Below are 56,595 nucleotides of genomic sequence, written 5' to 3'. Positions count from 1 at the left end.
CGCGGCCGGGCAGGGGTTGGTGACGGTCCAGGGTTCGGCGACCAAGTCGGACGTTCTCCGCCTCGCGGGTGTGCAGCACGCCGCCGCTGTCATCGTCGCCGCGAACCGCGACGACACCGCGGTGCTGGTGACTCTGAGTGCCCGCGAGATCGCCCCCAAGGCCAAGATCGTCGCCGCGATCCGCGAGTCCGAGAACACGCACCTGCTGCGGCAGTCCGGTGCCGACTCGGTGGTCATCTCCTCCGAGACCGCGGGCCGCCTGCTGGGTATCGCTACGACGACACCCAACGTGGTCGAGATGATCGAGGACCTGCTCACCCCCGAAGCCGGATTCGCCATCGCCGAACGTGACGTGGAACCGTCGGAGATCGGCGGTTCGCCGCGACACCTCAAGGACATCGTCCTTGCCGTGGTGCGCGACGGCCGGATGTGGCGGATCGGCTCGCCCGAGGTGGATGCGGTGGAGGCCGGCGACAAGCTGCTCTACATCCGGCTCGTGGGCACGCAGCCGGGCGCGATGCGCGGCTAGTGTGCTCGAAGTGACCAGTTTCTCTCTGTCCGGTACCCCACTCCTGTCGCGCACCGTCGTCGAGCGCGCCGAAGAGCTTCGCTCCGACGAGGACGCGCTGCGGGCGGGGTGGGCGGACGCGAAACTCCTGAAGGTGGACCGACGGGGACAGGTGCCCGTGGCGGACGGGGCACTGGTGTTCCGTGCCGCCGCGGAACTCGGCCCCGAGCCGGCCCCCGGGGCGGTGTTTCTCGGTGTGCGCGACGAGCGGCACGTGTGGGCCGTCCGCGTACTCGCACAGACGGGAGAGGTTGCGGACCTGCGCAAGGTCGGCGACGCACTCGACGACGCGGACGCGGACCTGATGGTGAGTGCGGTGGCCTTGCTCAACTGGCACGACCGGGCAGGGTTCAGCGCGGTCGACGGTTCCGTCACCGAACCCACCATGTCCGGATGGTCGCGGATCAGTTCCGAGACCGGGCACGAGGAATTCCCGCGCACGGACCCGGCGGTCATCTGCCTGGTGCACGACGGCGGCGACAGGGTGCTGCTCGGGCGTCAACCCGTGTGGCCGGAGCGGCGCTTCTCCGTCCTGGCAGGATTCGTGGAGGCGGGCGAATCGCTGGAATCGTGTGTGGTGCGGGAGATCCGCGAAGAAGTCGGCGTCGACGTGCGTGACATCCGCTACCTCGGAAGCCAGCCGTGGCCGTTTCCGCGGTCGTTGATGCTCGGGTTCGCGGCCGTCGCCGACCCCGCTCAGCCCCTGGAATTCCGGGACGGCGAGATCGGCGAGGCGCGATGGTTCACTCGCGACGAGGTGCGGAACGCACTCGAGGCCGGCGACTGGGCGTCGGCCGACGAGGTGCCTCTGCTGCTGCCGGGCTCGATCTCCATTGCCCGGGGCATGCTCGAAGGATGGGCCCGGGGCTGATCCGGGCCGTTACAGACCGAGCGCGCGCTTGACCGCCGACAGCGGCGGGTTGGTGGCGGTGGTGCCGTCTGCGTACTTGACGGTCGGCACGATGTGGTTGCCGTCGTTGACACTGCCGACGAATTCCGCTGCCGAGGGATCGGCCTCGATGTCGATCTCGGTGTAGGCGATGCCGTTCTCGTCGAGCTGCTTCTTCAGACGCTTGCAGTAGCCGCACCACGTGGTGGAGTAGACGGTCAAGGCGGGTGCATCGGTGGTGGTCATGACTTCGAGAACATCACAGCCGCCGCGATCTGTTCCGACCGGTCCCCGAATGTGGTCGCGGACACAGCGGATATGCCTGCACAGGATGTGCGGCGTCGCGTTGTCGGTTCGCACTGTCATGATGGAGGCCATGCGTGTGGATGCGGTTGCGGACGGCCTGGACCCTCAACAGGCGGCGGCTGTGCGGGCGCCGCGTGGCCCCGTGTGTGTGCTGGCCGGCGCCGGGACGGGCAAGACCCGCACCATCACCCGCCGCATCGCGCACCTCGTCTCCGACGGGCACGTCGCCGCCGGCCAGGTTCTGGCAGTCACCTTCACCGCGCGGGCTGCGGGGGAGATGCGCTCGCGGCTCCGTGAACTGGGGGTCGGTGCACCGGGACCGTCGGTGCAGGCCCGCACCTTCCACGCCGCGGCGCTGCGGCAGTTGCGGTATTTCTGGCCGCAGGTCGTCGGCGACACTCCGTGGCAGTTGCTCGATCGCAAGTTCTCCGTCGTCTCGCAGGCAGCACATCGGTGCGGCTTCCCGACCGACACCGACACCGTGCGCGACCTGCTCTCGGAGATCGAGTGGTCCAAGGGGTCGCTGATCGCGCCGGAAGACTATCCGGCCACGGTCGCGCGGGTCCGCCGCGAGCCGCCGGCCGCCGCCGAGCGCGTCGCAGCGGTGTACGAGATGTACGAATCGCTGAAGTTCCGCGGCGACGAAGGGTTCTACCTGGACTTCGACGATCTGTTGTTGCACACGGCCGCCGCGCTCGAGGACAACACCGCTGTCGCCGACGAGTTCCGCGACCGCTACCGCTGTTTCGTCGTCGACGAATACCAGGACGTGACGCCGCTGCAACAGCGCGTGCTCGACGCATGGCTCGGGGACCGCGACGATCTCACCGTGGTCGGCGACGCCAACCAGACCATCTACTCGTTCACGGGCGCGTCGCCCAAGTACCTGCTCGATTTCTCGCGCCGGTTCCCCGACGCCACCGTCGTCCGGCTCGAGCGCGACTACCGCTCGACCCCGCAGGTGGTGGAACTGGCCAACCGCGTCATCGGCGAAGCCCGCGGGCGGATCGCCGGCACCCGGCTGAAACTGATCGGGCAGCGGCCGCCCGGCCCGGAACCCACGTTCGCCGAGTACGACGACGAACCCGCGGAGGCGAAGGCGACCGCGAAGGCCATCGCAAAACTGCTGCGCGACGGCGTGCCGGCGTCGGAAATCGCGGTGCTGTACCGGATCAACGCGCAATCGGAAGTGTACGAGCAAGCCTTCACCGAGACCGGCATCCCGTATCAGGTGCGCGGCGGCGAGGGGTTCTTCAACCGCGCCGAGGTGCGGCAGGCGATCAACGCGCTTCGGCAGGTCGACGCGCGCAACGACCTGCCCGACGGAGCCGATCGCGGCAGCCATCTCGTCACGCTGGTCCGGGCCACGTTGGTGCCGCTCGGCCTGACCGACACCGAACCCACCGGTGCGCAGGCCCGGGAACGGTGGTCGTCGCTGGTGGCGCTGGTCCAGCTCACGGAAGAACTGCTCGAGCACGAACCCGAGCTGACCCTCACCGGTCTGCTGCGCGACCTCGCGGCCCGCGCCGAATCGCGGCAGCCCCCGACGGTGCAGGGCGTGACTCTGGCATCGCTGCACGCCGCGAAGGGCCTCGAGTGGGACGCGGTGTTCCTCGTCGGGCTCACCGACGGCACCCTGCCGATCACCCACGTCACCGGAGACAAGGACACCCCTCCGGACGAAGCGGGTATCGAGGAGGAACGCCGTCTGCTCTACGTCGGCGTCACCCGCGCCCGGGTGCACCTGTCGCTGTCGTGGGCGTTGGCGCGCACCGAAGGCGGGCGCCGCTCACGGCGGCGGTCCCGCTTCCTGAACGGGTTGATCCCCGACAGTTCTCCGGCGTCGAAGATCGTCGAGCCGGCCTCACCGAAGAAGAAGCGTCCGCAGTGCCGGATCTGCGGTAAGCCGCTCCTGGGCACCACCTCGACGATGCTCGGGCGTTGCGAGGGCTGTCCGTCCGACCTCGACGAGGAACTGCTCGTCGCGCTGAAGGAATGGCGCCGCGAGCGATCGAAGGAGCTCAAGGTCCCCGCCTACGTCGTGTTCAGCGACAACACCCTGGTGGCGATCGCGGAACAACAGCCACGCGACGACCGCGCGCTCGTCTCGATTCCGGGCATCGGCGCGAAGAAGCTCGAGCAGTACGGCGCCGACGTGCTCGCGCTCGTGCGGGGCGAACGTACCGCGGCAACGCTAGATATCTAGGCCTACCGGCTCCACGCAGAGGCAGAAGTGGTGGCCTGCGGGGTCGCGGTACACCCGGAAGTTCTTTGTGCTCGACGGATCGTCGACGCGGGTCGCGCCGAGGTCGAGCGCGAGACGTTCGGCGTCCTCGAATTCGGGGACGTAGAAGTCGAGGTGGACGTGCACACTTTCGGAAGGCCAGCGCGCGGGCGTGAAATCGGGTGCGCGTTGGAATGCGAGCGAATTCGCGTCGTCGCGCGCGAGTTCGACCCAATCGTCGTCGTCCCGCGCGGTGGTCCAGCCGAGCAGGTCCCGGTAGAAGCCCGCGAGCGCGCGCGGATCGGGACAATCGAGAACCGATACACATTTCGTTGTCGACAGTGGCATGGCCGGGACTCTAGTCCCGCGTGCGGTTGCGAGCGGCGAATCGAACCACGCTCGACAAAAATTGGACAAAACCGCAGGTAGAAAATAACTTGTGCTGATCGCACCAGCATTACTATTGTGTATTGCATTGCCACGGGAGAAGCCCGTGCGTGACGACGAAAGCGAGGTGGCCCGTGATGATCAGCATCAATTATGCGGCCGTCGCTCCCGTCGTGGCGCGCGCCGCATCCGCCGCCGCCCCGCGCACATGGCGCCGGCGTGCAGCAGCCTTCTCGTCCGTGGCCGGACGACTCGTCGGGACACCTACGCGGTAGTCCCTTCCGACTCCAGGCCACGGACAACCGCCCAGCGGACCGTGGCCTTTGTCTTTTCGGCCGGAGTTCGCATCGCATCTCTTTCGATCGAACCTCTAGGAGTCCTCGTGCCGAGCGAAAACCCTTCGACCGCATCAGGTGTCGGCGAAAAAACCATCCGTGCGGGCGATCCCCTGCCCTGTCACGGCGACGATCCCGATCTGTGGTTTGCCGAGGCCCCGGCAGATCTGGAACTGGCGAAATCGCTGTGCGCCGGATGCCCCGTACGCGCGCGCTGCCTCGCCGCAGCGCTGGACCGCGAAGAACCGTGGGGTGTGTGGGGCGGCGAAATCATCCACCAGGGCGCGGTCGTCGCCCGGAAACGCCCCCGCGGACGACCCCGGAAGACGGTCGTCGCCGAACCGCGAAAAGAACTGGTGTACGCCTGAATCGGCTGCCCGGCCCCGACTACTCCTCGGTGAAGCCGGGCAGCCATTCGGAGAGAATCGCCATATAGGGAGCCTGCGCGTCGAGTTGCGCGCAGATACCCACCGACCCGAGCAGAACGCGGAAGATGCTTGCGTACTCCGGTGGCAGATTCAACGTCCGTGCAGTCCGGAACTGCGCACTCGAGAAATCCGTCGCGGTGCCCGCCACCTTCTGCAGCCACGCCCGCGTGAAATGGAACGACTCGGTCTGAATAGGGTCGGTGAAGGGCCGTAGGTAGTCGGCGATCTCCTGATCGGTGACAGTGCGGCCGGGGAGTACGAACTTCTCGTCGTAGAGCAGGGCGGTCAACTCGTCGAAACGTTCCTCGAGGGCGAGTCGCACCATGCGCCCGAGCACCGGGGGGAATCCGTCCGGCATCGCGGCGGTGGCACCGAAGTCGATCACGCCGAGTCGTCCGTCCTCGAGCAACATGAAGTTGCCGGGATGCGGATCACAGTGCAGCAGACCGGCTCTGGCCGGACTGCAGAAGTGGAATTCGGCGAGGAGTGCCCCCGCGCGGTCACGTTGCTCGCGGGTGCCCTCGTTGATGATCACCGACAGCGGCGTGGCGGAAAGCCATTCCGTCACCATCACTTTCGGCGCACTGGCCACCACGCGGGGGATGAGAAACTTCTCGTCGCCGTCGAAGGCCCGCGCGAATGCCCGCTGGCTGTCGGCTTCGGTGCGATAGTCGAGTTCTTCCTCGGTGCGGGCGGTCAGTTCGTCGAGGAGCGCCCTGACGTCCGCGCCCGGCATCATGGTCGCGAATACTCCCGCGAACCGCGACAACGTCCGCAAGTCCGCGCGCAGTGCTTCGTCGGCCCCGGGGTACTGCACCTTCACGGCGACGTCGCGTCCGTCGGACCACACTGCTCGGTGCACCTGCCCGATGCTCGCCGAGGCGGTGGGCACGTCGTCGAAGGATTGGAATCGCTCGCGCCACTTCGTGCCGAGTTGCTGATCGAGCACACGGTGCACGGACTTGGCCGGAAGTGGAGGTGCTGCCGCCTGCAGCTTGGTCAGTGCCTCGCGATACGGCTCCGCGAATTCCTCCGGGACAGCGGCCTCCATGACACTGAGAGCCTGCCCGAACTTCATGGCGCCGCCCTTGAGCTCACCGAGTACCGTGAACAACTGCTCGGCGGCCTTCGCAGTCATCTCGGCGTCGATCTCGCCGCGATCACCACCTGCGAGGCGCCGGCCGAAACCTACAGCGGCGCGTCCGGCGATGCCCAGCGGGATGCTCGCGAGTTTGGCGGTACGCGAAGAGCTTCTGCGAGGGATGTCTGACACGCTCCCCATCATGCCTGAACGGGGACGGGGATAGTCGGGCAGTCGCAGTCGGGATGGCGGTGCCACCTGCGGGTGATGAGCTGTGTCCTGCGGATATCCCACTCGATCGTGCGGTCGAGGGCGAGCGCACCGGCGCCCGCGATCCGCGTGGGCGACGCAGTGTCGGCGAAGAACAGATCGAGTTGCGCCAGCGCGGCCGCGACGGTGGCGCCGATCACGGAGCGCTCGGCTCGTCCCTCCCGCCCGGACAACTGTGCCGCGAGCCGCGGCCACGACGGGTCGGCATCGGTGCGAGCCAGGTCGGCGCAGCGCAGGCAGCTGGTACGGCCGGGAACAACGAACGGGCCGATGACGCCGCGCCCGTCACGTACGCGGACCGCCAGATGAGGGACCCGGTGGCGCATCAGGATCTGCACGAGACGCGGATCTGGCACCTGGGTGTCGGCGAGCACGACGCAGTCCGGTAGCCGGGTGGTGAGACCGGCGTCGTCGGTACGCGGAACCGACCGGAACCACCTCGTGTCCCACAGCGACAGATGCGGGGCGAGCGCGTGGGCGAGGGGCCCCGCCCCGTACAACCGCACGCACGGCGGAGACGACGCGGCCGCGGTTGCGGGTCGCGCCGGCCGCACGGATCCGGCGCCGACCAGTTCGTCGAGGAGCGCCCGGACAGCGGGCGCCGGCAGGCCGCGCGCTGCGGCCGCCTCGACGACAGCCTCGTACGGCAGGCTCCCGTCCAGCAGTACGAGCAGGGCACGGACATCGAACGCGTCCATACCGTCGGGCGGCACGACGACTGCGGCAGTGTCGGGACCCCACCCGAGCTGCACCGAACCGTCGGCTCGGTGCAGCACCAGCACATCGGGATCGAGGACGAGACCTGTGGCCGCCCGCACGGGGGATGTCATACGGGCAGCATCACAGGCATCCGGCCCGCCGCGGTCGCCCCCGACGCTGTTGTCCACAGGGCGATCGCGGCTTCTATCAGCGACGACGTGGTGTCAGGAGTTCTTTCCGGAATCGTCGTCCGGCTCGCGGTCGGCAGTGTCGTCCCCGCCGTCCTGATCCTTCTCGGCACGCTCGCGTTCCATCGTTTCGCGGAGCTGTGCGATCGGATCCTCGAAGGCACTGGTGCCTCCACCGATGACGCGGTCGACGAACGCGGCGGGATTGTCCAGATCCGACGAATCCGGCAACAGGTCCGGGTGCTCCCACACCTTGTCGCGCGCGTCCGCTCCGGCGTCGGTGGTGAGCCGACGCCACAGCGCGGCGGCTTCCCGCAGCTTGCGGGGACGGAGTTCGAGACCGACGAGGGTCGCGAAGGTCTGCTCGGCGGGTCCGCCGGTGGCCCTGCGGCGACGCAGCGTCTCGCTCAGCGCCGCCACACCGGGGAGCCGGTCGCCGAGGGCATCTATCACGACTGTCTCGACCCAGCCCTCGACCAGCGCGAGCATCGTCTCGAGTCGCTCGAGCGCTGCCAGTTGTTCGGGCGTGGTCTGCGGCTCGAAGGCACCCTGCTTGAGGATTTCCTCGATCTTGGACGGATCGCTCAGCGCGGACGGGTCGAGGCCTTGGGCCAGATCTTCGATCGACGACATGTCCATGCGAATTCCGCGGGCGTATTCCTCGACGATCGCGAGGAGCCGCTGGCGCAGCCACGGCACGTGGCTGTAGAGCCGCTGATGCGCGGCTTCCCGCGCGGCGATGAACACGAGGATTTCCTGGGCGGGTTGTTCGAGGCCCTCACCGAACTCCTCGATGGCGGCGGGCAGCAGGGCGGCGGTGCCGGCCGGGCCCAGCGGCAGGCCGATATCGGTGGAGGTCATGACCTCCTTGGACAGCTGGCCCAGTGCCTGACCGAGCTGGGAACCGAACGCGACCCCGCCCATCTGGGAGAACATGCCCATCATCGGTCCGGCCATCGCGCGGGCCTCCTCGGGCAGGCCCTGCAGCATCATGCCGTTGACCTGCTCGGCAATGGGATCGCACAGGCGCTTCCAGGTGTCGAGGGTGTTCTCGAGCCACTCGACGGGCGTCCAGGCGACGGTCTTGGTGGCGCCGGCGGGCAGCGTCGTCGCCGCGTCGAGCCACAATTCCGCGAGCCGCGACGCGTCGCGCACTGCGTCGGCCGTCCCCGCGGAGACGGGAGTGACCGAACCGATCTGCTGGCGCGCGAGCTTCGAGGCGATCTCGTAGTTCACGGGGCCGGCCCCGCCGGTGCCCATCGCGCTGCCCATCCCGGCGAGCATCTGGCCGAACTGGCTGAGCATCTGCCCGAACTGGGCGGGATCGAAGCCCTGCGCACCGAACGGGTTGTCGCCACCACCGCCGGGAAGGCCGAAGCCGAACGGCGACCCACCCCCGCTTCCTGAACCCTCGTCCTTTTTGCGGTCGGGGTCGTCGTCGGGATTCGAGAATCCGAAGGGCGTGTCACTCATGTTCTCAACGGTACAAGGCGCGCCGTCGGAGCACGGGCATCGTGGTCACGCTGACCGCGAACACGATCGGCCCGATACTCTGGCCGGGTGAATCGACGCTTCGTGATGCCTCTCGCCGTGCTGCTCCCGGTTCTCACCCTCGTCCTGATCGCATTCAATCTGACCGTTCCCTATGTCGCACTCGGTCCCGGGCCCACGTTCGACACGCTCGGCGACGTGGACGACAAGCCGGTCATCGAGATCGAGGGCGTCGAGACGGACGAGACGACGGGCAGCCTGGTGATGACGACCGTCGGCGTCACCGACAACCTCAACCTCGCGCAAACGGTGACGGCGTGGCTCAGCGGCCGGTACGGACTGGCACCACGTGAGCAGGTGTATCCGCCCAACCGCAGCAAGGACGAGGTGCGAGCAGTCGATCAAGCCCAGTTCGCGCAGTCGGAGCGCAGTGCCGAACTTGCTGCTCTGCACTACCTGGATCTGCCCGTCATACTCCGGGTTGCCGAGATCGCGGACGACGCCCCCGCGTCGGGACATCTGCAGTTGGACGACCGGATCGTGGCGATCGCGGGTGAACCGGTGGAAACGGCCGGACAGGTACAGCGTGCGGTCGGAGCGGTCACTCCCGGCGAGAGCGTCGCGATCACCGTCCTGCGCGGCGACGCCGAGGAAACGATCGACGTCGTGGTGGGGGAGCGACCCGGAGGAGAGGGCGCGGGATTCCTCGGTATCGCAACCGAGGAGATTCCCGACGTGCCGTTCGAGGTGGTCTTCAACCTCGCCGACATCGGCGGGCCGTCGGCCGGGTTGATGTTCAGTCTCGCGCTCGTCGACAAGCTCAGTCCCGGCGAGATCAACGGTGGGCTGAACGTCGCGGGGACCGGAACCATCGACTCCGACGGCATCGTCGGCCCCATCGGCGGCATCACCCACAAGCTCACCGCTGCGGACGAGGAAGGCGCCGAGGTCTTCCTCGTGCCCGCCGACAACTGCGCCGAGGCGCTCACCAACGAGCCGGACGATGTCCGGCTCGTCAGGGTCGAGACGCTGGAGGGCGCGGCCGCCGCGCTCGAGTCGATCGCGGCAGGCGGCGACGCGCCCACCTGCTGAGTCCGTCAGTCGTCGTCTTCTTCTGCTTCCAGGGTCGCGTACAGCGCTCCGACCACCTCGGGAGCGAGGTTCTCGTAGGTCCGCAATTCCGCCCCGGCGAACGGATCGTCGTCGTCGAGGGGACGGAGTTGCAGCAACGTCATCGCCGGCCCGTCCCGCAGCACCGCGGCGATGAGCCGCGCTCGTCTGCTGTCGGGGTGCGCGTGCGCCGCGAAGCGGGCCGCCTCGTCCACCGAGTGCGAGTCGGTGACGAGCGGAACCACCGCGTCGTCGAGGTCGGCTTCGGCGTTGGGTGGCAGGACCACGATCTCCTGGACGAGTGCGCAGCCCGCGACCGAGGAAGGCCAGCTCGTGGTCGCGAGGAACTCGCCGAGGGCCGGGCTTCCGCCCTGCACGTCCTCGGGAAACGCTTCCTGCGCGATCGGCGTGTACTCGTGTCCCTCGTCGAGCTGGTCGCCGAGGCTCGGCTCCGAAGCCGCGAGCAGCACGGTCGGTACCAGCGCAAACATGACGGGCGGCTGGTCCCATCCCTCGGCGTCGACGTAGTCGATGATCTCGTGGACCGTACGCGACAGGGCGGCTTCGGAAGGAACGGGAAGGTGCTGATTCACACGCCTATCCTGTCATTGGTGGGCCGGATCGGTGTCGGCTGTGCGTCCGATGCCGCCGGCCACGGATCGAGGACCGCGTACCTGTCCTGCGACTAGTCCGTAGAGTGGGGCGAAACGGTCACGCGGTGTGACGCACGAGGTATACATTCGCGGCGTTCTTCTCGCCGCCGGACGATTGGGAGCGTGGCACGTGGGCATGAGGCCCCCGACCGGAGTACCGACGTTGTCGAGACGGAGCAAAGTGCTGCTGGTTCTCGCATTGGTGGCCGCTGTGCTGCTGTTGCTGGGGCCGCGCCTGGTGGATACCTACACCAACTGGCTCTGGTTCGGGGAAGTCGATTTCCGCGACGTCTACATCAAGGTTCTTCTGACCCGAGTCCTGCTGTTCTTCGCGGTGGGTCTCTTCGTCGGCGTCGCCGTATGGCTGGCGATGCTGCTCGCGTACCGGTCACGGCCGGTATTCGTCCCCACCACCGGACCCAACGATCCGGTGGCCCGCTACCGCACGAGCGTGCTGACCCGGATGCGTGCGTTCGGGCTCGGTATCCCGATCGTGCTGGGCGTGCTGTCCGGACTCGTCGCACAGGCGAGCTGGGTGACCGTGCAGATGTTCTTCAACGGCGGAGAGTTCGGCACCACCGACCCGCAGTTCGGGCTCGATGTCGGGTTCTACGCATTCGACCTCCCGTTCTACCGCTTCATCCTGAACTGGTTGTTCGTCGCGGTCGTGCTGGCGTTCTTCGCCAACCTCGTGACGCAGTACATCTTCGGCGGCATCCGCCTCGCCGGGCGTGGCGGCAGCATGTCCACCGCCGCGCGTGTCCAGCTCGCCGTGCTGGCCGGCGTCTTCGTCGCACTCAAGGCTGTCGCGTACTGGCTCGACCGGTACGAGCTGCTCTGGAGCGGACGCAAGGAGCCCACGTTCACCGGAATGGGCTTCACCGACACCAACGCCGTGCTCCCTGCGAAGCTGATCCTGCTCGCGATCGCCGTCATCTGCGCGCTCGCGTTCTTCGCCGCGATCTTCCTGCGCGACCTGCGCATTCCTGCGCTCGCGACGGCGTTGCTGGTGCTCTCGTCGATCCTGGTCGGCGCTGTCTACCCGCTGATGGTCGAGCAGTTCTCCGTCCGTCCGAACGCGGCAGACAAGGAGAGCGAGTACATCGAGCGGAATATCGCTGCCACGAGGGTGGCGTACGGGATCACCGACGACAAGGTCGAGTACAAGGACTACCCGGGGGTGGGCACCACATCCCCCGAGGACGTTCCGGCCGACATCACGACGATCGCGAACGCCCGCCTGCTCGATCCCAACGTCCTGCCCCGAACGTTCACGCAGCAGACTCAGCTGAAGAACTTCTACGGATACCCGGAGTCGCTCGACATCGACCGGTACGAGGTCGACGGCAAGGTCGAGGACTACATCGTTGCGGCTCGTGAGCTCTCGCCGACCAGCCTGACGGGCAACCAGACCGACTGGATCAACCGCCACACCGTGTACACCCACGGCAACGGCCTGGTCACCGCTCCGGCGAACCGGGTCAACGCTGCGGCGAGCACATCGGCGGAAGAAGCCGCGAACAGCAACAGCGGCTACCCGGTCTACCAGATCAGCGACCTCGCGTCGCTCGCCGCCGAGAACCAGGTGATCCCGGTCGAGCAGCCGCGTATCTACTTCGGTGAGGTCATCGCCGAGGCAGACCCGGACTACTCGATCGTGGGTAACAGCGCCGACGCGTCCGGCCCGCGTGAGTACGACACCGACACCGAGAAGTACACGTACACCGGCAGCGGTGGCGTCGGGATCGGCAACTGGTTCAACCGTCTCGCCTTCGCGGCGAAGTACGCCGAACGCAACATCCTCTTCTCGAGCGCCATCGGCGAAAACTCGAAGATCCTGTTCAACCGCGATCCGCGCGAGCGCGTCACCAAGGTCGCTCCGTGGCTCACCGCGGACGGCGACGCCTACCCGGCCGCTGTCGACGGTCGCATCGTGTGGATCGTCGACGCGTACACCACGCTCGACAACTACCCGTACGCGCAGCGCGCGTCGCTCGAGGGCCTGGTCGAGGACAGCATCGACCAGAACACCGGCCGGCTGATCCCGCGCAAGGAGGTCTCCTACATCCGCAACTCGGTGAAGGCGACCGTCGATGCCTACGACGGCACCGTCACCCTGTACCAGGTCGACGAGGAAGACCCCGTTCTGGATGCGTGGATGGGCGTGTTCCCGGATGCGGTGACCCCGCAGGATCAGATCTCCGACGAACTGCGCTCGCATTTCCGGTACCCGGAGGATCTGTTCAAGGTCCAGCGGGAGATGCTCGCGAAGTACCACGTGGACGACCCGCGTGAGTTCTTCACCAACAACGCGTTCTGGTCGGTGCCCGCGGATCCCACCGTGGACACCAGCGCCAACCAGCCGCCGTACTACCTGCTCACGGGTAACCAGGAGAATGCCGAGCCGGCATTCAGGTTGACGTCGGCGATGGTCGGCTACAACCGGCAGTTCCTCTCGGCGTACATCTCGGTGGAGGCCGACCCGGAGAACTACGGCAAGTTCACGATTCTGCAATTGCCCACCGATACGCAGACTTTCGGTCCGGAACAAACGCAGAACGCGATGATCTCCGACACGCGTGTCGCCTCCGAACGCACGCTGCTCGAGAGATCGAACCGGATCCAGTACGGCAACTTGCTCACGTTGCCGATCGCCGAAGGCGGGATCCTCTACGTGCAGCCGATGTACACCGAACGCAACCCGACGGCGGGTAGTACCTCGACGTTCCCGCAGCTTTCGCGGGTGCTCGTGAGCTACCGGGAGCCGGGTACCGGTGGTGGCGTGCGGATCGGCTACGCGCCGACTCTCGCGGCAGCGCTCGACCAGGTGTTCGGCGCCGGCGTGGGCGATGCCGCCACCGCTCCGGGCGGGGTGGCTCTCCCGACCGCCGAAGTCGAGGACGAGGCGCGTGAGGAAGCCGTGCAAGGTGCTGCCGAGCCGGCGCCCGGCGACCAGGCGTCCCCGGCTGCGCCGATCCCGGCGGGCCGCGACGCCGCGGTTGCCGAACTGGATGCCGCACTCAGCGAGCTGGCCGAGGCGCAGAGCAGCGGTGACTTCGCCGCGTACGGCCGGGCGCTGGAACGATTGCAGCGCGCGACGGACGCCTACGAGTCCAGCGGAGGCTGATCTCCGCGTCCGGTTGAACCGCCCGCCGAGTGAGTGCGGACGACGACGAAGCGGGGCCCCGCGGTTTCTACCGCGGGGCCCCGCTTCGTTTCGTGACGGCGGATGCCGAGGGTCGGCCGGATCAGACGGCGGGCAGGGCGTCGAGGACCTGCTCGAACTGCTCGCCGTAGCCCAGCTCCACGGCCACGCCGCGCGCGACGTCGATGTACTGATGGACCTCGGCGGGAACCGCGGGGACCGCGATGTCGACGTACGGCTGCACCTCGGCCGGGAGGGCCGGTGCTTCCTGGACGGGAGCCGGTGCCGGTGCCGGTGCAACCTCAGGTGCCGGCGCGGGTGCCGGTGCCGGCGCGGGTGCCGGCTCTTCGACCGTCGTCAGATACTGACCGCACACGGGCCATGCGCCCGGCCCCTGCGTCTGCAGCGTGTTCTCCGCGACGCGGATCTGCTCTTCCTTCGTGGCCTGGTGCGGCATGCCGGTGCCGCCGTTGGCCTCCCAGGTGCTCTGCGAGAACTGCAGGCCGCCGTAGTAACCGTTGCCCGTGTTGATGGACCAGTTGCCACCGGACTCGCACTGCGCCACCGCATCCCAGTTGTGGGTGGCGGCAGACGCGGTACCGGTTGTCAGAGCGAGCGGAACGGTCGCCAGGACTCCGGTGACGAGCACGGTGCCGACAGTACGTTTGCTGAAGAATTTGGTCATCGGTTTTGTGATCCTCTCGCGCTCGCGGACTGCGGTGGCCACGAAGACCGGCGCACTCGAGGTGCTCGAGGTCTGGGCGCGTGTCCGCGCTCTCCGCCCCTCGGACGTGTCGTAGCCACCGGATCCCGCGGGGCAGAGTGGAAGGCGGCGGGCCGGCGGAGGTTCGGTTGTGTCGAACCGGCACCGAAGGTACAAGTCCCTTTCGGCCGGTTCATCCCGCGAATTGTTACGACGCTCGTCCGATATATGGGATAGAAAAAACATGTCGTCGCAGGTCACGGCGGCGTGTTGCGCTGGTAGAGACAAGATCGTTACCGCAACGTTATGTGTTGGGGATCATGCGATGGCCGTGGCGGCCCTCACTCGTTGGAGGGGCCGCATCTGTGCATTCGGGGTGGCCGACCGAGCGATTTGCTTTCCGATTCCGCGCTCCTGTAGGTTCGATCATGCAACGCGGGGTGGAGCAGCTCGGTAGCTCGCTGGGCTCATAACCCAGAGGTCGCAGGTTCAAATCCTGTCCCCGCTACCAATTCAGGCCCGGAGATCAGTGATCTCCGGGCCTGAAGCTTGTGATCAGGCCCCACAGCCGGATCAGGGCGGTCGCGCCCGATAGTCAGGGCTGGAGGTATCGCTTCACGGTGCGGCGAAACATCGTGAGTTGGGTGGTGTGGTCGGAGTCCTCGTGTGTGGCGGCGTGGAGGTAAAGAGCGCCGATGAGAGTCATGATCCAGGAAGCGCATTCCTCGGGGTCCAGCGCGGTGCTGATGTCGCCGGCCTGTTGTGCTCTGCTCAGCAGGCTGGTGAGGTGCATCTGGTCGGTGTCCGAGGCGTCTTCCATCAGTGCGGCGAGATCGGGGTCTCGCCCTGCCTGCAGCATCGCTTCGACGACCAGTCCGGGCACTATCGGTTCGGCGGCACCGGCAGCCAGGTGGTCCACGAACCCGAGTAGCCCCTCCATCGGGTCCGCGTCGTACGCGCGTTCGGCCGCCGTACGAGAGTCGTTGTCTCCGAGGTCATCACCCGCGATAAGCGCCGCGAAAAGGGCTCGCTTGGTAGGGAAGTAGTGAAAAAGCGTTCCGGAGCTGACGGCTGCTGCTCGGCAGATTTGAGCAGTGGACGTGCCGTTGTACCCCCGGTCCGCAAAGAGCCGAGCGGCCGCGTGAAGGATGTGGCGGCGTTTGGCCCGGTGCTGTTCCGCGTTGACTGTCCGGGCCATCAATTCGCTCCACGCATGTCGAAGACCGGACGACCGTCGCGGAACGTCATGACCACGTTCCGCATAACGCCGATGTCCGTCGTCGGATCGCCATCGACGACGACCAGGTCTGCGGCCTTGCCTGCCGCGATAGTGCCGAACTTGTCGGTCGCGAGTACCCGGGCAGCCTCGACGGTTGCGGCGCGAAGCGCGTCGAGCGGGCTCAGGCCGGACGCCACCAACAGCGCCAGTTCGCGGTGTACTCCGGCGCCGAACCGGACACCGGGCCTGGCGGCGTCGCTCCCGACGACGGTCCGGCCGCCGGCGGCGTGGAACTCGCGCACCCGCTCCTGGAGGGCTGCGACGGCGCCGGGCGCGTTCTGACCGGCAAAAGCAGCCTCGGAGACGATCAGGGTGGCGGTGAGCGGAACGTCGGCGTCGACCAGACGGGCAAGCACGTGCTGAGGCCAGCCGGTCAGGAGTTCGCGGGATTCGACATGCTCCAGTCCGTCGATTCCGACCGAGAGCAGATCGTCGAGATCCTGAAGCGTGCTCCAGTGGGCCGTGACCTTCAGGCCGTGGGCGTGGGCTTCGTCGACGATGGCGTCGAGGACGTCGAAGGGGAGAGGCGTGAGTGGGCGCTCCGAGTGCCCGCGGTCGTGCACCACTTTTATGAAGTCCACCCGGTGCGGGCCCTCCGCAAGGTCACGGACCATCGAGCGGGCTTCCATCGCAGTCGAGGGGAGCAGAACAACGCCGGAGTCCGGCTCCGTTCCCGCGGTGGTGACGGGGTGGCCGTTCCGCGTGGTGAACAACGGACCTGACATGACGATTCGAGGGCCCTCCAACTCCCCCTCGCCGACCTGGGCACGTATCTGGGCGACCCACGAGAGCTCGTCACCCAGGCTGCGCACGGTGGTGACGCCGTGTTCGAGCGAGGCACGCCGATGTGCCGGCGCGTAGCGCATCGCGTCCCAAGCGGCCTTGGGCAGCGTGAACGGCCCTGGTTCGTCCCCATCCCGCAGCTCGGAGGAGCCGAGATGCACGTGCAAGTCGATCAATCCGGGTACGAGTGTGTAACCGCTGAGGTCGAGAACCTCCGCTCTTTCCGGCACAGTCAGCTCGGTCGCCGCGCCGACCTCGGTGATCACTCCGTCGCGAACCAGAACCACCCCGTCGGTGATCGGGGCGAGGGTGTCACCACGAAGCACAGTCGCGCCGACCAGGGCGAGGTCGCCCGAGTGGCGTTCGGTGTGCGGCCGATAGGACGTGAGGTCGTAGAGCACGGCGACTCCGGTGCCCGTGCCCAACAGCACGGCGACCGCGAGCAGCACGGCACGTCTCTTCCTCATGCCGTGCACACCACCGTTCGGGAAGCAGCCGCACCGAGTTTCACCTGAGCGACCGCCAGTACTGCCGGGCCTTCCGATCGCGCACGACGAAACCCTTCTCGAGGAGTTCGGACCGCAGATCGTCGACGTCCTTCCCATCCTTGTTGCGGAGCGAGGTCTCCCGCGCAGCGAAAACGGCGTTCACCGTCGACGGAAGCTCGGGTGTCCCGGGCACCCAGCGCTGGAAGAACTCCGCGTAAGGGTCGTCCTCGCGCCATGGGTATCCGTGGCGACGGAACGCGTTTTCGATCTGTTCCGGCGTGGCGTCCAGTTCGTCACACAGCACCTCCCGGGAGGCGCCGTCAACCACGACCAGTCGTTTTCCATCGAGGAATACCGCGCTCACCTCGGAGTGGACGTACGGGCGCGTGACTCCGTGCCTTTCGAAAGACACCACGTCGGAAGCAACAGTCACTCGAAGGGCGTCACGAATGGTGACGACAGCGAGTCCGGCACCGAAGACCGCGCCGGCAATACAGCCGACCGCAGTGGCCCACGCCCCGGGAATCGAGGACGCGAGTGCGAGCGGTCCCTGGAAAGGAACCCACGGCAGGTCTTCGGCCAACGTGGCCAGCCACGGCAATGCGAGCCCTATGCCCATTCCGACGAACGGAGCGAGGACGAGTAGAGAGGCAAGGTCGGCGCGGGAAGGCCCGAGGCGGACCGGCTCCTCGGGCTGCTCGTCTTCGGGGTCAGGGCTGCTCATCGACGGCATGATTCCCCTCTTCCGGCCTCTCACGGACTGTTTTCGGAATAATAACCCAAACGCTCGGTTTATTTATCCGGACGGTCCGGCGTCCCTCGACGAGTGCCGCAGATTCCCCCGCAGGGCGAGGAGACCCGTGCGGTATGCGGTGCCCTCGGCATTCGCTGGGTTGGTCGCCTACGGGGTCGGCCATGGGCGTCGAGAAGAGAAGGGAGTCCCGGCCGGAACACCAAGGTTCCGGGCTCACCGGCGTCGACGACCCGTCTGAGTGATCAGCCGGTCGGCGCGGCAGGCTCGCCCTCGGCGGCCCCGCTGTGTGGCGGCTCCATCTCGACGAGAACCCGCCGCAGCAGTTTCCCGGTCGCGTTGCGCGGCAGTTCGTCGAGGAAGATCACGTCGCGCGGGACCTTGTACCGCGCGAGGTTGGAGCGTACGAAGACCTTGATGTCCTCGCTGTCGCGGGCGGAGGTCGGGGACGGCACGACGAACGCGCGCAGCCGATGCCCGAAATCCGCATCCGAGATGCCCACCACCGCCACGTCGAGCACGTCGTCGCGCTCGGCGAGCAGGTTCTCGACCTCGAGCGGATAGACGTTCTCTCCGCCGGAGACGATCATGTCGTCGTCGCGGCCGTCGACGAAGAGCCGTCCCTCCTCGTCCCAGTGCCCGAGATCACCGATCGAGAGCATCCCGTCGATGCGCTCCTTGTCGCGGCCGTCGGTGTACCCGGCGAAACTCAGTCCGCTGGACACGAAGATGCGGCCCACCACGCCGGGTTCGGTGATGCGGCGACCGTCCGGATCGAACAACGCGACCCGGCAGGTCACGGGAGGGCGCCCCGCAGTGCCCGGGGCGAGGCGGATGTCTTCCGGTGTCGCGACGGTCGCCACGGCGCACTCGGTGGAGCCGTACAGGTTGTGCAGCACATCTCCGAACGACTCGCGCGTGCGGCGGCACAGATCGGGGGAGAGCGCCGAACCCGCCGAGAAGATGATCTTCAAGCTCGACGTGTCGTACTCCGCGATCTTCTCCGGACCGAGGTCGAGAATTCGCTGGAGCATCGTCGGCACCACGACCAGCACGTTCGCGTGGTGCCGATCGATCAGGCTCAGTGTGTCCGTCGGCGTGAAGCGACGCATCATCACGATCGTCTGCCCCAGGGCGAGGGCGATCGCGAACTGCGACACCCCGGTGCCGTGGAACGCGGGAGCGGCCATCAGCATGGTCTGACCCGGACGCAGCGGCACCCGGTCGAGGAACTGGGCAGAGGCGAGCGGAGAGGTGCGACCGCGCGGTGCGCCCTTCGGCGTTCCGGTCGTGCCGCTGGTCAGAAGCACGAATCCTCCGAAGACCGGCGGTGCCGGAGGCGCGGAGACGTCGACTCCTTCGATCGCTTCCTCGAGCGTGGGAACACCGGGGACCTCGTCGTCCTTCCACGACACGTAACGACGCACGCTCTCGGGGAGCGCGGCGGCGACATCGGCGAACTCGGAGTCGAACACGAACGTCGTGACCGCCTCCCGCTCCGCTACTTCCGCGAGCTGGCGCGGGGCGAACCCGGTGTTCATCATCACCAGCCGCGCACCGAGCTTGGCGGCTGCGAGCATCGTGACGACGAGCCCACGGTGGTTGCGGGCCATGATCCCCATCGACGAGCCGGGAGTGACGCCGGCGTTCTTCCACGCGTGCACGAGTCCGTTCGACCAGTCTTCGAGTTCCCGGTAGGTGACCTCGCCCCGTTCGTCGATGATGGCGGCCACGTCCGACCCGCGGGCGGCGTGAGCGTGCACGGGCCCCGCGAAGGGCCCGTACTTACGTGCGGCGGCCATGGTGGCGAGGCTCTGGTCGACCCGGGGGAAGTGGAGGAGGCCCGCCCGCCGCATCACGGCGAGAGCACCGACCGCGTCGGTGACGCTGTCGAGGGCACCGCGGACATTTTTGGCGAGGTCGAGCACCGGCATCGGGAGGCCCTTTCGGCGGCATACATGGATGGAGGTAACGGCGTGCGCTCCTCACCCTAGTAGTGATACACGTCACATGGGGCGGAATGTCCGTATTTTCGGGAGCGCCGACCGCCCAGCAGTCTGCGCAGGGTGGGACATGTCACTGAAGAACGCCGGCGACCAGGCGATTCGCGCCGAGCGGAGGTCGATCGGGGTAATACGGACGCACCGGGCGTCGATGAAATCGGAGAACACTCGATCGACGTCCGTGGGTGACATGCCCACAGAAAGGGTGCAGGTGCTACGCGTGACCCGCTCCGACAACCCCTCACTCAGCAGGCGAACGATGCTCAAGACAGCGTTCGCGGGCGCAGCCGGACTCGCCGGCGCCGCGGCCCTGGCCACCTCCGCACCGGGCGTTGCGAGGGCAGTACCCCGGGGAGGGTACGAAGAGGTCTGGGTGCCCTCGGAGATGGGCCCGATCAAGTGCCAGGTGCAGTGGGCCAAGCGGGGCGGCAGTGCGTCGCTGTACCTGCTCGACGGGATGCGTGCCCGCCCGGATGCCAACGCGTGGTCGTTCGAGACGAACGCCTTCGAGCAGTTCGCACTCGACGACGTCACCCTCGTGATGCCGGTGGGCGGTGAGTCCAGTTGGTATAGCGACTGGTACAACGCGAGCAATTTCAACCAGCAGGGCGTGACGTACAAGTGGGAGACGTTCCTGACCCGTCACCTGCCCGCCGCGCTCGCCGCACGCGGAGTGGACCGCACCCGCACCGGCATCGCCGGGTTGTCGATGGGCGGCACGGCGGCGCTGAACCTCGCGGCGCACCATCGCGATCAGTTCAAGTTCGCCGCATCCTTCTCGGGATACCTCTGGCTCAATGCTCCGGGCATGCGCTCGGCGATCCGGATCGCGATGCTCGACGCCGGTCTGTACAACGTCGATGCGATGTACGGTCCGCCGTGGGACGAGTCGTGGGCGCGCAACGACCCGTTCACTCAGGCCGAGAGCCTGCGCGGGTTGCCGATGTACGTCTCGGCGGGCAGCGGAATCCCCGGATATGCGAACCGGGTCGAGAACATGGTGGATGTGGTGAACACCGCCAACGGCATGGGACTCGAAGCGTTGTCCCTCGCGACCACCCGCGCGTTCCAGGCGCGGCTGGACAGCCTGGGCATCGGTGCGACGTACAACTTCCCGAATGTCGGCACCCACAGTTGGCCGTATTGGTCCGAGGAACTGTGGCGGGCCCGGCCGCACATCCTCAGCGCTCTGCGGGCGGGGTAGGAGCTTTCGACGAGCGATGGGCGGCACCCGAAGGTGCCGCCCATCGCGTCTGTCGGCTTGTGGCGCAGTTGCTGTGCGGCCGGTCTACTTCAACTCGGCCGACGACTTTCCGAGTACGCGTCGCGCGACGATGAGCTGCTGGATCTGCTGGGTGCCTTCGAAGATGTCGAGAATCTTCGAGTCGCGTGACCACTTCTCGAGCAGCGGACGCTCCGAATACCCGTACGTGCCGGCCAGTTCGACCGCCTTGAGCGACACTGCCGTGCCGGTCCGGCCCGCCTTGGCCTTGGAGATCGACGCCTCGAGGGAATTGGGCTTCTTGTTGTCGGCCATCCACGTCGCCCGGAGGGCGAGCAGATACGCCGCTTCCCAATCTGCCTCGAGCGCCAGGAACTCGGCCGCCGCAGCGTGCTGATTGTTGGCGGGAACGTCGTACGACACCTCGACGCCGGCGTCCTTCAGGATCACCCGCAACTCCTCGAGCACCGCGCGGCCGAGACCGACGGCCATCCCGGCCACGATCGGACGGGTGTTGTCGAAGGTCTGCATGACCCCGGCGAAACCCTTTTCGGCATTCACCTCGGGTGAGCCGAGGATGTTGTCCTTGGGGATGCGGCAGTTGTCGAGCAGCAGGACGGCAGTGTCGGACGCCTTGATGCCGAGTTTGTGTTCGAGCCGGGCGACGCTGAGACCCGGTGCTTCCCGCGGCACGACGAACGACTTGATCGCGGCCCGGCCCTGGGACTTGTCCACGGTCGCCCACACGACGACGTGCGTCGAGCGCTCGCCCGCGGTGACGAAGATCTTCTCTCCGTTGAGAACCCACTCGTCGCCGTCGAGCACGGCGGTGGTGGTCACCGCTGCGGAGTCGGACCCGAATCCGGGCTCGGTGATCGCCATCGAGGCCCACACCTTGCCGAAACGCTCGAGTTGCTCATCGGTGGCGACGGCTGCGATGGCGGAGTTGCCCAGGCCCTGATAAGGGATCGACAACGTGAGGCCGACGTCGCCCCAGCAGGTTTCGATCACATTGAGGAGGCCGGCCATGTTGCCGCCGTTGAGATTTCCGGACGCTTCCGTCTTGGCCTTCGCGTCGCGTCCGAGGGTTGCACCCGCGGTGCCTTGACCCGAATCGTTGAGGCCCTCGACCATGGCCGCCATCGTGTCGAGCTCGACGGGGTATTCGTGCTCGGCGAGATCGTATTTGCGGGAGATCGGACGGAAGATCTGCGCGGCGACCTGGTGGGCCTGGTTCGCGGAAGCCTTGAGCTTCTTGGGAAGTTCGAGATTGATCATCACAGGTTCCTTGTTCGGATCGGGCCGCTCAGATGAGGACGACGCCTTCGGCGACACCGATGGCACGCAGGTCGCGGTACCAGCGCTCGACGGGATGTTCCTTCGTGAAACCGTGGCCACCGAGCAGCTGCACGCCGTCGAGGCCGATCTTCATGCCCTTGTCCGTCGCGAGCTTGCGGGCGAGCGCGGCCTCGCGGGCGAACGACAGGCCCTGCTCCGCGCGCGATGCGCCGCGCAGGGTCACCAGACGCATGCCGTCCAATTCGATCTTGATGTCGGCGACCATGAATGCGACGGCCTGACGATTGCTGACCGGTTCGCCGAACGCGTGCCGCTCGTTGACGTAGGGGATCACGTAGTCGAGCACCGCCTGGGAGGTGCCGAGTGCGAGCGACGCCCAGCCGAGGCGCGAGAGCCGCACGGCGTCGGCGTACTGCTCGGCGCGCACGTCCGGGTTCTCGTCGCCGAGCAGGGCGGACTGCGGAACCGCGACGTCCTCGAGCAGGAGACGTCCGAGTCCGGCGGCGCGCAGGCCCATGCTGGGGTCCGCCTCGATGACGACACCCTTGCTCTTCGCCTCCACGATGAAGAACGACGGCTTTCCGTCGAGTTCCGCTGCGACGATGAACAGTTCGGCGCTACCCGCGGCCGGTACGAGCGCCTTGACTCCGTTGAGGCGGTAACCGCTGGGGGAGCGGACCGCCTTGGTCTGCAGGGCGAACGGGTCGAACAGAGCACGCGGTTCCGCGACCACCACCGACGCCTGGGGGACGTCCTCGCTCGCGAATGCGGGAAGGTAGGTCTGCTGCTGCTCGTCGGTGCCCCACTGGGTCAGCGCGACGGCGACACCGCTCGGGGCGAGGATCGGAAGTGCGAGACCCATGTCGCCGTGCGCAAGCGCTTCGGCGACCAGGGAGTTGGTGACGACGCCGCGTTCGGTGGCGACACCGTCGAACGCCTCGGGGACATTGACCATGGTGATGCCGAGTTCGGCGGCGCGTGCGAGCAGGTCCGCGGGGGCGGCCGCGGCGGCGTCGGCGTCGTAGGCGGCCGGGCGGATGATCTCCGCGGCGAACTCGCGCACCGTTTCCGTGATCATCTGCTGATCGTCGGTGGGCGTGAGGTCGAAGAAATCGGCGTTCTTCGCTGTCGTCAGGCGCTGCGGCGAACTCCCGCCCGAGACCTTCTTGAAGGTGCGGGTCGCGGCGCCGAGTGTCTTGAAGCCGGTCTTCGTGGATTGGTACGTGACCCGGTCGATGGTCTGCCGGATGTTGTACCGATCGGCGAGTTCGGACCCGGTGATCCGCGTGAGAACGCGCATCGCGGCACCCATGGCGTCGCGTTTGAACGGGTTCAGACCCACGGCGGACGTGTCGCGAGGTGTGTTCCGGGGCACGCTGTCTTGCTTGCTCATGATCACCAGAGGTTTCTCGATGCGGGAGCGGACGGTGACCTATCTTACTTCTGAGTAAGGTCCGGTGTCTACTTTTCGGTAAGTTCTTTCCCGTTCCCGCATCGCCACCCGGTCACCTCACGGCCGCAGGCGCCCGACCACCTCGTCCTGCAGGTGCCCGTTCGTCGCGACCGCGCTGCCGCCGTGTGGTCCGTCGGCGCCCTCGAGATCGGTGAACCGGCCGCCGGCCTCGCGCACCAGTACGTCCAGTGCCGCAAGATCCCACAGCGACACCTCCGGCTCGAGCGCGATCTCGAGCGCGCCTTCCGCCAGCAGGCAATACGAGAAGAAGTCGCCGTAGGCGCGCACCCGCCACACATCGTCGGTGAGGCCGATGAACTGCTCGCGCACGCCCCGCTCCCGCCAGCCCGTCAGGCTCGAGAAACTCAGTGACGACGCCTCGAGTGCGCGTACCTGCGACACCGTGATGCGCCGAGGCTCTCCCGAGTCGTACGAGACGAAGGCGCCCGCACCCGCTGCCGCCCACCACCTCCGGTTCAGGGCCGGCGCGCTCACCACGCCGACCACGGGCACTCCGTCGTCGAGCAGAGAGATCAAGGTGGCCCACACCGGCACGCGCCGAACGAAGTTCTTGGTGCCGTCGATGGGATCGACGACCCACTGGCGGCCGGAGAACACCGCGTCGCCGCCGAACTCCTCGCCGAGCACCGCATCGCCGGGCCGCTCGGCTCCGAGAACCTCCCGCATCAGCCGTTCGACGGCGAGGTCGGCGTCCGACACCGGGGTCAGATCGGGCTTGTCGTCGACCTCGAGGTCGAGTGCGCCGAAGCGGTTGCGGGTGATCGCATCCGCTTCGTCGGCGAGGCGGAGAGCAAGGTCCAGATCTGCGGTGTAGTCGGTGGGCATGCAGCAAACGCTAGCGGCTACCCTTGAAAATCGTGCACCCCGATGTTTCTGCAGACCTGGCCGAGCTCGATACGACCCTCCGCACCGTGGAGTCCGTCCTCGATGTCGAGGAGTTGCGCCGCCGGATCGACGAACTCGAGCACCAGGCCGCGGATCCCGAGTTGTGGAACAACCAGGAGCACGCGCAGAAGGTGACCAGCGAGCTGTCCCACGCGCAGGGCGAGTTGCGGCGTGTCGAGAACTTGCGCGAGCGCCTCGACGATCTGCCCGTGCTCTACGAACTCGCCGAAGGCGAAGAAGGTGACGCCGCCGTCGCGGCACACGCCGACGCCGACGCCGAGCGTGCGAGCCTGCGTGTCGACATCCAGGCGATGGAGGTGCGCACGCTGCTGTCGGGCGAGTACGACCAGCGCGACGCCCTCGTCAACATCCGTGCGGGTGCCGGTGGCATCGACGCGGCGGACTGGGCCGAGATGCTCATGCGTATGTACGTCCGGTGGGCGGACAAGCACGGCTACGGCGTCGAGGTCTACGACACCTCGTACGCGGAGGAAGCAGGCATCAAGTCGGCGACCTTCGCCGTCAAGGCGCCGTATACCTACGGGACGCTCTCGGTCGAGATGGGAACGCACCGGCTCGTGCGCATCAGCCCGTTCGACAACCAGGGCCGTCGTCAGACGTCCTTCGCGGAGGTCGAGGTGCTTCCCGTGGTGGAGACCACCGACCACATCGAGGTCGACGAGAACGACGTCCGCGTCGACGTCTACCGCTCGTCCGGCCCGGGTGGCCAGTCGGTCAACACCACCGACTCCGCCGTGCGACTGACCCACATCCCGACCGGCATCGTCGTCACCTGCCAGAACGAGAAGTCGCAGTTGCAGAACAAGGTTGCCGCGATGCGCGTGCTGCAGGCCAAGCTGCTCGAGCGCAAGCGCAAGGAAGAGCGCGCCGAGATGGACGCGCTCAAGGGCGACGGCGGCAGCTCGTGGGGCAACCAGATGCGGTCGTACGTGCTGCACCCGTACCAGATGGTCAAGGACCTGCGCACCGAGTACGAGGTCAACAACCCGTCCGCTGTGCTCGACGGAGATATCGACGGTTTCCTCGAAGCCGGAATCCGCTGGCGGATGCGGGAGGAACAGAAGTCGTGAGTGGGGGCGAGAGGCGGTCGCATGGTGTTTCCCGGGAGTAGTCTTCTCGACTGGCTCTCGAGCAACGGGCTGCTGATCGTCCTGACCGTGCTGGGTGCGACCTTGATCGCCCGGTTCGTGTCGTGGGGCGGCGGGCGGATCACCCGGCGTATCGACGAGAGCTACGAGCAGTCCGACGACCTCGTCCGGTCGGAGGCCACCAAGCATCGCCACTCGATGGCGCAGGTCATCACGTGGATGCTGATCTCGTTCATCTACATCGTCGCGACGCTGAAGGTGTTCGACCATCTCGAATTGCCGCTCGGCACCCTGGTGGCGCCGGCGACCGTGATCGGTGCCGCGCTCGGTTTCGGTGCCCAGCGCATCGTCCAGGACATCCTCGCGGGATTCTTCATCATCACCGAACGGCAGTACGGGTTCGGCGACACCGTCCAGATCTCCGTGACCGGCGCCTCCGAGGACGCGGTGGGCACCGTCGAAGACGTGACGCTGCGAGTCACGCGCGTCCGGAGCACCGCCGGCGAAGTGATCATCGTGCCGAACGGGCAGATCAACAAGGCGGTCAACCTGTCGAAGGACTGGGCGCGGGCCGTGGTCGACGTACCCATTCCCGTCAGCGCCGACATCTCCGATGTCACCGACATCCTGCGAGAGGTGGGAGTCGCGGCCTACAACGACGCCCGCGTGCGCGAACTGCTTCTGGACGAACCGAGCGTGATGGGTGTCGAGAGCCTCGAGGTCGATCAGCTGAGCGTGCGGATGGTGGCGCGCACCCTCCCCGGCAAGCAATTCCAGGTGGGGCGCCTGCTGCGTGCACGGATCGCACGTGCTCTGCGAGTCCAGGGGATCACTGTGACACCGCAACTCGGTACCGCAAGCGTCGTCGAACGGTCGGAGGCCCCATGAGCGACGAGAAGCCGTTCTGGTCACGCATCCCGTCTCACCTGTTCGGTGGAAAGGTCCGCACCGCAACGCTCGGGCTGTGTGTGCTGTGGCTCGCGCTGTGGATGCTCTACCTGTTCCTCAACCAGCCCGACCAGCCTGCCGAAGTTCCCCCGTCGGCGGTGATCATCTCCGAGACGCCCTACGTTCCGTATGTGCCTCCGGCGTCGACCGCACCGACGGCGACGACACTGCCTCCGACGGCGACCACCTATCCGTCCGGGACCGGCACCCCGCCGTCCGTGACGACGACGGTGCCGCCGAACCCGGGCGTGCCGACCGCCACGAGGACCGAACCTGCTCCGCCGGCACCCACGACCGGCACGACCACCACGACCAGGCAGATGCCCTTCGATCTGCAGATTCCGGGACTCCCGAGCGTGGACGAGCAGAGCGACACCTCGGAGACCGGTGGGCCGGAGCAGTAGATCACCGTCCGGTAACGGCTAGCATGGCGTCGTGATCCGGCTGGAGAATGTGTCCAAGTCCTACAAGACGTCCACGCGTCCTGCCCTCGACAACGTGTCCGTCGAAGTGGAGAAGGGCGAGTTCGTGTTCCTCATCGGGCCGTCCGGCTCCGGTAAGTCGACGTTTCTGCGTCTGCTGCTGCGGGAGGACCGGCCGACGAGCGGAGAAATCCACGTCGCGGACTTCCACGTCAATCGGCTGTCCGGTCGCCGGGTGCCGAAACTGCGGCAGAACCTCGGCTGCGTCTTCCAGGACTTCCGGCTGCTGCAACGCAAGACCGTCGCCGAGAACATCTCCTTCGCTCTCGAGGTGATCGGCAAACCCCGCACGGTGATCGAGCGCACCGTCCCCGAGGTTCTCGACCTCGTCGGGCTCTCGGGTAAAGCCGACAGGCTTCCCGCGGAACTGTCCGGCGGCGAGCAACAGCGCGTCGCGATCGCGCGGGCGTTCGTCAACCGCCCGCTCGTACTGATGGCCGACGAGCCCACCGGCAACCTCGACCCGGAAACCAGCCAGGACATCATGCTGCTGCTCGAGCGCATCAACCGCACCGGCACCACGGTCCTGATGGCGACGCACGATCACCACATCGTCGACTCGATGCGGCGACGGGTCGTCGAACTCGATCTCGGGCGGCTCGTCCGCGATGAGGCACGCGGCGTGTACGGCGTCGGCCGCTAGCACCAGTCCCGCTCCCGCCTTCCACCCGGCAACCGAAGGATCCCCCACCCGATGCGTGCCAGTTTCCTGTTCAGCGAGGTCACCACCGGCCTGCGCCGAAACCTCACCATGACGATCGCGATGATCCTCACCACCGCGATCTCTCTCGCGTTGTTCGGAGCCGGCCTGCTGGTGGTCCAGATGGCGGGCAAGACGCAGCAGATCTTCCTCGACCGCGTGGAAGTGCAGGTGTTCCTCACCGAAGACGTCTCCTCACTCGACCCGGAGTGCGAGCAGGAGATCTGCAGCACGCTGCGCAGCGACATCGAGAACACCGACGACGTCGTCTCGGTGCAGTACCTCAGCCGCGACGACGCGGTGGCCGACGCGACGGATCGCGTGTTCGCGGACCAGCCCGAGCTCGCCGAACTCGTGAGCGCCGACAGCTTCCCCGCATCGTTCAAGATCAAGATGTCGGACCCGGACCGGTTCGCCATGATCCAGGACGAATTCGGGACGCGACCCGGAGTCGACAGCGTCCTCAACCAGCAGGACCTCGTCGAGCGGCTGTTCGGCGTGCTCGGCGGTATCCGCAACGCCGCCTTCGCCATCGCGACCATCCAGGCGATCGCGGCGGTGCTGCTCATCGCCAACATGGTGCAGATCGCGGCGTTCACCCGCCGGACCGAGGTGGGCATCATGCGGCTGGTCGGCGCGACCCGCTGGTACACCCAGCTGCCGTTCCTGCTCGAGGCCGTGGTCGCCGCGGTGGTCGGTGCCGCGCTGGCGATCGGGGGGCTCTTCGCAGCCAAGAGCATGTTCGTCGACGACATGCTTTCCGAGGTGTACGACGCGAACATCGTCGCCCGCATCACCGACAGCGACGTCCTGTTCATCGCGCCGTTCCTCGTTCTCGTCGGCGTGGGAATGGCGGCGTTGACCTCGTACGTGACCCTTCGCCTGTACGTGCGTGAATAACGAGTTGCCGCGGTTCCTATGCTGGACTGTGTTCTGTATCGACCGTTCGAGGACCGGAAGGGCCTGTAAGTGAAGGAAAAGGGCCGGAAGGTCATCGCGACCAACCGCAAGGCACGTCACAACTACGCCATCATCGACACCTTCGAGGCGGGGATCGCGCTCGTCGGGACCGAGGTGAAGAGCCTCCGGGAGGGCAAGGCATCGCTCGTCGATGCATTCGCCACCGTCGACGACGGTGAGGTGTGGCTGCGCGGATTGCACATCCCGGAATACGGGCACGGCACATGGACCAACCATGCTCCGCGCCGCACCCGCAAGCTGCTACTGCACCGCCGCGAAATCGACACCCTCGTCGGCAAGACCCGCGAGGGCAACCAGACTCTCGTGCCGCTGTCGATGTACTTCTCCGACGGCAAGGTCAAGGTCGAGCTCGCGCTCGCGCGCGGCAAGCAGGACTACGACAAGCGCCAGGATCTCGCGCGCCGGACCGCCGAACGCGAGGTGACCCGCGAACTGGGACGACGCGTGAAGGGTATGCGCCGCTGATCGCGGTCGCCCTCGCGCTGGTCGCGGCCCTCGCATACGGGCTCAGCGACTTCGCGGGTGGAGCATCGTCGCGTCGTGCCAGCGCCCTCGGCGTCATCGCCGTCACGTACCCGGTCTCGCTCGTAGTGTCACTCCTTGTCGCGCCGTTCGTCGGGGGAGGGCCGACGGCCGCGTCGCTCGGGTGGGGAGCGGTCTCGGGGATCGCCGGCGGCATCGCGATCTGGTGGTTCTATCTGGCGCTCGCCTCCGGACCGATGTCGGTAGTGTCCCCGCTCACCGCGATCCTTGTCGCGGGCATCCCTGTGCTCGTGGGCATTTCGCTCGGTGAACGTCCGGGACTGCTGTCGTATGTGGGCATCGTCATCGCGGTCGTCGCGGTGGCACTGGTCAGCCGCGAATCCGACGAGACCGTCGTCGGCAACGAACATCCCCGCTTCACCGTGAAGGTGGCGTGGCTGACGGTGGGGTCGGGCATCGCGTTCGCTTTGTCGTTCATCACGCTGGGCCAGATCGACGAAGGCACCGGGCTGTGGGGGCTCGTCGCCTCGCGTCTGACCGCGACACTCGTCGTGTGGTCCGTCATCGCGGTGGTCTGGCGCAAGGTGGTGTGGCCGACCCGGGACATGGTGCCGATCCTGCTCGGGATCGGTGCGCTCGACGTCCTCGCCAACGGTGCCCTCATCTTCGCCTACCAGCAGGGCATGTTGTCGCTCGTCAGTGTCGTCGCAGCCCTGTACCCCGCCGCGACGGTCCTCCTCGCGATGATCGTGCTGGGGGAACGCGTGGGCCGGCTCCGGCTGCTCGGCATGCTCGCGGCAGGTGTTGCGGTAGCGCTCATCAGTGTCGCGGCGTGAGTCTGCTCGAAGCCCGGCCGGAACCTGCGCGCCGACCGTAGCCTGAAGGTTGTTCGGGACAGCGACCTGCGAGCTCGTCTCTGCTTGCCGCGAGTCCGTGTGAGCTGCCGGGAGGCGACCGATGACCGATACTCTCGACCTGTCCGTCACCGTCGCGCGGAGGCTCGCCGACGAATCGGTGATCTGGCTGACCACGGTGGACGCGAAGTCCACGCCGGTGCCGACCCCCGTGTGGTTTCTGTGGAGGGATGGCAGCTTCCTGTTGTTCTCGCAGCCGGGCACACGCAAACTCGCAAACATCGCCGCCGATCCCCGCGTGGCGCTCAACCTCAACTCGGATGCCCACGGCGGCGACGTCGCGGTGTTCACGGGCCACGCCGTCCTCGACGCCGACGTTCCGGACGACGACTGGAACCGATACGTGGAGAAGTACGAGCAGCAGATGGCCTCCCTCGACTACACGCCCGCCCGCTTTCGCGACGACTACTCGGTGCCGGTCCGAGTGATTCCGGTCCGCGTCCGCCAGTGGTAGCGGATGCGGTGTGAGCAGGCTCATTCCCTCTCGTCGGCCCGCTGTGACAATGAGAATGACAACGGGCGGATTCGTCGCTACAGTGGGTAGTCCTGCGGGGTTACACGACCTCACGGGGACGTGCGGGGCTGAACGGTTTCGACTGCGTACGTTGAGCTAGGGGAAGCGTGTCGGTGCAGGCAAGAGACCACCGTAAGCGTCGCTGCAACCAATTAAGCGCCGAGACCACTCAGCGCGAGTACGCCCTCGCTGCCTAAGTAGCGATTGCGTCTCTGTCAGACCGGGTTTGCTCTCGACCCGGATCCTGGCATCGACTAGAGAGCTTTACCGTTCGGCTCGGTCGCGGAGTCGGATGGGACATCAAACAGCGACTGGGATCGTCATCTCGTCTTGTTCGCGGGAACGGGAGATCCAAGTAGAGACATAGCGAACTGCACACGGAGAAGCCCTGGCGAGGCGGCGGAGGACCCGGGTTCGATTCCCGGCAGCTCCACCGAACCCCGGGTGGGAGACCTTTCGAGGTCCCTCACCCGGGGTCCTTTTTTGGCGGGGGCCGACTAGCTCGCCAGCAGATCCGTCATCTTGTCGAGGCACTGCTCGAGCCCGGCCTTCGACAGGTCGCGTGCCTGTTCATCTGCGTATCCGAACTCTGTGACGGTCAGCAGTGTCCGGCCGTCGGTGCCCGGTGCGAAGGTGATGACGTGCCGCACGTCGTCCGGAACCCCGGGCGGGGATGCAACCCGCGTACCCGACGCATCGGTGAAGGCGAGGTCGAATTCGAGCAGACTGGTCGGCTCCATCCTGCGGTAGGTCCAGGTGTTGAACATGTCCTGTCCGCCGTACTCGGCCGGAGCGCGCATGCCGACAAGCGACGTGCCGCCGACCCGGAAGTCGAGGTCCGTGACCGGCACGGTGAAACCGTGAGGTCCCCACCACCTCTTGACGTGTTCCGGGTCCTGCCATGCGCGCCACACCTCCTCGGCGGGCGCGGTGAACGTGCGGGTGCTGACGACATCGAAGGAATCGGGCACGGTGCCCTCCTGTGGGGTGTATCGGACGCGGTCGTCGGGTATGACCTGCGGGTCGGGGAGAAGTCATCGGAACCGGTGGCTGCGAAAACCGAATACGTGTGACCGCCGACGTCGACGGATGTTCCGCCGACGGGTCGCTCGATGGATACAGTCGGCAGGCATGAGGACCGGTCCCGCTCCGCTGCCCCGCCTGCGCCTGGCGTCGGCCGTGTACGGATTCCGGGAAAGCCTGTTCGCGTTACCCGCGCTCATCGTCGTCGCAGGCGTGGTCGCCGCTGAGGTGACCGCGGTGCTCGACCGAACCGTCGAGGACGCGGACTCGGCACCGTGGACCGTGGACATGCAGACCAACGCGGCGACCTGGTTGCTCAGCACTGTCGCCGGCGCCACCATCACCACCGCGGGCGTGGTCTTCTCGCTGACGGTCGTGAGTCTGCAACTGGCGAGCAGTCAGTTCTCGCCTCGCGTCATGCGCTCGTTCATCCGGGATCGCTTCAGCCAGACCGTAATAGGCATGCTGGTCGCGACGTTCGTATTCTGCGTGCTCACCCTGCGGCACGTCGGTGGTGACGCCACGGCGCCTGCGCCGAGCATCGCGATGACGGTGTCACTTGTCCTGACCGTCGCGACGGTGATGCTGATCGTCGCGTATCTCGACCGGCTCGCGCACCGGCTACAGGTCGGCGAGGTGGTCCGCTCCATCAGCAACGAAGCCGACGTGGTGATCGAGGCGATGATCCGTGCGGCAGAACGGGAAGTCCCGGCCGGGCCGGTGCGGTTCGACGAGTCCGCAGACGACGTCACAGTGCTTGCCAATGCGGACGGGTGGGTCTCGCAGGCGCCGACCGAGTACATCCTCCACGCGATCCCGCCGTCGACGGTCGTGCGACTCGAGACGCGACCGGGCGCGTATATCCACCGCGGCGAAGTTCTCATGCGCATTCATCCCGCACCGCAGGACGCCGAACGTGTTCGCGCCCGCCTTCTCGCCACGGTCACGATCGGCGACGCCCGAACCATGCAGCAGGATTTCGACTTCGGACTGCGGCAACTCGTCGACATCGCGTTGCGCGCGCTCAGTCCCGCGATCAACGACCCCACGACGGCAATCGAGGTCGTCCTGCGACTGGGCAGTCTGCTGCGGATCGTCCTCGTCGCACCGGAGCAGGAAGTGTCGGTGTGTGGCCCCGACGGGCGCGTGCTCGTGCGACCGTGGCTGCTCTCGCCCGACGAATACATCGGGCATGCGTTCGACGAGATCCGCCGCACCAGCGCCGGCCAGGTGCACGTGATGCTGGCGCTGATCCGGGTGTTGCGGATGCTGGTCGAGCACGTCCGTGACGCGGGGCGGCCCGAGCATGTGCCCGCGCTCGAGCGGCAGATCCGGATGGTTCTCGAGACCGCTTCCGACCGCACCGACATTCACCCGGAGGATCGGGCGCTGCTCGAGGCCGTGGCCCGGTCCGCGGTCGATCCGGCCGAGCACCGTCTCGACTGATCGACCGGCTTTCGTCGGTAGGCACACCGCGCAATGGGCGCGGCTGATCTTGTGGGTAAGAACAGATTTCGACGCGACTGGTCGGTTGTCCGAGTGGCGCCGAGGACCGAACGGAGGTAGAAAGAATAGGTCTTCTCCGGCGTGATCGCCGGGAGACCCGGGTACAGCCAGTTGCCCGCCTGTCTGGGGTTCTCTCCCGGAGCGGGCTTACCCGTCCTCCTCGAGGCAGTTCTCCAGTCAGGCACACAGGTCGTATCGAGCTATTGCCCTGAAAGGACCACCCGGTCGAGATGAGTGATTCCACGTTTTCAGCTATCGGCACGTCGTCTGGTTCGTCCTCGGACCCTGTCCGCCATACCAGCCGAAGCGGATCGATGAGTACAGCAGAGATCAAAGCGCGCCTCGCGGTCATGTTCGGTGACGCCGACGAGGCCTCGTCCTCCGCAGAGGATGGGGATTCCCGATAAGTGCGTAGTGGATCGGGACGTCCGGTCGCCTCACGGCGAAAGGCATATCGCAGCTCCAGCCGAACGGAACTCTGCGACGGCAACGGGATTGAGCCCGGGGGACACGGTGCCGTCCCGATCCGCCCCGTTCAACACACTCCTGTCCCGGTGTATTCCGGGTACGCGGGTGTGATCCCGATCAACGGGGACCGGCGACATCGTGTGCCACCGCTGGTCTACTGCCACGAACACACCGGAAGGGCCCGGCATCGAGCGGGGCCCTTCCGCGCGCCGGCGACGAGTTACCGCCGCCGTTGTTCTCGCCTCCGCGGGCCTAGTGGACGCCGTGCATGGGTTGCGGACAGTGTTTCGCATACACGCCACCGGCTATGCCTTCGGTATGCACTGTTTCGACACGCGCTGTGTAGAAGGAGGCCGACGATGACAGAAGAAGATCTGTTCGGGCGAATCGAACAGCTGGTCCAGCGTGAGCAGGAGTTGCGCAGGCAATCAGGAAGCGACGGGGTCTCCGACGAGGACCGCGAGGAACTGCGCATGGTGGAGGAGCGCCTCGATCAGTGCTGGGATCTGCTACGGCAGCGGCGGGCAAGGGCGGAGTTCGGTGGCGACCCCGACGATGCGGAGCCGCGCCCGGTGGGAGAGGTCGAATCGTATCGGCAGTAGGCGCGATTGTTCGCCCCGAAGATATTGGGGCACCGGGGTTTACGGGACAGTGGCGCCGCAGGTGGCGATATGAGCCGACCGGTACCTCGGGTGAGCGGTGCTGCACCGAGATCAATCGAACGCGGGAGGGCTCGGCATTTCTGCCGAGCCCTCCCGTCCCTGCATGCGTGGTACGAGTTTCCGCTCTTCTTGCCGCCGCGAGCCTTGGCTTCGGTGGGTTGCGCCTGCGTGCCCTTGCTGCCGGCCTCCCTGGGGATCGGCACTTTCTTGTCGCCGAGGCTTGCGGTGCCGGCTTCACCTCCGCGATGGGCCAGTTCTTCGGTGTCCTCACGGTTGCCGAACTGTCCGGGTTGTTCGAATCAGCCATCGGTACTTCTCATTTCGGATGATCGTCGTGCAGTGCGAGAGCCCCCTCTCACGGCGTCTCGTCCGCTGCAGACCCGGCACGTGAGGGGCTGCACCCGTCGTTCGAATCGTGTTCTGTTCGCCCGCGATCAGGGGTGTACCTCGCGCATGCCCTGGCGCACACGGGCAAGATGAGACCTATACCGTCGACGAGGAGGTCACATGGCGCACGAACGAGCGGGGCAGCGGGCGACTGCGGAGGATCTGGAAGACCTCGCACACTTGGTCACCGCGTACTACACCGTGAAACCGGACCCGGAAGACCCACTGCAGCAGGTGGCATTCGGAACGTCCGGGCATCGCGGTTCGAGCCTCGCCGGTGCGTTCAACGAAGACCATATTCTCGCCACCACGCAGGCGATCGTCGAATACCGGGCGGGGCAGGGCACCGGGGGGCCGCTGTTCCTCGGCCGCGACACGCATGCACTGTCCGAACCGGCATGGGCTACCGCGCTCGAGGTGCTCGTCGCCAACGACGTCGAAGTCATCATCGATTCCCGCGATCGCTACACCCCGACGCCTGCGGTCAGCCATGCGATCCTGCGGCACAACGCAGGGGCAGGTCACCGTGCCGACGGGATCGTGGTGACCCCCTCCCACAACCCTCCGCGCGACGGCGGCTTCAAGTACAACCCGCCTTCGGGTGGTCCTGCCGACAGTGACGCGACCTCGGCGATCGCGGCACGCGCCAACGAACTGCTCGCCGCCGGACTCGCCGGTGTGAAAAGGGTTTCGCTGGCTTCCGCCCTGGGTGGGGCAGGGCGATACGACTTCCTCGCGACCTACATCGACGACCTGCCGAACGTCGTCGACCTCGGCGCGGTCCGCGCCGCAGGATTGCGCATCGGTGCCGACCCCATGGGTGGGGCGAGCGTCGACTACTGGGGTGAAATCGCCGAACGGCACGATCTGGACCTGACCGTCGTGAACCCCCTGGTCGACGGAACCTGGCGTTTCATGACACTCGACACCGACGGCAAGATCCGCATGGACTGCTCGTCGCCCAATGCGATGGCGTCCATGATCGAAGCCCGTCACGATTTCGACCTGGCGACCGGCAACGACGCCGACGCCGACCGGCACGGCATCGTCACTCCGGACGCCGGTCTGCTCAATCCGAACCACTACCTCGCGGTGGCCATCGACTACCTGTTCCGCAACCGGCCCGGGTGGTCTGCCGAAAGCAAGGTCGGTAAGACCCTGGTCAGCTCGTCGATGATCGACCGGGTCGCCTCGGGTCTCGGCCGGTCCCTGCTCGAGGTACCGGTCGGTTTCAAATGGTTCGTACCCGGCCTGCTCGACGGCTCGCTGGGTTTCGGAGGCGAGGAGAGCGCGGGTGCGTCGTTCCTCCGGCACGACGGCTCGGTCTGGACCACCGACAAGGACGGCATCGTCCTGGCTCTGCTCGCCGCCGAGATCACGGCCGTCGCGGGCAAGAGCCCCTCGCAGTACTACGGAGACCTCGCGGCCCGGTACGGCAGTCCGTCGTACGCCCGGGTCGACGCACCGGCGACGCGCGACCAGAAGGCGGTGCTCGCGAAACTGTCTCCCGACCAGGTCGACGCCACCGAACTCGCCGGCGAGCCGATCACCGCGACGCTCACCACCGCCCCGGGCAACGGGGCCCCTATCGGTGGCCTGAAGGTGACCACGGAGAACGCATGGTTCGCCGCCCGGCCCTCCGGGACCGAGGACGTGTACAAGATCTATGCGGAGTCCTTCCGGGGCCCGGAGCATCTCGCGGAGGTGCAGCAGGCGGCCCGGGACCTCGTGTCGTCGGTCCTGTCCTGATCGGTCCCGTCCCGGCCGGCGTGCGGCGCGGAGATCCGCAGCGCCGGCCGGGTCGTGCGCGTAGCTAACATCGTGGGCATCATGCGTACACGTGAGGCGGCGTTGCCGCGGGAGATCTGGGTTCTGGTCGCGGCGAGTTTCGTCATCGCGCTCGGCTTCGGGCTCGTCGCCCCGGCACTCCCGCAATTCGCGCGCAGCTTCGACGTGGGAGTGACTGCCGCATCCGTCGTGATCTCGGCGTTCGCCGCGATGCGCCTGATATTCGCCCCGTTCAGCGGACGGCTCGTCCAGAAGCTGGGGGAGCGGCCCATCTACATCACGGGGCTGCTCATCGTGGCCGTCTCGACCGGCGCGTGTGCCTTTGCGGAAACCTACTGGCAGCTGCTCGTCTTCCGGGGGCTCGGCGGTATCGGCTCCACGATGTTCACGGTGTCGGCACTGGGCCTGCTGGTGCGTATCGCGCCGCCCGATGCCCGTGGTCGCGTCTCGGGCCTGTACGCCACCAGCTTCCTGCTCGGAAATATCTTCGGCCCCCTCGTGGGCGGCGCGCTGACAGGCCTCGGCCTGCGGGCACCGTTCCTGATCTACGCCGTGGCCCTGCTGATCGCCGCCGCTGTGGTGGGCGTGATGTTGCGCTCGTCGCACCTGGCGCAGCCCACCACGGGTGAAGGGCTTCGGATCATGGGGTTGCGGGAAGCGCTGGGCTCCCCGATCTATCGCGCCGCTCTCGGTTCGAACTTCGCCAACGGCTGGGCGGTCTTCGGGGTGCGCGTCGCGATGGTGCCGCTCTTCGTCGTCGAAGCCCTGGGGCAGGGAGAGGCGTTCGCAGGCATCGCTCTCACCGCATTCGCCGTGGGCAATGCTGTCGTGCTCATCCGCGCGGGCAGGTGGTCGGACCGGTACGGACGGCGACCGTTCGTCCTCGCCGGGCTCATGATCTGCGGTGTCGGCACCATCGTGATGGGGCTGACCGAGAGCGTGGCGCTCTTCCTCATCACGTCGTTCGTGGCAGGACTCGGGTCAGGTCTGTCGAACCCGTCGCAGCAGGCCGCGGTCGCCGACGTCGTCGGCAGCAAGGCGCGCGGTGGACCCGTCCTCGCCACCTTCCAGATGACGGCAGACGTCGGCACGGTGATCGGGCCGGTCGTGGCGGGACTGCTCGCCCAGTACCTGTCGTTCTCGACGGCGTTCGCCGTGACAGGCGTCATCATGCTGGTCGCCGCGGTTCCGTGGTTTCTCGCCGGCCGCCGCACCCGCGACAGCATCACCCCAGCGGACGAGGTGATCAAGGACACTGGCAGCTGAGCACGGGATCGGTACTGTCGAACGTGTGTGGATTCGCATCGTCTCGACGGCTGCGCGCGTGGGTTTGGCAGCCGTGTGGCTGGTGTCGGGGTGGAGCAAGTTCTCCGACCCCACCCAGACCGTAGTTGCGGTACGGGCGTACCAACTGATTCCCGCGGACCTGGTGCGGCCGTTCGCCGCGGTCTTCCCGGTGGTCGAACTCATCCTGGGACTGTTGCTGCTCATCGGGTTGGCGGTACGCCCGGCGGCGGTGGCGACTGCGATGGGCCTGGTAGTGCTCATCGCGGCGATTGCCTCGGCTTGGGCGCGCGGCCTGTCGATCGACTGCGGATGCTTCGGTGGTGGTGGTGTCGTCGCCGACGTCGGCGCCTGGGATTACGCCTCCGAGATCCTGCGAGACCTGGGATTCCTCGCGGCAGCCGTCTGGCTCATGGTGTTCCCGCGCACACCCGCCGCGCTGGGCCCCGGATCGCGGACGCTCTCAGTGCGTCCTCAGCCCACAGTGGCAGAGTGAACCCGGACATTCTCCGACGAACAAAGGGCAGAAGTCGTGAATGCGAAGAAGGTCAAACCGGTGAAGTACACGCCGGAACCGACGTCGAACAAGTTCACCTACATCCTCGGCGGCGTCGCTGTCGTGGTGATCGCGGCGCTCGTCATCGGCGGCGTGCTGTGGACCTCGGGCGGTAGTGACGCCCGGAACGACGGATACGGGACGGTGCAGAACGCCGCGGTGGAGGTGAGCCTCGACGACGGAGCGATTCTCCTCGGTCGGCCCGACGCCGCAGCCACCATCGATCTGTACGAAGACCCGATGTGCCCGTACTGCGCCGAACTCGAGCACAAGCACTCGCAGGAACTCGCCCAGGCGATCGACAACGGCGAGGTTGCTGTCCGGTACCACATTCTTGCGTTCCTCGACCGGCTGTCCAGCAGCGGCGATTACTCGACACGTTCTGTGGCCGCAGCGCAATGCGTCGCGGAGAGCGGTGACGCGGTGGTCTTCTCCAAGTTCCACGACACGCTCCTCTCGCCCGATACGCAGCCGGCGGAGGGCGGGGACAGCGACCTCGACAACGCTGCACTCGCGCAACTGGCACGCGATGCGGGCGCATCCGACGAAACCGTGCAGTGCATCGCCGACGGAGCCCGCGTGGAGCAGGCGGCCGTCGACGCGGAGGCCGGCCGGCAGAAGCTTGCTACGACCGGCGCGACCGGCACGCCTGCCGTGATCTACAACGGCACCGTCATCGATGCCCTCGGCAACGAGAACTGGATCGCGGAACTGTCCGGATAGCGGCGCGGTGGGAGGCCCCGGCAGGGCGCCTCCCACCGTTCCCCCGCCGACCAGGCGATTTGTTGGCGGCGAGCGCAATGGTGTAACTTTCTTTCAGCGCACGGGGTTGCCCCCGACGCGCAGAAAATGGATACGGGGCTATGGCGCAGCTGGTAGCGCACCACACTGGCAGTGTGGGGGTCAGGGGTTCGAGTCCCCTTAGCTCCACGTAACCCGAACACAAACTTGCCCCGCCTGATGGCGGGGCAAGTTTCGTTTGTGGGTGGGTCGATGAGGTCGACTCGTTCATCGCTCACCGTGCACCCCGTAGTCAGCTTCGCGGAGTCGCCGCCACTTCAGAGATACCGGCCCGTGATGCTGTCAGCGTCCGCGGCGATCTCGTCCGGCGTTCCCGTGGCGGTGATGCGTCCCCCTGAGGTGCCCCCTCCCGGACCGAGGTCGATCACGTAGTCGGCGTTGCGGATCATGTCGAGATCGTGCTCGATGATGACGACGGTGGCGCCGCGGACGAGGAGACGGTCGAGCACACGGAGGAGCGTCTGCACGTCGAGGGGATGCAGTCCGATCGAGGGCTCGTCCAGCACGAACAGGGTGTCGTGCTGGTCTCGGTCGATGTCGGCGGAGAGCTTGAGCCGTTGTGCCTCACCACCGGAAAGGGTCGTGGTCGCTTCACCGAGGGTGAGATACCCGAGGCCGAGGTCCGCGAGCACCCGGAGCCGGCTGTGGACCTTTCTGAGGTCGGCGAGTTCGGGAAGGGCCAGTTCGACGGTGAGCCGGAGCACCGCGGGTAGTGAGAGTGCTTCTCGCTGCTCTCCGTCGGCATGGCGCACGGTGCGGAGGATGTCGTGGGCGGCGGCGTTGTAGCGGGCCCCCTCGCATCCGGGACAGACGATGTCGACGTCGGGAAGGAACTGCACGTCGAGAGAGATCTGCCCGGTGCCGTCGCAGTCCGGGCAACGCAACGACCCGGTGTTGTAGGAGAAATCGCCGGCTTTCAGGCCGCGTTCCTTCGCGTCGGGGGTAGCGGCGTATGCGCGCCGCAACTCGTCGAGGACGCCGCTGTAGGTGGCCACGGTCGAACGGACGTTCAGGCCGATGGGCGCGGCGTCGACGACCGCAACGCTGCCGATGCCGGCGGGATCGATGCTCGTCACGTGTGGGGGAAGCCTGTTCCCCGCGGCGACCGCGGTGAGGGCCGGGACGAGGCTCTCGAGGATCACGGTCGTCTTACCCGAACCGGACACGCCCGTGACAGCGGTGAGCCGTCCTTTGGGCAGGTCGACGTCGAGGGCATGGACCGTGTGGATCGGGGTGGTGGACATCCGGATATGCCCGTGATCGAACACCGCACCGGCCTCGGCCCGTGAACGGACACGCTCGTGCACCGTGTCCGTGAGGAACGGCGCGATACGGGACCGTGGGTTGCCCTCGAGTTCCGGCAGCGTGCTGGATGCGATGACGGTGCCGCCCTCCGCGCCGGAGCCGGGGCCGATCTCGATGAGCCAGTCCGCTTCCCGGAGGACCTGGGTGTCGTGGTCTACGACGACGACGGAGTTCCCGTCCGCGAGCAGCTTCCTGATGACCGCGATGAGCCCGTCGATGTTGGACGGGTGCATCCCGATGGAGGGCTCGTCGAGTACGTACAGAACGCCGGTGGTGCGATTGCGGACGGCGCGCGAGAGTTGCACGCGCTGGCGTTCTCCCGTGGAGAGAGTCGACGACGCGCGGTCGAGGGTGAGGTAGCCCAGCCCGAGGCCGAGCAGCATCCGGGCGGTCTCGACCATCTGGGTGACGATGCTGTCCGCCATCGCCGTCATGTCCGCGGGCACGAGGGCCGGGAGAGTCCGAACCCAGGCCGTGACGTCTTCCAGGGTTTTCGCTGTCGCGTCGGCGAGGGATATTCCGTCGACGAGAGTCGAGCGGGCCCGGGTGCTGAGTCTCGTGCCCTCGCAGGCCTGGCAGGTCTGCACGCTCAGGAATCGCTCGATCCGTCCGAGGCCCTTCTCCGTCTCCGCCTTCTTCAACGCTTCGACGACGGACTGGTGGGCATTGCGGTAGGTGACGTTGAGGTCGAACAGCTTCCCGTTCTTCGACGGGTACAGGATCGAGCGCTTCTCCTCCGGGCCGGCGAACACGATCTTCCGTTCCTGCTCGGTGAGTTCGGCGAACGGCACCGTGGTGCGGACACCCATCTCGGCGACAACTTTCGGGTTCGCCACGAGTCCGAACATGCCCCAGGGCGCGACCGCGCCCTCGTCGATGGTCAGCGACTCGTCCGGGACCAGGGTGGTGTCGTCGACGTCGCGCACGATGCCGGTACCGCCACAACGCTCGCACGCGCCTTCGCTGTTGAACGCGAAGGACTCGGCGCTCGGCGGGCCGAACACGACCCCGCACACCGGGCAGGTCAGTGGCAGATCGCGGGCGACATCGATCGTGGGTTCCATCAGGTGCCCGTTGGGACACCGATGGTGGCCGAGGCGGGAGAAGATCAACCGGAGGCTGTTCAGCAGCTCTGTGGAGGTTCCGAACGTGGATCGCACGCCGGGGATCGCGGGCCGCTGGCGGAGTGCGAGCGCGGCGGGGACGTGCTCGACGCTGTCGACTGCCGCGCACGTTGCCTGCGTCAGCCGCCGACGCGTGTACGTGGACAGCGCCTCGAGATAGCGTCGCGATCCTTCCGCGTAGAGCACCCCTAGAGCGAACGACGATTTTCCGGATCCGGAGACGCCCGCGATGGAGACGAGCGTGTTCAGCGGTAGATCTACGTCGATGTGCCGCAGGTTGTTCACGTGCGCGCCACGCACGCGAATCGAGGTGGGGAGGGAACTCTGCGGTTCGTCGTGCTCGGCCATGCTGTGAGTCCCTCCGCGCAGGCGGTGAAGAAGCAGCCGCCTCGCCGACCCTTCTGGTCAGGGGAGCGCGCTGTCGAGACTGCCGGTAAGGGATTCCGTCCGGAACACCTACCGGTGTCAGGATTCGGACCGGTCTTTCCTCACGGTACTGGAGCCGATGAAAAAACTCGGCGCCAGGACTCGCGGTACGGCCGCGGCGCTCGGGGGAGGCCGGGGTCGAAGCTGCGAGTACTGGCGCCGAGTTACCGGGTGGTCAGGAAACGGGCTGCGGCGACGGGGTCGTCGTAGGCACCGTCGTGGTGGCCGGGGCGGTGGTGCCCGTCGGCTGCTCCGTCGTCGGCTCACCGGTGGTCGGCTGACCGGCGGTGGTCTCGCCCGTCGCCGGCGCCGGCGCGCCGGCACCTTCGGGAGCGGGAACTGTGCCCGGAGCCGGTGCCACGACGGGCGGCGTGCCGGACGGTGCGGCCGGTGCGGGGGCGACGCTCGGTGCGGGAGCACCCGGTGCCGGAGCGGAGGGTGCGGGTACAGCGCCGTCCTGTGTCGGCGAGGTGTCCGTCTGCTCGGTGGGAGCGGGCGCGGGTGCCGTCTCGGAGGTCTCCGTGGTCTCGGAGGTTTCCGCAGCCTCGGCGGCGGCCATCATCCGCATCGCCTTGGCTTCGGCGTCGGTGGACACGGGCTTGCCCTGCTTGGCCTGTTCGGCGAGGTGGATGAGCCATGCGGCCGCATAGTCGACGGTACTGGTGCCCTTACCGTCGATGTCGTCGTCCCAGTAGTCGAAGTGGTGACCGTAATGGTCGTCCGTCTCCTTGTTGTAACCGAAGGTCTGGTCGTACGGGTCGCTCATGATCACCCCGAGGGTGTTCTGGTTGCTCCGCACGAATCCGATGACCTCCTTGAGGAGCTTCTCCGGGAGGTACGCGAGGTTGGCCAGGCGGTCCGCCGGGATGGGTGCGGAGCCGTCGGCTGCGGCCGGCGTGGTCTTGGGAGCCGCCGGGACGTAGTCGGGGTCGGACACCTTGATCAGAACGTCGAGGAACGTCTCGTCCGAACGCATCCAGTCCTCGTTGGCGGAGACATCGGCGAGTGCGAGCAGCGCGACGCGGCCGACGACCTGCGCGAGGTCGGCGCCGGTGGCGGGGGACAGCCCCTCCCGCTCGAATGCATCGCCGTTGACCTGACGGCCGAGGTTGACCAGCAGTTCGATCAGGGCGATGTTGTCGGGCGTCGAGCACGCGAAGTCGCCCTCGGAGCAGAAGGAGGCAACCTTGCCGTCCAGATAGCCGAACTCGCCGCCCGTTCCGGGCAGCACTCCGCCACCGGGAGCGGTACCCGCGCCCGGCTCGTAGGGGCGGTCGAAGCCGTCGGGGTTGCTGGGATCCTCGGCGCCCGGGAAGAATCCTCCGTCGACGCCGCGGCCGGCGTCGGACAGAATGACGACTCCCGTGACCGCAGAAGGATCGCCGTTGGGCCAGGTGCCGTCCGGGTTCTGCGTCTGGTTACCGATCTGCATCGCCGCACGCCGGGCGACATCCGCGCCTTCGCTGAAGCCGACGATGGCGAACTGCGTATCGGGGCACGAGGCCTGGATCGCCTTCATGACCTTGATGGTGTTGTCGGCGCCCGTGTTCACGGCGTCTTCGTAGCTCGACAGGTCGGCGGGGTACTCGACGTAGATCGCCGCGTACCCGTTCTCGCCCTCGTGGTCCTTGAGCGGTGCGTTGATCACCGGATCCACCCAGTGGCTCCGGTACGCGCCCTGCTGCGCCGCGGGCAACCTGTTGCCCTTCTCGTCGACGAGCATCTTGGTCTGGTCGCGGGGGGTGTCTCCACGTCCGCCGACGCCGATGCTGACCATGTCGTGGCAGTCGGCTGTCGAGGCCATACCCACCAGCGCGGGATCGGCGACGGTGGGCGGGGTCGGTTGCGGCCACGCGATGGCGACTGCCGCCGCGACCCCGAGCGCGAGAGGCGCGAGCACGCCCGCGAAAATCTTGCCGCGTGACGGCGACGTTCCATTAGCCATGGGCTTTTCCAATCCGTTTCACCTGTCGAACATCCGGTGCGAGGATGCGGGCGGGTCACATCACACGTCGTACAAACCCGTCCCCGTGTTACATCGAAGCCCGCGGCGAAGGAGAGGCGCATGGACACCTCCGACGGCTCGTCCGGGACCGAGTTCCCGGCCGCGATGGGAAAGGTGTCTCGACGCGCCCTGTCCGAGCACGGATATACGCGGTTCGACCACCTGACCTCGGTTACGCCGAAAGAACTGCTGACCATCCACGGTGTCGGCCCGAAGGCGATCCGCATTCTGGGTGAGGAACTCGCCGCACGAGGTCTGCGCTTCCGGGAAGCGTGATCCGGGTTCCGAGTTCGTCCGCCGGGCTGCCCGTTCCGATCTTTCAGCCGGTCGGGCTCGTCCTCGACGACGCATCGGGGCCTGCCGAGAGGCGATAGGGTCGATATCACCGATCGGCGCGAGCCACAGTACGAAGGAGACATCACCATGTCGCAGACAGTCCGCGGAGTTATCGCACGCGCGAAGGGAGCCCCCGTCGAGGTCGTCCCCATCGTGATACCCGATCCCGGGCCGGGCGAAGTCGTCGTCGCGATCGCTGCGTGCGGTGTGTGCCACACGGATCTGCACTACCGCGAGGGTGGAATCAACGACGAGTTCCCGTTCCTGCTCGGACACGAAGCGGCAGGTGTCGTCGAATCGGTCGGCGAAGGTGTCGAGTCGGTCGCCGTGGGCGATTTCGTGGTCCTGAACTGGCGTGCCGTGTGCGGGCAGTGCCGCGCGTGTAAGCGTGGTCAGCCCCAGTACTGCTTCTCGACGTTCAACGCCACCCAGAAGATGACCCTCGAGGACGGCACGGAACTGAGCCCTGCGCTGGGTATCGGCGCGTTTGCCGACAAGACCCTCGTGCACGCCGGCCAGTGCACCAAGGTCGATCCGAGCGCGGATCCCGCCGTGGTGGGCCTGCTCGGCTGCGGCGTGATGGCGGGCCTCGGTGCCGCCGTGAATACGGGCGGCGTGACGCGCGGCCAGTCGGTCGCAGTCATCGGCTGCGGCGGCGTCGGCGACGCCGCGATCATGGGTGCCCGGCTCGCCGGCGCCGGCAAGATCATCGCCGTCGACCGCGACGACAAGAAGCTCGAGTGGGCCACCGACTTGGGAGCGACCCACACGATCAACTCCACCTCGACCGACGCGGTCGAGGCGATCAAGGAGATCACCGGCGGCTTCGGTGCCGACGTCGTGATCGACGCCGTCGGTCGCCCGGAGACTTACAAGCAGGCCTTCTACGCCCGCGACCTGGCGGGCACCGTCGTTCTGGTGGGTGTTCCGACTCCGGACATGACCCTCGAGATGCCGCTCATCGACTTCTTCTCGCACGGCGGCTCCCTCAAGAGCTCGTGGTACGGGGATTGCCTGCCCGAACGTGACTTCCCGACGTACGTCGACCTGTACCAGCAGGGACGTCTGCCCCTCGAGAAGTTCGTCACCGAACGTATCGGCATCGACGATGTCGAGAAGGCGTTCGAGACCATGCACCGCGGTGAGGTTCTCCGATCGGTGGTGGTCTTGTGAGCACCGTGTCCCCGATCCGGGTGGATCGGGTCGTCACCCGCGGGATCTTCGCCCTCGACGGAGGGGAGTGGGAAGTCGACAACAACATCTGGCTGGTCGGCAACGACGACGAGGTGGTGGTGATCGACGCCGCGCACACAGCGCAGCCGATCATCGATGCCGTCGGCGGCCGCAACGTGGTGGCGATCGTCTGCACCCACGCGCACAACGATCACATCACCGTCGCACCCGAGCTGTCGGAAAAGCTCGACGCGCCGATCCTCCTCAACCCCGCAGACGACATGCTCTGGGAGATGACCCACCCGGGCGTCGCCCACGGCACAATCGAAGACGGGCAACGGATCTCGGTGGCGGGTACCGACATTCAGACGATCGCGACACCGGGTCACTCACCGGGTTCGGTCTGCCTGTACCTGCCCGAAGCCGGCGAATTGTTCACCGGCGACACGTTGTTCTCGGGCGGCCCGGGTGCGACCGGACGCTCCTTCTCGGATTTCCCGACGATCATCGGGTCGATCCGCGACAAACTGTTCGCGCTGCCCGCCGAGACCACGGTGCACACCGGGCACGGTGACGGAACCACGATCGGCACGGAGTCTCCGCACCTCGAAGAGTGGATCAAGCGGGGTAGCTGACACCCGTCGCGGGTGGTTCCGGGGCCGGACCGCCGCCGGAACCACCCGCGTGAGCGCCGTAGTGCTCGCCGCTACCCTCACCGTATGGCGAAGAAGCAGATACCGGTGGTGGTGGTCGCCGGGTTCCTCGGCTCGGGAAAGACGACCCTCCTCAACCATCTCCTGCGCAACACTCGCGGCGCGCGGATCGGTGTGATCGTCAACGATTTCGGCTCGGTCAACATCGACTCGATGATGGTGGCCGGCCAGGTCGACTCGATGGTCTCGCTCAGCAACGGATGCCTGTGCTGCGCAGTCGATGTCAGCGACATGGATGCGATGCTCGACCGGCTCGCCCATCGGTCGTCGGATCTCGATGTCATCGTCGTCGAAGCCAGCGGTCTCGCCGAACCCCGGAACATGATCCGTCTCGTCGTCGGGTCGGAGAATCCGTTCGTCACCTACGGCGGCCTCGTACTCGTTGTCGACGCCGTGGAATTCGACGGGGTCCGGGCAGCACATCCCGAGATCGAACAGCACGTCGCGCTCGCAGACCTGGTGCTGCTCAACAAAACCGACCGTATCGACAGCAACGCGCACGACGACCTGCTCGGCGTAGTGTGCGGCCTCAACTCCCGCGCCGCCGTCGTCTCCACCGAGCACGCGCGGATCGATCCGGCTCTGCTGTTCGACATACCCGACCGGCCCGAACCGCAGCCGGGCGAACAACTCACCCTCGACCGGTTGCTCTACCCGGAAGACGAACACGACCACGTGCATCTGCACGACGGGTACAACGCCGTCACGTTCGAGACCCGGGACGCACTACACCCCCGCGCGCTGGTCGATTTTCTCGAGAACCAGCCCGCAGGGGTGTTTCGTATCAAAGGCTATGTGCGCGTCGCCGCCGGACTACGAGTGAGCACGTACCTGGTGCACACGGTGGGCGATCACATCCGGTTCGAACCCGTCGGCCGCGGCGAGAGCGTCCCCGACTGCACCACATTGGTGGTGATCGGTGCCGATCTCGACACGGACGCTGTCCGCGAACGATTGACGGGATGCATTGCGACCGAACCGGTGTCGGGCGACGCACTGTACGCCGTCCACCGGTTCACGCCACGCTGAACCCGGCTGGGGATCAGCGCGGGGTAGCAGTCGGGCGCGTCGAACGACGACGACCGGTGGCAGCGACTCCGCCGTGTCCGGTCGAGGAACGCTGTCCGGCCGGCGCACCCTGGCGGGTGGCGGAACCGGCGCCCTGACGGGACGAGGAACCCTGACGGGACGAGGAACCCGAGCCCTGACGTGCTGCGCCGCCCTGGGACGGGGTGCGGCGGCGTCCGCCGGCGGACCCACCGGACCGCTGCGGACGCGACGTACCGGTGGCCTGAGCCTGGACCGGCTTCGGCGCGACATACGGAGCGATTTCACCGACGAGCGCGAGAACGTGCTCGGAGTTCGCCGTCGACTTGATCGGCGTGACGTTGATCGCGGCCTTCCGCATGATGACGGCGAGATCCCTGCGCTGGTCCGGAAGGACGAGCGTGACGACGTCGCCGGCGCTTCCGGCGCGCGCGGTGCGACCCGAACGGTGCAGGTATGCCTTGTGCTCGGCCGGCGGATCCACGTGGACGACGAGTTCGACGTCGTCGACGTGCACGCCGCGGGCCGCGACGTCGGTGGCCACGAGAACCCGTGCCTCACCCGACGAGAACGCTGCAAGGTTCCGGTCGCGAGCGTTCTGCGACAGGTTGCCGTGCAGATCGACCGCCGGGATTCCCGAGTCGGTGAGCTGCTTGGCCAGCTTGCGGGCCTGATGCTTGGTGCGCATGAACAGGATTCGGCGTCCGTTGCCCGAGGCAAGGGTGCGAATGAGATCCTTCTTGGCGTCGACGCCGGCCACATCGAAGATGTGGTGCGTCATCGCCGCGACGGGGGAGTTCGCCTCGTCGACCGAGTGCATCACCTGGTTGTGGAGGAAGCGCTTGACGAGCTTGTCGACTCCGTTGTCCAGGGTCGCCGAAAACAGAAGGCGCTGGCCGTTGCTCGGCGTTGCGTTCATGATGCGCGTGACGCCCGGGAGGAAGCCGAGATCGGCCATGTGGTCGGCCTCGTCGAGCACCGTGATCTCGATCGCGTCGAGCGAGACGAACTTCTGGCGCATGAGATCTTCGAGGCGTCCCGGGCAGGCGATGACGATGTCGACGCCGCGGCGCAGGGCCTCGACCTGGCGGCTCTGCGACACGCCACCGAAGATCGTGGTCACCCGAAGGCCGGACGCATGCGCGAGAGGCTCGACGACCGCTGCAATCTGCGTTGCGAGTTCGCGGGTGGGCGCAAGTACGAGGCCGCGGGGACGGCCCGCAGCGCGGGTGGAGCCACCGGCGAGACGCGCGGTGAGGGGGATCGAGAAAGCAAGGGTCTTACCGCTACCCGTACGGCCGCGGCCGAGCACGTCGCGTCCCGCGAGCGTGTCGGGGAGGGTGTCGACCTGGATCGGGAAGGGGCTGGTGATTCCGGAGTCACTCAACGTAGCGACGAGAGGACGGGGAACACCGAGATCGGAAAAAGATGTGGTCATAGAACAGCGCTGCCTTTCACTGCGGCGTGTGTGCACTCGACGGGAAGTGTTCCCGTGGTGCTGACGTGATCGCCGCAAGGAAAGCCGGTGCGTGTGCAGAGAGCTGCAGTATGCATGCGGGTCGGGCACGATCCCGATCCCGCCGGTATCCCACGACGGTGGGTGTCTTCGTGACACCCGAACCACATCACCCTACCGCACACCCGGACGGGTACGGCCCGCTCGGTTACAGGCCGACCCACTCGGTGACACCGTGGGCGAAGTGCTGGCGCTTCCAGATCGGCACTTCGTGTTTGATGCGTTCCACCAGGTCGGCGCAGGTGGAGAAGGCTTCGGCGCGATGCGGCGCGGCGACGGCGGCGACGAGGGCGAGATCTCCGATGGTGAGATGTCCCACTCGGTGGACGGCGGCCACAGGAAGTCCCGACGCCGCGGCGGCCTCCTCGCAGCAGCGGCGCAGGAAGGCTTCCGCGTCGGGATGCGCCTGGTACTCGAGCGCGGTCACGGCCTGGCCGCCGTCGTGGTTGCGCACGACACCGGTGAACACCACCACCGCTCCGTGTTCGGGGCCGGCGACCGCGGCGTCCACTACCGCAGGGTCGAGCGGCTCCGCCGAAATCCTGGCCAGCACTTGGCTCTTGCCGCCGGTCTCGTCGGTCCGTCCCGTCGTGCCGACGCCGTCTGCTTCACTCATGTGCTCCGCCTCCTGCCACTTGCGCCAGTAGATGATCGAGGATCGGTTCCAGCGCGGCGAGTCCGTCCTTCACGCCACCGGGCGATCCCGGCAGATTCACGACGACCGTGCGGCCCGCGAGCCCGGCGACCCCACGTGAGAGGACCGCGTGAGGGGTGACCTCGAGTCCGCGTCTGCGGATCGAGTCCGCAACCCCCGGTAGTTCGCGATCGAGCACCGCGCGGGTCGCTTCGGGGGTGGCGTCGGTCGGCGACGCGCCGGTGCCACCGGTGGTCACGATCAACGCCGGTGCACCTCGGAGCGCATCTGCAAGGCCCGCGGCGATCTGCGCATCGGCATACACGAGCGGGCCGCGGACGCTGAATCCGTGCTCGCCCAGCCACTTCTCGATCACCGGGCCGGTGCGATCATCGCGGGTTCCCGCGGCGACGCCGGTGGACGCCACCACGACGACCGCCGAACGCTCTGCCGAATCGCCACCGTCCGGCGCGGTATCGGCCTGCGGTTCGGCGCGCTGGGTGTCGGAGTCGCCGCGACGCCAGCGACCGTGCTTGCCGCCTTCCTTCGAAACGAGTCGGACCCCGTCCAGGGTCGCGGCGGGGTCGACGGCTTTGACCATGTCGTGCAACGTGAGTCCTGCGACGGCAACGGCGGTGAGTGCTTCCATCTCGACGCCGGTAGGGCCCTTCGTCTTGGCGGTCGCCTCGATGGTGATCGCGGTGTCGGTGAATCCGAACGTCACCTTCACCGACGACAATGCGAGCTGGTGGCACAAGGGAATCAGTTCCCAGGTCCGCTTCGCCGCGGCGATACCGGCGATGCGGGCGGTGGCGAGGACGTCGGCCTTGGGCATGTCGTCGGCCCGCACGAGCGCGACGACTTCCGGCGTGGTGACGAGGTGGCCGGCGGCGAGTGCTGTCCGCGTGGTGTCGGCCTTTGCGGACACGTCGACCATGCGGGCGCGGCCCTGGTCGTCGAGATGGCTCAATTCGCTCACAGTGTCAGCACTTTCACGAGGTCTCCGGCTTCGAGTGAGACGGTGTCGGCGGGGATGTCGAGAAGGACGTCGGCAGCGGCCAGACCGGCCACCTGGTGCGATCCGCGCCCGGCGGCGGGTCTCACGGTGCGACCGTCGAGGACACCGCGCAGGAACTGGCGTTTGCCCGCGATCGAGGTCAGATCGGTGGCAAGGGGAAGCATTTCGGTGACGGGCGGTGGGTATCCCGCTGCGGCTCGGAGTGCTGGGCGCGCGAACACCTCGAAGGAAACCAGTGCGCTGACGGGGTTGCCGGGAAAGGTCAGCACCGGAACGCCGTCGATCACCGCGGAACCTTGGGGGCCACCGGGCTGCATCGCGACCGAGACGAACCTGCCGCCCCTGGGCTGAAGAGTGTCTTTGACGACTTCGAAGTCGCCTTTCGACACCCCTCCCGAGGTGAACACGACATCGGCCACGCGCACGGCGTAGGAGAGCATCGTGGCGAACTCGTCGGGGTCGTCGTGGCAATGGTCGACCGAGACGACATCGGCGCCGTTGGCGGCGGCACTCGCGGCCAGGGCCGGGCCGTTGGAGTTGTAGATGCGGCCGGGGCCGAGCACGTCGCCCGCGGTGACGAGTTCGCTTCCGGTGGAGATCACCGCGACGCGCGGTCGTGCCCGGACCGGGATATCCGTCAGTCCGACTGCGGCGAGCGCAGCGATGTGGCGGGCCGCGAGCACCGTGCCCGCGGTGAGCAGGCAGTCGCCCACCCGGACATCGCTGCCGGCTTCCCGGACATAGGTGCCCGGCGTCGTCCCGCGGCCGATCGTCACCGTGCCGGCGGCTTCGTCAGCGGTGGTGTCCTCGACGGGAACGACGGCGTCGGCCCCCTCGGGCATCGGCGCACCGGTCATGATTTTCAGTGCGTGTCCCGGTTCGAGGACTCCCGCGGTGTCCCCCGCAGCCACGACGCCCTGCACCGGCAGGGTCACCGGCGCGTCGGCCACGGTGCCGGATGCGACCGCGTAGCCGTCCATCTGCGAGTTCCGGAACGACGGAAGGTCGAGCGGGGAACTGATCGTCTCCGCGAGCGTGCGGTGCAGAGCCCGGGAAAGCGGGACGGTCGCGGTGGACCCCGCCCGCAGCACCGCGAGTAGTTCACCCACGTACTGCTCGTGTTCTTCCACGGACCGCCTGCCGCTCGTCATGCGGCCAATCCTAGGCATATCGCCGTCCGCATCCGGCCGCGTACTCGGTTAGAGCGGACTCGTCGGGTGCTTCTGTGTTCACGTTCGCGGGCAATGGGCATACTGGGCGTATGGCGATGGTGATCGGATGACGGCGGTGAACGTGGGGATTCCGTCGGTGCGTCGACGCGCAGACGACACCTCCGACCGGCCCGACGTACCGGATCTTCTCGACCGCTTCGGTCGGGTGGCCCGCGACCTGCGTGTCTCCATCACCGAGAAGTGCTCGCTGCGCTGCACCTATTGCATGCCGGAAGAGGGGCTTCCACCCATCCCTCGTGAGCAACTCCTCACGGTCGACGAGATCGTGCGCCTGGTCGGTATCGCGACCGGCAGGCTCGGCATCCGCGAGGTGCGCTTCACCGGCGGCGAACCCCTGGTACGCCGCGACCTCGAGGCGATCATCCAAGGCTGCTCCCGTGTCGCGCCCGGAATCCCGCTCGCGGTCACCACCAACGCGGTCGGTCTGGAGCATCGGGCGCACGCGCTCGCGCAGGCCGGACTCACCCGCGTCAACATCTCCCTGGACACGATCGACCGCGATCACTTTGCCCAGCTCACCCGCCGCGATCGCCTCGGGTCGGTGCTCGCCGGCATCCGCGCCGCGAAGGACGCGGGCTTTGCCCGGGTGAAGGTCAACGCCGTCCTCATGCCCGAAACCCTGCACGGCGCCGCAGACCTCCTCGGATGGTGTCTCGAGGAGCAGGTGGAGTTGCGGTTCATCGAGCAGATGCCGCTCGACGCCGACCACGAATGGGCGCGGTCGCGGATGGTGACCGCACAGGGCCTGCTCGATGCCCTCGGGGAGCGCTTCACCCTTACCGAGACCGAACGTGAGGATCCTTCGGCACCGGCCGAGCGCTGGCTCGTCGACGGGGGTCCCGCGACCGTCGGCATCATCGCCTCGGTGACCCGCTCGTTCTGCTCGGACTGCGACCGCACCAGGCTCACGGCGGAAGGTACGGTCCGGTCCTGCCTGTTCAGCGACCAGGAGACGGACCTGAGGGCTGCGCTGCGCGGCGGCGCGACCGACGACGAGCTGGTGGATCTCTGGCGGGGTGCGATGTGGAACAAGTGGGCCGGGCACGGTATCGACGCGGCGGACTTCGCGCCGCCGCAACGCAGTATGGGAGCGATCGGTGGCTGACGTGGTGAACGGAATCGAGGTCCGGTATTTCGCGGCCGCGACCGACGCGTCCGGGTGCGAGAAGGAGACCGTGGCATTGCCCGCCGGCTCCGATCTCGGTGCTCTACGGACGGTGCTCGTGGAGCGGTACGGCCCCGCCATGGAGCGGGTTCTGTCGGTCGCGGCGTATCTCGTCGAGCCGGGAGACGGTGGCGCCGGGGAACTCACCCGCGATCTGTCCCGTCCGGCGGGTGCCCGGGTCGACGTGCTGCCCCCGTTCGCCGGCGGCTGAGCACCCTCCCGGGCGTCTGCCCTACCTCCACCAGGTGTCGGACGGTGCCACCGGCATCACGCGCTTGTGGTACGTGTCGAGGAATTTGCCTTCGAGTCGTTTCGCGAGATCATCGGTGACGTCCTTGCCCTCGAGGTAGTCGTCGATCTCGCTGTACGTCATGCCGAGTGCTTCTTCGTCGGGCAGAGCCGGACGGTCGTCCTCGAGGTCTGCGGTGGGGACCTTGCTCCAGGTGCTCTCCGGTGCCCCGAGTTCCCGGAGCAACGCCGCCCCCTGCCGCTTGGTGAGCCCGGCCAGCGGCGTGATGTCGACACCGCCGTCTCCGTACTTGGTGTAGAAACCCGTGACGGCCTCGGCGGCGTGATCGGTGCCGACCACGAGGTGTCCCAGTTCGCCGGCGATCGCGTACTGGAGCATCATGCGCTCGCGTGCCTTGATGTTTCCCCGGACGAAATCGCGAATGGTGCTTCCGTGGCCGGGGATTTCGCCCAGCGCTCGTCCCGCTTCGGCCGCGGTGGCGTCGGTTCCGGGTTTGATGTCCGCCCGCACCGTGTGGTCGGGCTGGATGAAGTCGAGCGCGATCTGTGCGTCGTGCTCGTCGGCCTGCTGCCCGTAGGGGAGGCGCACGGCGACGAATTCCGCGTCGTGCCCGCCGTGTCGAAGCTTCTCGACGGCGAGCTGAGCGAGGCGTCCGGCGAGCGTGCTGTCCTGACCGCCGCTGATGCCGAGCACCAGACCCTTCGCCGGCGTAGCGGCAACATAGTCGGCGAGAAACTGTACTCGCGAATCGATCTCGCTCCGCGGATCGATGGAGGGCTTGACGCCGAGTTCTTCGATGATCCGATCGCGCAGGTTCGTCATTGCCGCCACATTAGCGTCACCGGAGCCGTGCTGCGAGACGACCGCGCGATACGGTGCGGGACGAGGCCACGCGCATGCACACGGCAGTGTCGTCGGCCGTCGAACACGGAGGCAGCAGGTGAACGGGATCCTCGTCGTATCCGCAACGAAGTCGGAGGCACTGCACGTTCCGGAACGGTACGACACGCTGATCACGGGCATAGGGAAGGTCACCGCGGCCGTTGCGGTGACGGCCGCGCTCGCGCGCTATCCGGAGGGCCGCAGACCGCTGGTCGTCAACATCGGAACCGCCGGCGCCCTGCGGAGTGCGCACGGCGGGCTCTATCTTCCTTCCACCGTCATCAACCACGACATCAGCAGCGAGGTGTTGCGCAGTCTCGGGCACCCGGTGGCCGACACGCTCACCTTCGAGGACGGAGACGGAACGATCCTCGCGACGGGGGATTCGTTCGTTTCCGACGCCGAGGTCCGCGATGCGCTGGCCGCCCGCGCGGACCTCGTCGACATGGAGGGCTTCGCGATCGCCTCCGCGTCGGCACACATGGGAGCGTCCTGCAGGCTCGTCAAGCACGTGAGCGATCACGCGGACGAAACGGCGATGGACTGGCCGAAGCAGATCGACAACAGCGCGCGGGTGCTCGCGGAATGGCTCGTGGACATGTACTGACGGCACCGCTGCCGTCGCGGGTCAGCGGTCGGCGGACTGCTCGACGAGAGTGACCCGGAGGTTGTCCGTCGCGAGCGTGAGCACATCTCCGTCCAGATGCCACCGCGGCCGAGCGGCGAAGAGTTTCTGCACCCACCGGTCGGCCTCGTCGAGCGGGGGCGGGCACGCCATCATCGTGGTGGCGAGGCCATCGGCTTGCACCACCCCGCCGGAGAAGTCCGCAGTGCCCATCATCCGGTTGCACCCTGCGTACGCGGCCACGCGTTCGCGAGCCGGGAAGGCGAGGGTGAACGGGCCCCCGCCCGGGATGGGAGCGCCGACGACCTCGGTGGATACGAAGTCGCGGCCCACGAGATCGGACGCCGAGGGCGCCGTTGCGCCGGTGTCGCACGCACAGAGCAGTCCGCCGAGGGTGAGGACGACGAACGCGCGGAGGGCACCGGTCATGGGGCTCACCGTACCCGGCGGGAACTACCGGTCGGCGGGACGCGCGACGCGTCGCGCGAGGTCGGACCAGGCCTGGGCGAGACGCTCGAGGGGATAACCGAGGTCGCGCCACTGATGGAGTACGAGAGACGCATCGAGCGGTGCCAGCAGGGCCTGGGCGAGGACCGGGAGGTCGCCGCCTGTTCCCGCCGCCCGTAGCAGGGTCTGCACGTGGGTGAGCGACACCGTGCGCGCCGGTGCCGAGAACCGCACGCCGCCGCCTGCGGCCTCGGCGGCCCGGAGCAGTTCACCCTGGACGTCGACGAGTGCGATGCGCGCTCGGCCGAAGGCGACGAGCCGTTCGACCGGATCCGCGCCCGGTCCGAGCGGCGGGGGACCGAAGAGAAATGCCTGCTGTAGTTCGCGCTCGCTGTGGTCGAGCAGCGCCTGCATGAGACCGGCGCGGGATCCGAAGCGCCGGAAGACCGTTCCCTTACCGACACCCGCTTTCGCTGCGACGGCGTCCATCGTGATCGCGTCGGCGCCGTGCTCGGCGACGAGCACGGACGCGGCGTCGAGCAGGCGCTTCCGGTTGCGCGCCGCGTCGCCGCGTTCTGCGGGGCCGTCGTCGACCAGCCACAGCGGGTGAGTGTTCACAAGGTCACATTCTACCGTCGCGGGAATGAAAGTGGACCGCGGTCCGTTTATGATTGCGGAATCAACCAACTCGATCGAAGGATGTACCTCATGGCTCAGACTCGAGTCCTCGCCCTCGTCGGAAGCCTCCGCTCCGCCGCTGTCACCCGCCAGCTCGCCGAGACCGCTGCCACTGTGGCCCCCGAGGGCGTCGAGGTGAGCATCCACGAAGGCCTCGCCGACGTGCCGTTCTACAACGAAGACCTCGACGGCGAGACCGTGCCCGCCGCTGCTGTCGCCCTCCGTGAGGCTGTCGCCGGCGTCGACGCTGTCCTGTTCCTGACCCCGGAATACAACGGATCGACCTCGGGCGTCCTCAAGAATGCGATCGACTGGCTCTCGCGCCCCTACGGCGCCGGTGCGCTGTCGGGCAAGCCGGTGGCCGTCGTCAGCGCGTCGCCGAGCGGCAACGCCGCGAAGTGGGCACTCGAGGACACTGTCAAGGCTGTCGGGATCGCCGGCGGCACGGTCGCCGAAGGGGCTTCCCTCTCGGTCGGCGGCACCTTCGGAAAGTTCGGCGACGCACACGCCAAGGAGCATGCCGAGACGGCCACCGAGATCGCCGGCGTCGTCGACGCGCTCGTGAATGCCACCAAGGAACTCGTCGAGGCCTGACGGACCCGAGGTCCGACAGACGTTCGCGTCGCCGCCCGCCGTCCACCCGGGTGCGACGCGACGACCGGCCCCGGGGCCCCAGCCTCGGGGACCGGGCGGGTGGGGGTACGGGAGCTGACCAGAACCGAATAGAAATGACCCCGCCACCAAAGAACGCC

54 protein-coding genes, 2 tRNA genes and 1 other RNA gene (1 of these 57 only partly in view) are annotated in these 56,595 nt (G+C 67.3%); 33 read left to right on the top strand and 24 right to left on the bottom strand.

The features are described from left to right. Positions 1-529 carry the 3' end of a potassium channel family protein gene (locus ACLQ3J_RS16235; protein ID WP_169619726.1) on the top strand. The gene continues 560 nt to the left of window position 1, outside the view, so 529 of the gene's 1,089 nt are visible here — the last part of the coding sequence; its start codon lies off the left edge, out of view; its stop codon occupies positions 527-529. A 10-nt stretch (positions 530-539) separates the two neighbouring features. After that, complete coding sequence (gene nudC / locus ACLQ3J_RS16230) at positions 540-1,439, top strand: NAD(+) diphosphatase (protein ID WP_169619725.1); 900 nt, start codon at positions 540-542, stop codon at positions 1,437-1,439. Positions 1,440-1,448: 9 nt separating this feature from the next. Here nudC and ACLQ3J_RS16225 read toward each other — a convergent pair whose 3' ends face one another. Then, on the bottom strand, positions 1,449-1,703 hold the full coding sequence (locus ACLQ3J_RS16225; protein ID WP_169619724.1) for a mycoredoxin: 255 nt from the start codon (positions 1,701-1,703) through the stop codon (positions 1,449-1,451). Between the two features lie 130 nt (positions 1,704-1,833). On the opposite strand from ACLQ3J_RS16225, the gene ACLQ3J_RS16220 reads away from it, so the two are divergent. Beyond that, positions 1,834-3,969, top strand: coding sequence for an ATP-dependent DNA helicase UvrD2 (locus ACLQ3J_RS16220; protein ID WP_169619723.1), 2,136 nt, complete (start codon positions 1,834-1,836; stop codon positions 3,967-3,969). On the opposite strand, the gene ACLQ3J_RS16215 is transcribed toward ACLQ3J_RS16220, so the two are convergent. Next, positions 3,958-4,335, bottom strand: coding sequence for a VOC family protein (locus ACLQ3J_RS16215; RefSeq protein WP_169619722.1), 378 nt, complete (start codon positions 4,333-4,335; stop codon positions 3,958-3,960). The genes ACLQ3J_RS16220 and ACLQ3J_RS16215 overlap by 12 nt on opposite strands. A 176-nt stretch (positions 4,336-4,511) precedes the next feature. On the opposite strand from ACLQ3J_RS16215, the gene ACLQ3J_RS16210 reads away from it, so the two are divergent. Both ACLQ3J_RS16210 and ACLQ3J_RS16205 read left to right on the top strand, forming a co-directional pair. Beyond that, the gene (locus ACLQ3J_RS16210) at positions 4,512-4,649 is read left to right on the top strand and encodes a hypothetical protein (RefSeq protein ID WP_296549960.1); all 138 of its coding nucleotides are present in this window, start codon (positions 4,512-4,514) and stop codon (positions 4,647-4,649) included. 155 nt (positions 4,650-4,804) lie between these two features. Next, positions 4,805-5,077, top strand: a complete 273-nt coding sequence (locus ACLQ3J_RS16205; protein ID WP_296549984.1) for a WhiB family transcriptional regulator — start codon at positions 4,805-4,807, stop codon at positions 5,075-5,077. 19 nt (positions 5,078-5,096) lie between these two features. On the opposite strand, the gene ACLQ3J_RS16200 is transcribed toward ACLQ3J_RS16205, so the two are convergent. From ACLQ3J_RS16200 to ACLQ3J_RS16190, 3 genes are all read right to left on the bottom strand, one after another. Then, entirely contained in the window at positions 5,097-6,422 is a 1,326-nt protein-coding gene (locus tag ACLQ3J_RS16200) for an ABC1 kinase family protein (RefSeq protein WP_169619720.1), read from the bottom strand. Then, positions 6,419-7,318, bottom strand: coding sequence for a hypothetical protein (locus ACLQ3J_RS16195; RefSeq protein ID WP_425903895.1), 900 nt, complete (start codon positions 7,316-7,318; stop codon positions 6,419-6,421). Before ACLQ3J_RS16195 ends, ACLQ3J_RS16200 begins: the two co-directional genes overlap by 4 nt. A 93-nt stretch (positions 7,319-7,411) precedes the next feature. Continuing rightward, complete coding sequence (locus ACLQ3J_RS16190) at positions 7,412-8,848, bottom strand: zinc-dependent metalloprotease (RefSeq protein ID WP_169651715.1); 1,437 nt, start codon at positions 8,846-8,848, stop codon at positions 7,412-7,414. An 87-nt stretch (positions 8,849-8,935) separates the two neighbouring features. Between ACLQ3J_RS16190 and ACLQ3J_RS16185 the strand changes: the two genes are divergently transcribed. Continuing rightward, positions 8,936-9,958 carry a YlbL family protein gene (locus ACLQ3J_RS16185; RefSeq protein ID WP_425903894.1) on the top strand — a complete coding sequence of 341 codons (1,023 nt, stop codon included), beginning with the start codon at positions 8,936-8,938 and terminating at the stop codon, positions 9,956-9,958. 5 nt (positions 9,959-9,963) lie between these two features. Here the strand turns inward: ACLQ3J_RS16185 and ACLQ3J_RS16180 are convergent, their stop codons facing one another. Then, positions 9,964-10,569 (bottom strand): PPA1309 family protein, encoded by a 606-nt coding sequence (locus tag ACLQ3J_RS16180; protein ID WP_169619716.1) that lies wholly within the window; start codon positions 10,567-10,569, stop codon positions 9,964-9,966. Positions 10,570-10,759: 190 nt separating this feature from the next. On the opposite strand from ACLQ3J_RS16180, the gene ACLQ3J_RS16175 reads away from it, so the two are divergent. Beyond that, positions 10,760-13,756, top strand: a complete 2,997-nt coding sequence (locus ACLQ3J_RS16175; RefSeq protein WP_425904021.1) for a UPF0182 family protein — start codon at positions 10,760-10,762, stop codon at positions 13,754-13,756. Positions 13,757-13,877: 121 nt separating this feature from the next. On the opposite strand, the gene ACLQ3J_RS16170 is transcribed toward ACLQ3J_RS16175, so the two are convergent. Beyond that, a complete protein-coding gene (locus ACLQ3J_RS16170) occupies positions 13,878-14,459 on the bottom strand; it encodes a transglycosylase family protein (RefSeq protein ID WP_169619715.1) in 582 nt (193 codons plus the stop codon). A gap of 452 nt (positions 14,460-14,911) precedes the next feature. On the opposite strand from ACLQ3J_RS16170, the gene ACLQ3J_RS16165 reads away from it, so the two are divergent. Further along, a tRNA-Met gene (locus ACLQ3J_RS16165) sits at positions 14,912-14,988 on the top strand. Between the two features lie 84 nt (positions 14,989-15,072). Here the strand turns inward: ACLQ3J_RS16165 and ACLQ3J_RS16160 are convergent. From ACLQ3J_RS16160 to ACLQ3J_RS16145, 4 genes are all read right to left on the bottom strand, one after another. Then, entirely contained in the window at positions 15,073-15,675 is a 603-nt protein-coding gene (locus ACLQ3J_RS16160; RefSeq protein ID WP_425903893.1) for a TetR/AcrR family transcriptional regulator, read from the bottom strand. Continuing rightward, entirely contained in the window at positions 15,675-17,006 is a 1,332-nt protein-coding gene (locus ACLQ3J_RS16155; RefSeq protein ID WP_425903891.1) for an amidohydrolase family protein, read from the bottom strand. Before ACLQ3J_RS16155 ends, ACLQ3J_RS16160 begins: the two co-directional genes overlap by 1 nt. Positions 17,007-17,046: 40 nt before the next feature. After that, on the bottom strand, positions 17,047-17,751 hold the full coding sequence (locus ACLQ3J_RS16150; protein ID WP_425903890.1) for a YqeB family protein: 705 nt from the start codon (positions 17,749-17,751) through the stop codon (positions 17,047-17,049). 272 nt (positions 17,752-18,023) lie between these two features. Continuing rightward, positions 18,024-19,712, bottom strand: a complete 1,689-nt coding sequence (locus tag ACLQ3J_RS16145) for an acyl-CoA synthetase (RefSeq protein WP_425903888.1) — start codon at positions 19,710-19,712, stop codon at positions 18,024-18,026. Between the two features lie 328 nt (positions 19,713-20,040). Between ACLQ3J_RS16145 and ACLQ3J_RS16140 the strand changes: the two genes are divergently transcribed. Then, positions 20,041-20,985 carry an alpha/beta hydrolase gene (locus ACLQ3J_RS16140; RefSeq protein WP_425904019.1) on the top strand — a complete coding sequence of 315 codons (945 nt, stop codon included), beginning with the start codon at positions 20,041-20,043 and terminating at the stop codon, positions 20,983-20,985. Between the two features lie 84 nt (positions 20,986-21,069). Here ACLQ3J_RS16140 and ACLQ3J_RS16135 read toward each other — a convergent pair whose 3' ends face one another. The 3 genes from ACLQ3J_RS16135 to hisN all read right to left on the bottom strand — a co-directional run bounded on the left by ACLQ3J_RS16135 (position 21,070) and on the right by hisN (position 24,601). Next, positions 21,070-22,281: an acyl-CoA dehydrogenase family protein gene (locus tag ACLQ3J_RS16135; RefSeq protein ID WP_169619713.1), complete on the bottom strand. Its 1,212-nt coding sequence runs from the start codon at positions 22,279-22,281 to the stop codon at positions 21,070-21,072. Positions 22,282-22,309: 28 nt separating this feature from the next. Further along, a complete protein-coding gene (locus ACLQ3J_RS16130; protein WP_169651718.1) occupies positions 22,310-23,701 on the bottom strand; it encodes an acyl-CoA dehydrogenase family protein in 1,392 nt (463 codons plus the stop codon). A 111-nt stretch (positions 23,702-23,812) separates the two neighbouring features. Then, a complete protein-coding gene (hisN, locus tag ACLQ3J_RS16125) occupies positions 23,813-24,601 on the bottom strand; it encodes a histidinol-phosphatase (protein WP_169619711.1) in 789 nt (262 codons plus the stop codon). Positions 24,602-24,633: 32 nt separating this feature from the next. Between hisN and prfB the strand changes: the two genes are divergently transcribed. The 9 genes from prfB (at position 24,634) to ssrA (ending at position 31,228) form a co-directional block, all read left to right on the top strand. Then, positions 24,634-25,752: a peptide chain release factor 2 gene (gene prfB / locus ACLQ3J_RS16120; protein ID WP_169619710.1), complete on the top strand. Its 1,119-nt coding sequence runs from the start codon at positions 24,634-24,636 to the stop codon at positions 25,750-25,752. Between the two features lie 21 nt (positions 25,753-25,773). Further along, the gene (locus tag ACLQ3J_RS16115) at positions 25,774-26,658 is read left to right on the top strand and encodes a mechanosensitive ion channel family protein (RefSeq protein ID WP_425903886.1); all 885 of its coding nucleotides are present in this window, start codon (positions 25,774-25,776) and stop codon (positions 26,656-26,658) included. After that, positions 26,655-27,122, top strand: coding sequence for a hypothetical protein (locus ACLQ3J_RS16110; protein WP_425903885.1), 468 nt, complete (start codon positions 26,655-26,657; stop codon positions 27,120-27,122). The genes ACLQ3J_RS16115 and ACLQ3J_RS16110 overlap by 4 nt, the downstream gene beginning before the upstream one ends. 31 nt (positions 27,123-27,153) lie before the next feature. Then, entirely contained in the window at positions 27,154-27,843 is a 690-nt protein-coding gene (gene ftsE / locus ACLQ3J_RS16105) for a cell division ATP-binding protein FtsE (RefSeq protein WP_169619707.1), read from the top strand. Positions 27,844-27,894: 51 nt separating this feature from the next. Beyond that, positions 27,895-28,800 (top strand): permease-like cell division protein FtsX, encoded by a 906-nt coding sequence (ftsX, locus tag ACLQ3J_RS16100; protein ID WP_296549426.1) that lies wholly within the window; start codon positions 27,895-27,897, stop codon positions 28,798-28,800. Between the two features lie 69 nt (positions 28,801-28,869). After that, positions 28,870-29,346, top strand: coding sequence for an SsrA-binding protein SmpB (gene smpB / locus ACLQ3J_RS16095; protein ID WP_072699659.1), 477 nt, complete (start codon positions 28,870-28,872; stop codon positions 29,344-29,346). Then, on the top strand, positions 29,343-30,200 hold the full coding sequence (locus ACLQ3J_RS16090; RefSeq protein WP_169651826.1) for a DMT family transporter: 858 nt from the start codon (positions 29,343-29,345) through the stop codon (positions 30,198-30,200). The genes smpB and ACLQ3J_RS16090 overlap by 4 nt, the downstream gene beginning before the upstream one ends. Before the next feature lie 121 nt (positions 30,201-30,321). Further along, positions 30,322-30,732 (top strand): TIGR03667 family PPOX class F420-dependent oxidoreductase, encoded by a 411-nt coding sequence (locus tag ACLQ3J_RS16085; protein ID WP_169651721.1) that lies wholly within the window; start codon positions 30,322-30,324, stop codon positions 30,730-30,732. A gap of 124 nt (positions 30,733-30,856) precedes the next feature. Beyond that, positions 30,857-31,228: a transfer-messenger RNA gene (gene ssrA / locus ACLQ3J_RS16080) on the top strand. Positions 31,229-31,289: 61 nt separating this feature from the next. On the opposite strand, the gene ACLQ3J_RS16075 is transcribed toward ssrA, so the two are convergent. Next, positions 31,290-31,763, bottom strand: a complete 474-nt coding sequence (locus ACLQ3J_RS16075; RefSeq protein WP_425903883.1) for an SRPBCC family protein — start codon at positions 31,761-31,763, stop codon at positions 31,290-31,292. Between the two features lie 160 nt (positions 31,764-31,923). Between ACLQ3J_RS16075 and ACLQ3J_RS16070 the strand changes: the two genes are divergently transcribed. From ACLQ3J_RS16070 to ACLQ3J_RS16040, 7 genes are all read left to right on the top strand, one after another. After that, on the top strand, positions 31,924-33,261 hold the full coding sequence (locus ACLQ3J_RS16070; RefSeq protein ID WP_425903882.1) for a DUF2254 domain-containing protein: 1,338 nt from the start codon (positions 31,924-31,926) through the stop codon (positions 33,259-33,261). Between the two features lie 887 nt (positions 33,262-34,148). Further along, positions 34,149-34,391, top strand: a complete 243-nt coding sequence (locus ACLQ3J_RS16065) for a DUF2630 family protein (protein ID WP_169651723.1) — start codon at positions 34,149-34,151, stop codon at positions 34,389-34,391. 567 nt (positions 34,392-34,958) lie between these two features. Further along, on the top strand, positions 34,959-36,587 hold the full coding sequence (pgm, locus tag ACLQ3J_RS16060) for a phosphoglucomutase (alpha-D-glucose-1,6-bisphosphate-dependent) (protein ID WP_425903881.1): 1,629 nt from the start codon (positions 34,959-34,961) through the stop codon (positions 36,585-36,587). Between the two features lie 81 nt (positions 36,588-36,668). Further along, complete coding sequence (locus ACLQ3J_RS16055) at positions 36,669-37,892, top strand: MFS transporter (RefSeq protein WP_169651725.1); 1,224 nt, start codon at positions 36,669-36,671, stop codon at positions 37,890-37,892. Positions 37,893-37,917: 25 nt separating this feature from the next. Next, the gene (locus tag ACLQ3J_RS16050) at positions 37,918-38,406 is read left to right on the top strand and encodes a MauE/DoxX family redox-associated membrane protein (protein WP_169651726.1); all 489 of its coding nucleotides are present in this window, start codon (positions 37,918-37,920) and stop codon (positions 38,404-38,406) included. Positions 38,407-38,442: 36 nt separating this feature from the next. Continuing rightward, positions 38,443-39,189: a thioredoxin domain-containing protein gene (locus tag ACLQ3J_RS16045; RefSeq protein ID WP_169651727.1), complete on the top strand. Its 747-nt coding sequence runs from the start codon at positions 38,443-38,445 to the stop codon at positions 39,187-39,189. A 134-nt stretch (positions 39,190-39,323) separates the two neighbouring features. Continuing rightward, positions 39,324-39,396 (top strand) — tRNA-Ala (locus ACLQ3J_RS16040). A 128-nt stretch (positions 39,397-39,524) separates the two neighbouring features. Here ACLQ3J_RS16040 and ACLQ3J_RS16035 read toward each other — a convergent pair. Together ACLQ3J_RS16035 and ACLQ3J_RS16030 are read right to left on the bottom strand one after the other, a co-directional pair. Further along, positions 39,525-42,044: an excinuclease ABC subunit UvrA gene (locus ACLQ3J_RS16035; protein WP_425903879.1), complete on the bottom strand. Its 2,520-nt coding sequence runs from the start codon at positions 42,042-42,044 to the stop codon at positions 39,525-39,527. Between the two features lie 253 nt (positions 42,045-42,297). Further along, the gene (locus ACLQ3J_RS16030) at positions 42,298-44,067 is read right to left on the bottom strand and encodes a cutinase family protein (RefSeq protein ID WP_425903878.1); all 1,770 of its coding nucleotides are present in this window, start codon (positions 44,065-44,067) and stop codon (positions 42,298-42,300) included. A gap of 120 nt (positions 44,068-44,187) precedes the next feature. Here ACLQ3J_RS16030 and ACLQ3J_RS16025 point away from each other — a divergent pair, with 120 nt between their 5' ends. The 4 genes from ACLQ3J_RS16025 to ACLQ3J_RS16010 all read left to right on the top strand — a co-directional run bounded on the left by ACLQ3J_RS16025 (position 44,188) and on the right by ACLQ3J_RS16010 (position 47,378). Further along, positions 44,188-44,403 carry a hypothetical protein gene (locus ACLQ3J_RS16025; RefSeq protein ID WP_296549432.1) on the top strand — a complete coding sequence of 72 codons (216 nt, stop codon included), beginning with the start codon at positions 44,188-44,190 and terminating at the stop codon, positions 44,401-44,403. A gap of 147 nt (positions 44,404-44,550) precedes the next feature. Next, the gene (locus tag ACLQ3J_RS16020; protein ID WP_296549433.1) at positions 44,551-45,636 is read left to right on the top strand and encodes an S-(hydroxymethyl)mycothiol dehydrogenase; all 1,086 of its coding nucleotides are present in this window, start codon (positions 44,551-44,553) and stop codon (positions 45,634-45,636) included. Further along, positions 45,633-46,271, top strand: coding sequence for an MBL fold metallo-hydrolase (locus ACLQ3J_RS16015; RefSeq protein WP_346765049.1), 639 nt, complete (start codon positions 45,633-45,635; stop codon positions 46,269-46,271). Before ACLQ3J_RS16020 ends, ACLQ3J_RS16015 begins: the two co-directional genes overlap by 4 nt. 84 nt (positions 46,272-46,355) lie before the next feature. Then, positions 46,356-47,378, top strand: coding sequence for a CobW family GTP-binding protein (locus tag ACLQ3J_RS16010; RefSeq protein WP_425903877.1), 1,023 nt, complete (start codon positions 46,356-46,358; stop codon positions 47,376-47,378). A gap of 13 nt (positions 47,379-47,391) precedes the next feature. On the opposite strand, the gene ACLQ3J_RS16005 is transcribed toward ACLQ3J_RS16010, so the two are convergent. The 4 genes from ACLQ3J_RS16005 to glp form a co-directional block, all read right to left on the bottom strand. After that, complete coding sequence (locus ACLQ3J_RS16005) at positions 47,392-48,834, bottom strand: DEAD/DEAH box helicase (protein ID WP_296549436.1); 1,443 nt, start codon at positions 48,832-48,834, stop codon at positions 47,392-47,394. A gap of 226 nt (positions 48,835-49,060) precedes the next feature. Next, positions 49,061-49,528 (bottom strand): molybdenum cofactor biosynthesis protein MoaE, encoded by a 468-nt coding sequence (locus ACLQ3J_RS16000; RefSeq protein ID WP_169619689.1) that lies wholly within the window; start codon positions 49,526-49,528, stop codon positions 49,061-49,063. Beyond that, entirely contained in the window at positions 49,521-50,525 is a 1,005-nt protein-coding gene (gene moaCB, locus ACLQ3J_RS15995; RefSeq protein ID WP_425903875.1) for a bifunctional molybdenum cofactor biosynthesis protein MoaC/MoaB, read from the bottom strand. The genes ACLQ3J_RS16000 and moaCB overlap by 8 nt, the downstream gene beginning before the upstream one ends. Further along, on the bottom strand, positions 50,522-51,715 hold the full coding sequence (glp, locus tag ACLQ3J_RS15990) for a molybdopterin molybdotransferase MoeA (RefSeq protein WP_169619687.1): 1,194 nt from the start codon (positions 51,713-51,715) through the stop codon (positions 50,522-50,524). Before glp ends, moaCB begins: the two co-directional genes overlap by 4 nt. A 127-nt stretch (positions 51,716-51,842) precedes the next feature. Here glp and moaA point away from each other — a divergent pair, with 127 nt between their 5' ends. Together moaA and ACLQ3J_RS15980 are read left to right on the top strand one after the other, a co-directional pair. After that, the gene (moaA, locus tag ACLQ3J_RS15985) at positions 51,843-52,901 is read left to right on the top strand and encodes a GTP 3',8-cyclase MoaA (protein WP_169619686.1); all 1,059 of its coding nucleotides are present in this window, start codon (positions 51,843-51,845) and stop codon (positions 52,899-52,901) included. Then, on the top strand, positions 52,894-53,172 hold the full coding sequence (locus tag ACLQ3J_RS15980) for a MoaD/ThiS family protein (protein ID WP_169619685.1): 279 nt from the start codon (positions 52,894-52,896) through the stop codon (positions 53,170-53,172). The genes moaA and ACLQ3J_RS15980 overlap by 8 nt, the downstream gene beginning before the upstream one ends. Before the next feature lie 21 nt (positions 53,173-53,193). Here ACLQ3J_RS15980 and nadE read toward each other — a convergent pair whose 3' ends face one another. Beyond that, positions 53,194-54,033 (bottom strand): ammonia-dependent NAD(+) synthetase, encoded by an 840-nt coding sequence (gene nadE / locus ACLQ3J_RS15975; RefSeq protein ID WP_425903873.1) that lies wholly within the window; start codon positions 54,031-54,033, stop codon positions 53,194-53,196. 118 nt (positions 54,034-54,151) lie between these two features. Here nadE and ACLQ3J_RS15970 point away from each other — a divergent pair, with 118 nt between their 5' ends. After that, a complete protein-coding gene (locus tag ACLQ3J_RS15970; protein WP_296549438.1) occupies positions 54,152-54,700 on the top strand; it encodes a nucleosidase in 549 nt (182 codons plus the stop codon). Between the two features lie 21 nt (positions 54,701-54,721). Here ACLQ3J_RS15970 and ACLQ3J_RS15965 read toward each other — a convergent pair whose 3' ends face one another. Both ACLQ3J_RS15965 and ACLQ3J_RS15960 read right to left on the bottom strand, forming a co-directional pair. Beyond that, a complete protein-coding gene (locus ACLQ3J_RS15965; RefSeq protein ID WP_169619682.1) occupies positions 54,722-55,147 on the bottom strand; it encodes an META domain-containing protein in 426 nt (141 codons plus the stop codon). Between the two features lie 24 nt (positions 55,148-55,171). Continuing rightward, on the bottom strand, positions 55,172-55,783 hold the full coding sequence (locus ACLQ3J_RS15960) for a TetR/AcrR family transcriptional regulator (RefSeq protein ID WP_296549439.1): 612 nt from the start codon (positions 55,781-55,783) through the stop codon (positions 55,172-55,174). 90 nt (positions 55,784-55,873) lie between these two features. Here ACLQ3J_RS15960 and ACLQ3J_RS15955 point away from each other — a divergent pair, with 90 nt between their 5' ends. Then, positions 55,874-56,437 carry an NAD(P)H-dependent oxidoreductase gene (locus tag ACLQ3J_RS15955; RefSeq protein WP_169619681.1) on the top strand — a complete coding sequence of 188 codons (564 nt, stop codon included), beginning with the start codon at positions 55,874-55,876 and terminating at the stop codon, positions 56,435-56,437. The last annotated feature ends 158 nt before the right edge of the window (positions 56,438-56,595 follow it).

The sequence above is a fragment of the Rhodococcus sp. DT1 genome (assembly GCF_049844875.1).
Taxonomy (GTDB): domain Bacteria; phylum Actinomycetota; class Actinomycetes; order Mycobacteriales; family Mycobacteriaceae; genus Rhodococcus.
This window is presented reverse-complemented; position numbering and strand designations above follow the sequence as displayed.

Coding starts and splice junctions, on each gene's coding strand:
- ACLQ3J_RS16190 (WP_169651715.1), bottom strand. CDS start 8,848: ATGAGTGACACGCCCTTCGGATTCTCGAATCCCGACGACGACCCCGAC.
- ACLQ3J_RS16135 (WP_169619713.1), bottom strand. CDS start 22,281: ATGATCAATCTCGAACTTCCCAAGAAGCTCAAGGCTTCCGCGAACCAG.
- ACLQ3J_RS16070 (WP_425903882.1), top strand. CDS start 31,924: ATGAGGACCGGTCCCGCTCCGCTGCCCCGCCTGCGCCTGGCGTCGGCC.
- ACLQ3J_RS16160 (WP_425903893.1), bottom strand. CDS start 15,675: ATGGCCCGGACAGTCAACGCGGAACAGCACCGGGCCAAACGCCGCCAC.
- ACLQ3J_RS16155 (WP_425903891.1), bottom strand. CDS start 17,006: ATGAGGAAGAGACGTGCCGTGCTGCTCGCGGTCGCCGTGCTGTTGGGC.
- ACLQ3J_RS16085 (WP_169651721.1), top strand. CDS start 30,322: ATGACCGATACTCTCGACCTGTCCGTCACCGTCGCGCGGAGGCTCGCC.
- moaA (WP_169619686.1), top strand. CDS start 51,843: ATGACGGCGGTGAACGTGGGGATTCCGTCGGTGCGTCGACGCGCAGAC.
- ftsX (WP_296549426.1), top strand. CDS start 27,895: ATGCGTGCCAGTTTCCTGTTCAGCGAGGTCACCACCGGCCTGCGCCGA.
- ACLQ3J_RS16000 (WP_169619689.1), bottom strand. CDS start 49,528: ATGAGTGAAGCAGACGGCGTCGGCACGACGGGACGGACCGACGAGACC.
- ACLQ3J_RS16035 (WP_425903879.1), bottom strand. CDS start 42,044: ATGGCCGAGCACGACGAACCGCAGAGTTCCCTCCCCACCTCGATTCGC.
- ACLQ3J_RS16005 (WP_296549436.1), bottom strand. CDS start 48,834: ATGACCACATCTTTTTCCGATCTCGGTGTTCCCCGTCCTCTCGTCGCT.
- ACLQ3J_RS16020 (WP_296549433.1), top strand. CDS start 44,551: ATGTCGCAGACAGTCCGCGGAGTTATCGCACGCGCGAAGGGAGCCCCC.
- ACLQ3J_RS15955 (WP_169619681.1), top strand. CDS start 55,874: ATGGCTCAGACTCGAGTCCTCGCCCTCGTCGGAAGCCTCCGCTCCGCC.
- ACLQ3J_RS16220 (WP_169619723.1), top strand. CDS start 1,834: ATGCGTGTGGATGCGGTTGCGGACGGCCTGGACCCTCAACAGGCGGCG.
- ACLQ3J_RS16115 (WP_425903886.1), top strand. CDS start 25,774: ATGGTGTTTCCCGGGAGTAGTCTTCTCGACTGGCTCTCGAGCAACGGG.
- ACLQ3J_RS16145 (WP_425903888.1), bottom strand. CDS start 19,712: ATGCCGGTGCTCGACCTCGCCAAAAATGTCCGCGGTGCCCTCGACAGC.
- pgm (WP_425903881.1), top strand. CDS start 34,959: ATGGCGCACGAACGAGCGGGGCAGCGGGCGACTGCGGAGGATCTGGAA.
- glp (WP_169619687.1), bottom strand. CDS start 51,715: ATGACGAGCGGCAGGCGGTCCGTGGAAGAACACGAGCAGTACGTGGGT.
- ACLQ3J_RS16110 (WP_425903885.1), top strand. CDS start 26,655: ATGAGCGACGAGAAGCCGTTCTGGTCACGCATCCCGTCTCACCTGTTC.
- ACLQ3J_RS15965 (WP_169619682.1), bottom strand. CDS start 55,147: ATGACCGGTGCCCTCCGCGCGTTCGTCGTCCTCACCCTCGGCGGACTG.
- ACLQ3J_RS16140 (WP_425904019.1), top strand. CDS start 20,041: ATGCTCAAGACAGCGTTCGCGGGCGCAGCCGGACTCGCCGGCGCCGCG.
- nadE (WP_425903873.1), bottom strand. CDS start 54,033: ATGACGAACCTGCGCGATCGGATCATCGAAGAACTCGGCGTCAAGCCC.
- ACLQ3J_RS16150 (WP_425903890.1), bottom strand. CDS start 17,751: ATGAGCAGCCCTGACCCCGAAGACGAGCAGCCCGAGGAGCCGGTCCGC.
- ACLQ3J_RS16225 (WP_169619724.1), bottom strand. CDS start 1,703: ATGACCACCACCGATGCACCCGCCTTGACCGTCTACTCCACCACGTGG.
- ACLQ3J_RS16030 (WP_425903878.1), bottom strand. CDS start 44,067: ATGGCTAATGGAACGTCGCCGTCACGCGGCAAGATTTTCGCGGGCGTG.
- ACLQ3J_RS16025 (WP_296549432.1), top strand. CDS start 44,188: ATGGACACCTCCGACGGCTCGTCCGGGACCGAGTTCCCGGCCGCGATG.
- ACLQ3J_RS16200 (WP_169619720.1), bottom strand. CDS start 6,422: ATGATGGGGAGCGTGTCAGACATCCCTCGCAGAAGCTCTTCGCGTACC.
- ACLQ3J_RS16010 (WP_425903877.1), top strand. CDS start 46,356: ATGGCGAAGAAGCAGATACCGGTGGTGGTGGTCGCCGGGTTCCTCGGC.
- ACLQ3J_RS16055 (WP_169651725.1), top strand. CDS start 36,669: ATGCGTACACGTGAGGCGGCGTTGCCGCGGGAGATCTGGGTTCTGGTC.
- ACLQ3J_RS16195 (WP_425903895.1), bottom strand. CDS start 7,318: ATGACATCCCCCGTGCGGGCGGCCACAGGTCTCGTCCTCGATCCCGAT.
- ACLQ3J_RS16210 (WP_296549960.1), top strand. CDS start 4,512: ATGATCAGCATCAATTATGCGGCCGTCGCTCCCGTCGTGGCGCGCGCC.
- ACLQ3J_RS16215 (WP_169619722.1), bottom strand. CDS start 4,335: ATGCCACTGTCGACAACGAAATGTGTATCGGTTCTCGATTGTCCCGAT.
- hisN (WP_169619711.1), bottom strand. CDS start 24,601: ATGCCCACCGACTACACCGCAGATCTGGACCTTGCTCTCCGCCTCGCC.
- ACLQ3J_RS16170 (WP_169619715.1), bottom strand. CDS start 14,459: ATGACCAAATTCTTCAGCAAACGTACTGTCGGCACCGTGCTCGTCACC.
- ACLQ3J_RS16065 (WP_169651723.1), top strand. CDS start 34,149: ATGACAGAAGAAGATCTGTTCGGGCGAATCGAACAGCTGGTCCAGCGT.